Below are 44,141 nucleotides of genomic sequence, written 5' to 3' on the forward strand. Positions count from 1 at the left end.
GGCGATCGTGCCGGGGACTCTGAAGCAGACGCTGGTCGGTGGCGGCTGGGACGACCTGCACAAGTACGTCGAGCTCAGCCGGTCCAATGCCTACTCGTTAATCAACCAGTTCACCGACGGGCTGATCGCCCGGTGGACGGTGACCTCGAGCGGCTGGAAGTACTACACGACGTTCGGTGGCTTCAAGGCGGTCAAGACAATGACGCTGATCGGTCAGGGCAGCACCTACGACACCTTCCTGGCCACCACTTACGGCGGCGCGCTTTACACCGTCAAGGTGCCGACCGGCTCCGGCAAGCCCGTGGTCACGAAGGTGCGCACCTCGACGTGGCAGAGCTTCGAGACGCTGATCGCGGAGAAGTGCGGCAACTACGGCACCCTGCTGCTCGGCATCGACAAGGACACCGGCTCCGGCTACCTGTACGCCGTCGGCCACGCCAACGGCGCCGCGACCGTGATCAAGGGTCTCGGCAACGTCCCGACCACCTTCCCGGCCACCGACTCGTACTTCCGCTACTACACCGCCGGCGTCAATCTGACGGGCGCCTGACGGATGCAAACTGGTCTACCGGGTCGTCCGGCGAGCCCTAGCCTTTCGGCCATGACAAGACTTCGGATCGCGGCGGGGATGCTCGGCGCGACGATGGTGGCGGCTGCACTGGTGCCCGGGTCGGCTCAGGCCGCGAGTGCACAGGCAAGCGCGGCGTGCAGCCTCACCCTGGGCACGGTGACGGTGCAAGGCGATCACAAGTTCCAGACGATCACGGCGACGTCACCGGTGACCGCCGGTACACCTGTCGTCCGCCCGAAGGGGCTGTTCCCGGTGGACCAGGTGCGGCTCGCGTCGTCGCTCGGCTGGGAGCCGGATCCGCCGTCGGCCATGCTCAGCCGCGGCTACGTGACGATCGGGACCGACCTGTACCGGTTCAGCTACGCCATCGACAACAGCACCGGTCAGCTCGACCCCACGTCGTACGTGAAGTCGAAGGTGGGTGGCGGCTGGATCCACCAGACGTACCTGGACCAGTCGACGTTCTACGGAACCCGCACCCGCACGAACACCTATGCCCTGCAGGACGACGTGATCACGCGCTGGACCGTGGAGGGATCGGCCTGGCGCAACAAAGCGGCGTACAGCGGGTTCTCGGCGGTGAAGACGATGGCGCTGATCAGCCAGACCGCCACGTACGACTCCTTCCTGGCCAACACCAGGGGTGGGGCGCTCTACACGATCAGGATCCCGGTGAGCGGCGCTCCGGTGGTCAAGAAGGTGCGTACGTCGACCTGGCAGACCTTCGACACGCTGATCGCCGAGAGGTGTGGCAAGCAGAGCACTCTGCTGCTGGGCATCGACAAGGACACCCGCACCGGCTACTTGTACGCCGTCAGCCACGCCAACGGGGTCGCTACGGTCATCAAGGGTCTGGGCAAGGTGGGCAACCAGCTCGTCGGGCCCGAGGACAAGACGTACTTCCGATACTTCGCCGGCAGCTCTGAGGCCGACGACCTTCTCTACGGGGAGTGAGCAGGATGAAGAAACGTGCAGCTGGGCTGCTGGGGGTAGTGATGGCTGCCGGGGCGCTGGTCCAGGCCGCACCGGCGAGTGCTGGTACGACGGCGCCACCGCCGTTCTGCCAGTTGGCGCTGGGCTCGACGACGAGCGGTGGGGACCTCATCCTCCGGGTGCTGTCGGGGACCGTCCCGCCCAGCGCCGGCGCGAGCACCTGGGGCGGCAAGGACCTGATGCCGGACAACCAGATCAAGGTGGCCGGTGGGCTCGGTCTCCAGGTCAACGCCGACCAGTCCGGAGTCAGCCGGCGTCAGTACGTCGTACTGGGCTCCACACTCAACCTGCTCACGTACGACGTGAAGGGCTTCAGCGGCGAGGTCGATCCGGCGTCGGTGAAGCGGACGCCGGTGGGCGGCGGCTGGGGCGACGCGCGGTACATCGAGAACTCCCGCTACAACATCGGCAACAAACTGGCCCGCAACAGCGCGTACGCCGTCATCGGTGACAACATCCTGCGCTGGACCGTCGACGGCACGTCGTTCACCCGCAAGGCGACGTACGCCGGGTTCAGTGCGGTCAAGACGATGACGCTGATCAGCCAGACCGCCACGTACGACACGTTCCTCGCCAACACCCGCGCCGGTGCGCTCTACACGATCCGGATCCCGGTGACGGGCAAGCCGGTGGTGAAGGTCGTACGGCGGACCACCTGGCAGGGGTTCGAGGCGCTGGTCGCCTCCAAGTGCGGCACCGGGACGATGCTGCTGGGCGTCGACAAGGAGACCGGTGCGCCGTACCTCTACACGATCGGGCACGCCAACGGGACGGCGACCGTGATCAAGGGTCTGGGCAAGGTGCCGCGCACGTTCGGTGAGGTCGCCTACTCGCGGTACTACGACGACACCCAGGACTACGACCAGCTGTCCGGCGAGTGAGGCCGATTGTCTGGTGAGTTTCCGGTGCCACACTGGAACTCACCAGACTCAGCTGGGCGATCGAGGGGCAGACGTGGGCCGGACCCGAGTGGCAATTGCAGACGACGACGTGCTGCTGCGCGAAGGTCTGGCCAGTCTGCTCGAGCGGTCCGGCTTCGCCGTGCTCGGTACTGCGGGCAACGCCGAGGACCTGCTGGAGCTGGTACGACGTGAGGGGCCGGAGCTCGTCATCGTCGACATCCGGATGCCACCCGGTCTCTCGACGGAAGGGCTCGACGCGGCCGACGTCATCCGCCGGGAGCACCCGGAGACCGCCGTCCTGCTGCTGTCGGCGCATGTGGAGGTCGAGCACGCGCTCCAGCTGATGGCTGCCGGGCAGGGGGTCGGCTACCTGCTCAAGAGCCGGGTGACGGACGTCGACGAGTTCCTCGAGAGTCTGCGCCGGGTCGCGCGCGGCGGGTCGGTGGTCGATCCGGCGCTGGTAAGGGAGCTGGTCGACGCCCGGCGCCGGCATGACCCGCTGGCCGCTCTCAGCGAGCGCGAGCGGGAGGTCCTCTCGCTGGTCGCCGAGGGCCGCTCGAACGCCGGGGTCGCGCGGCGGCTGTGGGTTGCCGAGGGCACCGTCGAGAAGCACGTCCGCAGCATCCTGACCAAGCTCGACCTGCCCGAGACCGACGACGACCACCGCCGTGTGCTGGCCGTGCTCACCTACTTGGACGGCGTGCACCGCCCGGCGACATGAGGGCGACGTGATCGGCGGAGTCGCCCGGCGGGTGCTGGTCGCGAGCGGGCTGTTGATGGTGCTGGTCGGCTCCGGGTTCGTGGTGCTGCTCATCTCGGTGCAGGGACTGCGTACGTCGGAGCACCAGGCCCGGCACACCGCGGCTGTGCTCACCAGCGCACACCAGGTGGAGCGGCTGGTCAGTGACCTGGCAACCGGTCAGCGCGACTTCGTCATCACCGGTCAGGAGAAGTTCTTGCAGCCGTGGCAGTCGGCGCAGGCACAGCTGCCTGCGCAGACCGCGGCGTTGCAGCAGTTGGTTGCCGGCAGCCCGGATGAGCTCACGCGGGCGGAACAGGTGAGCCAGAGCGTCACGTCGTACCTGCATGACTACTCGATGCCGGAGATCGAAGCCGCGCGTCTCGACCCGGACGCTGCCCGGACCGAGGCTGCTACTGCCGAAGGCGCGCAGCGGGTGGCTCAGATCCGCTCGGTGCTCGACCAGCTGATCGGCTCCGAGCAGCAGTTGTCGGTGACCGAGCAGCAGCACTCCGACTCGGTAGCCAATCAGGCAGTTCTTGCCGCGGTCGTCGGGCTGGCCGGTTCCGTCGTACTCATCCTGGGCTTCACGATCTACCTGACCCGCGCGATCGTGCGGCCGGTGCGTGTGACGGCGGCGATGGCGAAGCAGCTTGCGGCGGGCGACCTCGGCGTACGCGTGCCGGAAACGGGCGTCGGTGAGATCCGCACGCTCGAGCGTACGTTCAACACGATGGCGACCTCGCTCGGTGCGGCGAGTGCCGACGTGGCCGCGTCGCGAGCGCGCATCGTGCGGTCGGCGGACGAGACGCGGCGCCGGATCGAACGCGATCTGCACGACGGGATCCAGCAACGGCTCGTCTCGCTGACCCTCGACGTACGGGCGATCCAGGCGGACACCCCGGTCGTGGAGCTGGACAAGGTGGCCGACGGATTGGCGTCGACCCTGGACGAATTGCGAGAGATTGCCCGAGGCATCCATCCCGCGATCCTGTCCGAGGGCGGCATCGGCCCAGCGCTGCGGATGCTCGCGCGCCGGTCGAAGGTCCCGGCGGAAGTCACGGTCGGCTTCACGACCCGCCTCCCGGCGCCGATCGAAGCAGCCACGTACTACGTCGTATCCGAAGCACTCACCAACGCGGCGAAGCATGCCGACGCGTCCGTCGTACTCATCGAAGCCGACGTTGCGGACGGCAAGCTGCTACTGCGAGTCCGCGATGACGGACGTGGCGGCGCGGACCCGACAAGGGGCTCCGGGCTGATCGGGCTCGACGACCGGGTGCAGGCTCTCGGCGGCACGTTGCTGGTCGACAGCCCAACAGGAGCAGGTACTACGCTCTCGGTCGCGCTGCCCGTCACCGTCTAGTACAGGCAGCAGGAATGCCACCGCGTTGTGTGCCTGCAATGCTTGGTCCATGCGGTGCCTGATCGTCGACGACAGCCGGCACTTCCTCGATGCGGCGCGCGGCCTGCTCGTGCGCGAAGGCGTCACAGTCGTCGGTACGGCGACGTCGGCCGCCGAGGCCGGTGAGCTGGTCGAGGACCTGCGGCCGGACGTCATACTCGTTGACATCGACCTCGGCGAAGAGAGCGGCTTCGACCTGATCGCACACCTGCGGTCGGCCGGCTCACCGCCGCCGATGATCCTGATCTCGACGCACGCCGAGCAGGACTACGCGGACTTGATTGCCGCGAGCCCTGCGATCGGCTTCGTGCCGAAGACGAACCTGTCCGCCGCCGCGATCCAGCGGCTGCTGGACCGGGTCTAGGTAGAGCGGCCGCGGCGTACCACGGCGTCGAATCCGGCAGCCAGCAAGAGGACTGCGCCCGTGACGACCCACTCGTAGCCCGACGAGTTCGAGCCCTGGATCAGGTCGCTCATGCCATTGATGATCACGGCAACCACCAGCCCGCCGAGTACGGCGTCGATCATTCGGCCGCGGCCGCCGAACAACGACGTACCGCCGATGACTGCGGCGCCGACCGCCAGCAGCAGGGTGTTCCCGGCGCCTGCGTTCGACTGCACCGACTGCAGGAGCGACGCCGCGACGATGCCCGAAACGGCCGCCATGCCGGAACAGATCACGAACACGGAGATCCGGATCCGCGACACCACGACGCCGGCGCGACGAGCAGCCTCCTCGTTGCCACCGACGGCGTACACGTGCCTGCCGTAGCGGGTGCGGCTGAGGGTGAAATGCCAGACCACGAACAGCAGAACTAGCAGTACGACGGCCCACGGCTCGCCCTGGGCCTTGTTGCTGAAGAACGCGTTGGTGATCAGATTGCGGTTGATCCCCATCTCGTACGTGAACGCGCTGCCGAGCAAGGCGACCGCAATCACCTTCGCCACGATCACGACGACCGGCGTCGCAGGCAGTCCACTCTCGCGCCGTCCGCGCGCATCGACCAGCTTGACCGCGGCGTACCCGAGAACGAAGATCCCGAGCAGCGTCCAGCCCAGCCAGATCGGTACGAAGCTGTTCTCCAACGAGATCAACGGTGAACCGGTCGGCAGGATCACCGAGCCCTGACCGCCGATCAGGATCAGCGTCAGGCCCTGGAAGGCCAGGAACGTCGCCAGCGTGATCACGAATGACGGAATGCCGGCCCGCGCCCGCAACCACCCCATTACGAACCCGATCACCAGCCCGGTCGCAAGACCCGCGAGTACGCCGATCCACCACGGCTGCCCGTGCCGCAACAACAGCACGGCCATGATCGCGGAGCACAGTCCACCGGTCGTGCCGGCGGACAGGTCGATCTCGCCGAGCAGCAGAACGAAGACCAGCCCCATCGCCATCACGATGATCGGGGCGGCCTGGATCACCAGCGCCTCGAGGTTGTACGCGCTCAGGAATCCTTGGTGCACGATGGCGAAGAAGGCGGTGATCACGACCAGTCCGACGATCGCCGGAGCCGATCCGAGCTCGCCGCCCCGCAACCTCGCCAGGTAGTCGCGGATATAGGTGCCGAGCGGACCCTGGACGGGCTTGCGGTGAGATGTCTCGTCGGCGACCGCCGGTCCGGCCTGGGCGTTCACTGGGTCGCTCCCCTCGACTCGGCCGGCAGTCCGAGTTCACCGGACCGGCCACTGGTGATCAGCTCGACGACCTGGGTCTGGGTCACGTCCTTGCGTCGTACCTGGGTGGCCATCCGGCCCAGGAACAGAACGGCGATCGAGTCGGCGACCTGCATGACGTCGTTCATGTTGTGCGAGACCAGTACGACGGCGACGCCGCGATCGGCCAACCGTCGTACCAGGTCCAGCACCTGCTCGGTCTGGGCGACGCCGAGGGCCGCGGTCGGCTCGTCGAGGATGACGATCTTCGAACTCCACAGCACCGACTTCGCGATCGCCACCGTCTGCCGCTGACCACCAGACAGGCTGGCGACCCGTTGCCGCACCGACCGAACCGTCCGGACCCCCAACGAGGCAAGGGTTTGCGAGGCGAGCTTCTCCATCGTGTTCTCGTCGAGCGTACGCAGCCGGCCGACGCGTTCGCGGCCGAGGAACATGTTGCCGACGACATCGAGATTGTCGGCCAGGGCCAGGTCCTGGTGGACGATCTCGATGCCGAGCCGCGCCGCGTCCCGCGGTTCGTGCAGCTGCTGCGGCTCACCGTCCACCAGGATCTCGCCGGCGTCGATGCGGTGGATACCGCCGATGCATTTGACCAGCGTCGACTTGCCCGCCCCGTTGTCGCCGACCAGGGCGGTCACGTCGCCGGCCTCGGCGCTGAAGTCGACTTCCGACAGCGCCACGACCGGACCGAACGACTTGCCGACGCCTCGCAGTTCGAGTGTTTTCACGGGGTGTGGATGCCGTTCTCGTTGCAGAGCTTCACGAGCGCGGGAGTCGGGCACACCGACGCCGCCGTCTCGTAGCCGTCCGTCACCGGCAGCGCGACGTTCTTCTTGGTGATGACCGTCGGATCGGCCAGGTACGACGGGACCTCGCGCCCGCTGGTCGGGTCCTTGATCGTGGCCGGGGCGGTCGGCTTCTGGCCGGACAGGATCTGGCCCGCGAGCTTGATCGCGACATCGGCCTCACCGGCGACCGGCTTGTAGATCGTGAAGCACTGGGTGCCGGCCATCACGTTGTCCAGACCGCCTGCAGTGGCGTCCTGTCCGGAGACCGCGACCTTGCCGGCCAGACCCTGCGACTTCAGCACGTTGATGACGGACTGCGCCATGGTGTCGTTGGCAACCATCACCGCGTTCAGGGTCGGGTTCTTGCCGAGCATCGTGGTGAACACGGTCTGCGCGGTCGCCGGGTCCCAGTTGCCGGTCTGCTCGCCGAGCTTCTTCCAGCCGGCCTGCTTCGACAGTACGGAGTTGTAGCCCTGGGCAAACAACGTCGCGTTGTTGTCGGTCGGCGCGCCGTCGATGTCGACGTACCCGACGGCAGTCTTACCCGCGACCTGCGGGCACGCGGTCAGCGCCGTACCTTGGTCCTCGCCGACCTTCACGTTGTCGTACGACACGTAGTACTCCGCCGTACCGCCCGTGGTCAGGCGGTCGTAATCGATCGCCACCACGTTGTGCTGCTTGGCCAGCGACTCGATCGCCTTGCCGGAGCCCGAATCGAGGTTCGTCACCAGCAGGACACCGACGCCTTGGTTGATCAGCGCCTGGGCCTGGGACTCCATCGTCGTCGCGCTGTTGTTCGCGTTGTCGATGTAGCAGGTGAGCTTGTTCGCCGTACATTGCTTGCGCAGCTCGTTCGGATCGGCCGAGACCCAGCGGGGCGAGGACGCCGTGTCGGGAAGCAGTACACCGACCTTCGTGTTCGGCGGCGGCGTGGTGCTGCTCCCGGACGAATTGTTGTTGTTGTTATTGCCACAGGCAACCAGACCCGCCATCAGTGTCAGGGTGAGTCCGGTCAGCGCGACAGCTCTTGGTGTTCGCATGGTGCGTCCTTCGTGATCGCCGCAGGGTTCTCTCCTGCCCAGCATGCGATCGGCGCCGCGTCCCGTCGTCGCAGCAGGCACCCAACTCCGTTGCCGGTCAGTGGGTAGCTGGGCTACCGGCTGGCAGGGGTCCGGGACGGCGGACAGCTTCACTGCACCACCGGACGGCGCGGGCCATGGTTCTGAGTATGGCCACATCTGCAGCAGTACCCTCCGCTCGGCAGAGCCGGCCGGGCCTGAAGCGGGACATCGGCTTCGTCGGTCTGATCTGGGCGTCCGAGGGATCGATCATCGGCTCCGGCTGGTTGTTCGGCGCGCAAGGCGCCCTGTCCACCGCCGGCCCCGCGGCGATCATCTCCTGGGTGATCGGCGGTACGGCGATCCTGATCCTGGCGCTCGTGCACGCGGAGCTCGGCGGCATGTACCCGGTCTCCGGCGGTACGGCGCGCTTCCCGCACTACGCGTTCGGCGGCGCGGCCGGTGCGTCGTTCGGCTGGTTCTCCTGGTTGCAGGCGGCAACCGTCGCGCCGATCGAGGTGCTGGCGATGATCACCTACGGCCAGCACTACTCATTCGCCAGCGGCTGGCTGAAGACCAAGAACGGCCAGCACATCCTGACCGCGTCCGGGATCGTGGTCGCGGTGTTGCTGATGGCCGCGGTCACCGCGATCAACTTCCTCAGCATCCGGCTGCTCGCGCGGACCAACAGCGTGGCGACCTGGTGGAAGGTCGGTATCCCGCTACTGACGATCTTCGCGCTGGCCGTGGTCCAGTTCCACGGCAGCAACTTCACCGCCGCGGACGGCTTCAACCCGTACGGTGCCAAGGGCATCCTGTCCGCGGTGTCGACCAGCGGCATCATCTTCGCGCTGCTCGGGTTCGAACAGGCCGACCAACTGGCCGGTGAGAGCAGCAATCCGCGGCGCGACATCCCGCGCGCGGTGATCGGGTCGATCGTGATCGGTGCGGTCATCTACATCCTGCTGCAGATCGTCTTCATCGCGGCACTGCCGAAGGACCAGATCCAGGGCACGTGGGCGCACGCGGCGTACACGACGATGACGGGGCCGTTCGCGCAGGTGGCGACGTTGCTGAGTATGGGGTGGTTGGCAACGATCCTGTACATCGACGCGGTGGTTTCGCCTGGTGGGACAGGGCTGATCTACATCACCGGGAGTTCGCGGGTGTCGTACGGGCTGAGCCGGAACGGGTACGTGCCGTCGGTGTTCGAGCGGACCAACAAGCGCGGCGTACCGTGGGTCGGGCTGATCACAGCGTTCATCATCGGGTGCATCTGCTTCCTCCCGTTCCCGAGCTGGCGTTCGCTGGTCGGGTTGATCACGAGCGCGAGCGTGCTGATGTACGCCGGTGCGCCGTTGTCGCTCGGGGTGTTCCGGCGCCGGCTGCCGACCGCACATCGCCCGTACCGGTTGCCTGGGGCAACGTGGTTGTCGCCGTTGGCGTTCGTGGTCGCGAACCTGTTGATCCTGTGGTCCGGGTGGATGACGGACTGGAAGCTCGGGGTGGCGATCCTGCTCGGGTACGTGATCCTGATCGCCAACCGGGTCTTCAAGCTGAACCCGATCATGCCGCAGCTCGATCTCCGGGCGGCGCAATGGTTGCCGGCGTACCTGGTCGGGATGGGGCTGATCGTGTATCTGAGCGACTTCGGCCCGTTGAAGCACCCGTGGTTCCCGCTGTGGTGGGACATGCTGGTGACGGCGGTCTTCAGTCTGGTGATCTACTTCTGGGCGCTCGCGGTGGCGTTGCCGGCCGAGCAGATCCAGCGCATGGTCGACCAGGTCGTGCTGCCCGAGGAAGCCAACCTGGGCTAGTGGGTCGCCGCCGGCTGGTCCGAGGGGTCGTGGCGTTCGCCGTCACGGGCGGTCCAGCCGGTGGTGTCGGACTCGGCGCCGACCTCGGAGACATGCCAGACGACGCTGCGGATGCCGGGCCGGTCGACTGCGCCCTGATCGAGCATCGCCTGGTGGTAGCTGCGCGCGCTAGCCTCGTCGTCGTACACCTGGATCATGTGGCCGTCCTGCGTCCAGGTGCCGTGGACGAAGCCGGGCAACGCGATCTTGCTCGCCGCCATCAACGGGACCTGGTCACGCAGCCCGTCGATCAGCTCCGGATCGATGTCCCACACCCCGATGACTGCCCACATGACGTCCTCCCCTGGTCGGGACCAGTCTGGGGCTAGAGGTCGACGAGGTCGAGAAGTTGGCCTAGTTCTTTCTGGTTGAGGTCGCGGAGCTCGCCGGTGTGGAGATTGCCGCGGCGTACCGGGCCGATCGCGGTGCGGGTGAGGCGCTTGACCGGGTGGCCGACAGCGTCGAACATGCGGCGGACGATGCGGTTGCGGCCCTCGTGCAGGCTCATCTCCACCAGCGTGCGGCCCGGGACGGTGGAGACGATCTTCACCGTGTCCGCGCGGGCCGGTCCGTCGTCGAGCTCGATGCCGTCGAGGAGGGTGCGCAGTACGCCGGGTTTGACGTTGCCGTCGACTTCGGCGACGTACGTCTTGGAGACTTCGTACGACGGGTGCGCGAGGCGGTGGGCGAACTCGCCGTGGTTCGTGAGGAGCAGGAGTCCTTCGGTGTCGGTGTCGAGCCGACCGATGTGGAAGAGGCGCTCGGGGCGGTCCTGCACGTAGTCGGTGATGCACGGACGACCTTGCGGGTCGGACATCGTGCTCACTACGCCACGCGGCTTGTTGAAGACGAGGTAGACATTCGCACTCACCGGCGGAATCCGCTCGCCGTCCACCCGGATGACCGCAGTCTCAGGATCCACCCGAACCCCGAACTCCGTCACCACCCTGCCGTCAACCTCAACCCGCCCCTCCTCGATCAGCAACTCCGCATTCCGCCGAGAAGCCACCCCCGCCCGAGCCAAAACCTTCTGCAACCGAACCCCGCCCTCATCCCCCATCCCGCACACCCTCACCCTGCTTCAAAACATCCAAGTCGGCTTCCACATCCACGTCGTACGCCGAGCCCTCCGCAGCCACAGCCGACTCGGCATCGCCGGCAAACTCCACGTCCGCCTCCTCGACACCCTCCGCCTCTGCGGTGTCCCCGGACTGCCCGGCGTACTCCACCTGCTCGGCGTAGTCCGCCTCCGCCGCGTGCTCCGCCGGGTCAACGTGCTCCGCCTGCTCGAACTCCGCACCAGCCGCCGGTGCATCACCCACCTCGAAGCCAGCCTCCTCCGCGTCGTCGTCGCTCGCGTCCTCCGCGCCGAGCGTCTCCCGCGCCGGCTCGGCGTACTCCGCCTCCACCGCGTGCTCCGTCGGGTCGACCTGCTCCACCTGCTCGAGCTCCGCGCCAGCCGTCGAGGCGTCCACCTCTTCTGAGCCTGCGCTGCCCACCTCCGCGGCGTCGGCCGCGTCGTGCCAGGCGTCATCAGCGTCGTACGCGTCGCGGGCGCTCGCGTCCTGTGCGTCGACCGTGCCCCGCGCCGGCTCGGCGTACCCCGCCTCCTCCGCGTGCCCCGTCGGGTCGACGTACTCCGCCTGCTCGAACTCCGCGCCAGCCGCCGGTGCGTCGTCCACCTCGGAGCCAACCTCTTCCGCGTCGTCGTCGCGCGCGTACTGCACATCGACCGTGTCCTGCGCCGGCTCGGGGTACTCGGCCGCGGCGGCCGCCACGTGCTGCGCCGGCTCGGCGTGCTCCGGCTCCGCCGCGTGGTCGGCGTACTCCGGCTCCGCCGCGTGCTCGGCGTACTCCGGCTCCGCGTCGGCCGCGTGCGGCGGCTCGGCGGGGTCGGTCTCCGTCTGCTTTGACTCGTCCGCGTGCTGGGTCGGGGCGGTGGGCTCCGACTCGTCCGACTCGGACGCTTCTGTGGAGTCGGCGTCCTGGGGAGGCTCTTCGGCTGTTGTGGAGGTGGATTCGTCTGGGGAGGGGGCGGGTGGGAGGGATTGGGCGGCTAGTTCGTCCTCTATGTCGTCCATGTCGGGGAGGTATGGGGCGAGTTCGGGGAGGTCGTCGAGGGACTGCATGCCCATGCGTTCCAGGAAGTACGTCGTGGTGCGGTACAGCGTGGCCTGGGACTCCGTGTCGGCGCCTGCCTCCTCGACCAGCCCGCGGGCGACCAGCGTGCGCATGACGCCGTCGACGTTCACCCCGCGGATGGCAGATACGCGGGCCCGGCTCACCGGCTGCTTGTATGCGACCACCGACAGCGTCTCCAGCGCCGCCTGCGTGAGCCTCGCCTGCTGGCCGTCGAGGACGAAGCGTTCGACGTACGGCGCTGCCTCGGCGCGGGTGTAATACCGCCAACCCCCGCCCACTTCACGCAGGTCGAACCCACGCCCCTGCTCGGTGTACTCCTCCGCCAGCGTCCCCAGCGCATTCGCAACATCCGTGGTGGGCCGCCCGACCGCACGCGCCAACGTGAGCACCGGCAACGGCTCGTCTGTCACCATCAGGATCGCCTCGATCGCCCGCCGCATGGTGTCGTCATCAACAACAACCTCATCCCCAACCGGCACCTCAGTCTGCCCCGGCGGCAAATGCTCCTCATCCACCAGCACGCCGCCGGCCGACCCCTCCGCGTCAGCCGCCTCCTCCGCGGAGCGCTCCGCGTCGGCCGCATGCTCCTCGGCACCGACCTGCTCGTCCTCGGCAGCCTGCTCGTCCGCCTGCGCGGAGCCTGCTGCCTCAGCCGCGTGCTCCGTCACGCCCTCGGCACCGACCTGCTCCTCCGCAGTTACCTGCTCGTCGGAGGCATCATCCGCGTCGACCTGCTCGCCCACCGAGCCGTCTGCGTCCGTCTGCACGTCTGCCGCCTTCTGCGCGGAAGCCTCAGCAGCAACTTGCCCGTCTGCAGCGCCGTCCCCGTCGAGGTGTTCACCTGCGGCATCCTCCGCGTCCACCTGCTCGTCCGCCTGCGCGGAGCCTGCCGCCTCGGCCGCGTGCTCCGTCACGTCCTCGGCACCGACCTGCTCTTCCGCGGCTACCGACTGCTCGTCGGCGGCATCCTCCGCGTCCACCTGCTCGCCGGCGGTGTCCAACTCGTCTGCGGAGTCGTGTACGACGGACGAGTGCTCCGGCGCGGTTTCTTCCTGTGCGTCGGGAGCAGCCGTCTCGGCTTCCTCGTCGGCGTGGATGTCGGACTCGGGGGTGTTGGTTTGGTCGGTCACTGGTTTGCCGTCTCGTCGGATGCGGGGGGCGGGGGGATGTCGGATTCGTCGGTCAGGCTCTCGCCGGGTTCGAGGAAGTCGGTGTCCTCGGCAACTACCGGGGCCTCACCGGATTCGTCGGCCGGTTTGGATTCCTCGTCGAACTCGTCGCTGACGTCGATCTCGCCCTCGTCCGTACCCGTCCACCGGATCGTGAGCTCCCCCAACGGCGTCACCTGGTCGAACGAAACCGCAGCTTCACGGAACAACTCCAACAACGCCAAGAACCGGCACACCGTCGTCACCGTGTCCGGCGAGTCCGACACCAGCGCCCGGAACGTCGTACTCCGTTGCCGCCGCAACCGATCCACGATCACAATCGCCTGCTCGCGCACCGTCACCGCCGGCGCATGCAGGTGCGCCAGCGAAACCCCTTCAGGTACGTCGTTCTTCGGCGCCATCGCCCGCGCCGCAAGCGCCGCCAACCCGGCCGGATCAAGCCCCAGCAACACCTCAGGCAGCAACTCCGCGAACCGCGGCTCCACCCCCACAGCCCGAGGGAACCGCCGCGACTCGGCCGCCATCCGCTCCTGCACCAGCGCCGCGATCTGCTTGAACGCCCGGTACTGCAGCAGCCGCGCGAACAACAGATCCCGCGCCTCGAGCAGCGCTAGGTCCTCGTCGTCCTCGACCTCGCCCTTCGGCAGCAACCGCGCGGCCTTCAGGTCGAGCAGCGTCGCCGCGATCAGCAGGAACTCCGACGTCTGGTCGAGATCCCACTCCGACCCCAGCGCCTTGATGTGCGCGATGAAGTCGTCCGTGATCACCGACAGCGCGATCTCGGTGATGTCGAGCTTGTGCTTCGAGATCAGCTGCAGGAGCAGGTCGAACGGGCCCTCGAAGTTCACCAGGTGAACACTGAACCCCTTGCCCTCGGCAACAGCCGACGTGTCGTCGGCGCCGAGGTCCAGTGGTAACGAGTCCGAGGACACCGTCACTCCGGGCCCTTGAGCTCCGCGGCCCGGTCCGCGGCGCGGTCTTCGGACGCGCGCAGCCGCCGGACCAGCACCGAGTCCGGCCCGTGGTCGACGAAGTCGGCCAGCAGGACGTCGATCGCCTCGCGGACGATCCGGCCGCGGTCGGCCGTCAGGCCGTGCTCCGCGCGCAGCGCAAGTCTGGTCTGTTCCAAGCCGAGTAGCTCCTCCTCCGTCACGTACACGGTGATCTTCGTGTCGTGTCGGATCCGACCACTCGACTTCCGGTCGTCGACGACCGTCGTACGGGACCGTACGGTGGACGGTCCGTCAGTGGTGGTGCGCTTCTCGGGTCTGGTCTGCTTCGGTGCCGCACCCCCGAAGAGTTCACTGGCACCTGGCAGGCTCACCCGGCGGGACAACGCGCCAGCACCTCCTTGGCAAGGTCGCGGTACTGCGTAGCCGCTTGGGACGAGGGGGCGTACGTCGTGATCGGTTCGCCGACGACCGTGGTCTCGGGGAACTTGACGGTACGCCGGATGACGGTGTGGAAGACGCGTTCGTCGAAGGCCTGGACCACCCGGTCGAGGACCTCCCGGGCGTGCGTCGTACGCCCGTCGAACATGGTGCCGAGGATCCCGACGATCTCGAGCTTCGGGTTCAGCCGGTCCTGCACCTTGGCGATCGTGTCGGTCAGCATGGCCAGGCCGCGGAGCGCGAAGAACTCACACTCCAGCGGTACGACGATGCCGTTCGACGCGGTCAGCGCGTTCACCGTGAGCAGACCGAGCGACGGGGCGCAGTCGATCAGGATCACGTCGTAGTTCGGGATGATCGGGTCCAGCACCCGCTGCAGCGTGTACTCGCGGGCGACCTCCTGGACCAGCTGCACCTCGGCCGCGGACAGGTCGATGTTGGCCGGCAGCAGGTCGAGGTTCTCCACCCGGGTCGGCTGGATCACCTCGTCCGGCGTGATGTCGCGCTGCATCAGCAGGTTGTAGACCGACAGCTCGAGGTCGTGCGGCTGTACGCCGAGGCCGATCGAGGCGGACCCCTGCGGGTCGAAGTCGATCAGCAGCACCTTCCGACCGGTCTCGGCGATCGCCGCGCCGAGGTTGATCGTGGTCGTCGTCTTACCGACGCCGCCCTTCTGGTTGCACATCGCGATCACCTGCGCCGGGCCGGTCTTGGCGGGTGGCTGCGGCACCGGCAGGTCCGGCAGCGGCCGGCCGGTCGGCCCGATCTTGTGACGCGGGCCGTTCGGGTCGTTCACGGGTGCAAGGTCCTCCGCGGTGAGCTTGGCCGTCGGCTTCGGCATCTCCGCATAGTTGTCGGGCAGCGCCCGGGGCGTCGTCACCGGGCGGGGTGGCGTGCTGAACGGCTGGGCCGGCTCCGGGGTCGGGTGGTGCCCCGGGATGCGGCCCGAAAGGTGGTCGGTCACGTGCTCGGTGCCCGGGAATGTCGACTCGTTCATGACTCGTCAAACCTTTCAACCGATACGGGCGATCCCAGCGACTGTAAGCGTGCATTCAAGCACTCTCAACCAGCCACTCCGCACCGGGGTGGGGCTGTTTGTCGACAAAGCTCCGAACCTGGCCGATCACCCACTCCGAGTCACCGGCCGTGACCAGATGATCGCACACCGTCCCGGAAACCCGAGCACCGGGGTCTACCCTTGCACGAGCCGGTTGTAGCTGTAGAACCACGTCGGTACGGCGGCCGCGACGACAGCCAGCGCGTACGCCGGCAGCGAGTGCCCCAGCGCGGCGACCAGGACCGACACGAGCAGACACGGGATCTGCCAGCCGAGGAACCAGCGCAGCCGCACTCTCCCGATGACACCGGCCACGCCGCTGATCACGAAGTACAGCGCGAGCCCTCCGAACAGGTACCAGCGCTCCTTCGTCTCCAGATGCTCCCCGGCCTCCGGGATCAGTCCGCCCAGTCCGGCCGCCATGGCGACGATTGCCCCGGTGACGACGAGGTGAGCGAGCAATGCGGCCCACGGCTCGAGCGGAGTGGTACTGCGGGGTGCCGGCGTGAACCCGTACAGCGTCGTGAGCTGCCACAGTTCGATCAGCAGCCAGAACGCCGCCAGCGAGGCCAGACCGACCCGCCAGTCCCAGTCGATCTCGGTGTTCGCGGCGACCACCTGCGCCAGCGCCTCCCCGAGCACGATGATGACGAACAGCCCGAGCCGCTCGTCCAGGTGCCCCCGCTCGACCTGCGCGGTCGTGATCAGCGGCGGTTTCGCCGGTGCCTCCTCGTGACGCCCGTGCCACAGGCGGCGCAACAACCGGTCCCGGAACTGCTCCTGTTCCTGCTGGCGGCGGATGCTGGTCGCCCGCTGCTCCATCGCCTTCGGGTTGCGAGCACCCATGACGGAGAACATCAGGTCGGCGGCGATCCCGCCGGCCCAGAGCCAGTACGCCGTCTCCGCCGGGACGAACAGTGCGACGACCCAGGGTGCAGCCATGACACCCTGCGTGGCCGGCCAGAAGCCGATCACCTTCCCGTCCCGGCTGGCCGAGCCCGCAGCGATACCCCGACAGACCAGGAACGCGACAGTGAACGCGATCGTCCGGCTGCCACCGTGTGGCTCGTCGCCGTGATCCGGCAGCAGTCCCGGCCACACGCCCGGTACGGAGGCTGCCATCACGCCGATCCCGAGCATCGTCCGCAGTACCGCTCGCCGCCTCGTGTGCTCCCCTGCGACGTTCGCGTACACGCTGGTCGCCGTCCAGACGCTCCAGATCGCGTAGAACATCGCCGCGCAGATGGCGACTTGCCCGATTGTCTCGGCACCGTGCAGCCGATGCGAGATCTGCGCGGCCGCGGCAACCACCGTCAGATCGAAGAACAACTCCAGCCAGCTCGCGTGCCGCTCTTCGGCCGCCGCCGTCTGTTCACTCACGCGGTGAACCTTAAGAGGACAGCGCTCTGGGGTGCGAGGTCGCGTAGACCTCACGGAGCTTGTCGACGGTCACCAGGGTGTACACCTGCGTCGTCGTGACGGACGCATGTCCAAGCAACTCCTGGACGACGCGTACGTCGGCCCCGCCGTCCAGTAGGTGGGTTGCGTACGAGTGACGCAGCGTGTGCGGCGAGATCTCCTTCGAGATCCCAGCCCGCTGCGCAGCGCGACGCAGTACCGTCCAAGCGCTCTGGCGGGACAGGCGGCCGCCGCGGGCGTTCAGGAACAGCGCGTGGGTACCACGACCGCGTGACACCAGGTCGGGGCGGCCACGGACCTGGTACGCCGAGAGCGCGTCGCGGGCGTACGAGCCGACGGGTACTACCCGCTCCTTGCTGCCCTTGCCTCGCAGCAGAACCGCACCGGCGTCCAGGTCGATGTCGTCGACGTCCAGTCCAACTGCCTCCGAGATGCGGGCTCCGGTCCCGTACAGGAACTCCAGGAGGGCAGCGTCCCGAGTGGCCAGAACAGCCGGCTCGGCCTCGGCGCCAGCGGCCGCTGTGAGGATCCGGGTCACCTCGTCGACAGACAGTGCCTTCGGCAGCCGCTGCGGCGGTACAGGTGGCTTCACGGCCGCCGCAGGGTCCACAGCGGCCAGCCCCTCGCGTACACAGAACTTGTGGAACCCGCGGACCGCTACAACGGTCCGCCCGGCGCTCGAAGCGGTCAGCGGCGGATGGTCCGCGTCGCCTTCGCGCAGACGCATCAGGAAATCGCTGACGACGGCCTCGGTGATCCGGCCGAGGTCGTCGATCCCGGCGGAGGCGAGGTAGCCGTCGTACCGGCGCAGGTCACGCCGGTACGACGCCAGGGTGTTGGCGGCCAGGCCGCGCTCCACCGTGAGGTGGTCCAGGTAGGTGCCAACTGCCCTGCTGATGCTCAGACCAGCACCTCGTCGAGCTTCAACTGGGACAGGTCATGGGCCTCGGCGACCGGGCCGTAGGTGACGTGACCGTCGAAGGTGTTCAGGCCGAGTGCCAGGCTGTGGTCCGACTTCAGCGCCTCCCGCCAGCCCAGGTTCGCCAGGTCGATCGCGTACGGCAGCGTCACGTTGGTGAGCGCGTACGTCGACGTGTTCGGCACCGCACCGGGCATGTTGGCGACGCAGTAGAACAGAGAGTTGTGGACCCGGTACACCGGGTCGGCGTGCGTGGTCGGACGCGAGTCCTCGAAGCAGCCGCCCTGGTCGATCGCGATGTCGACGAGCACACTGCCGGGCTTCATCCGGCTGACCATGTCGTTGGTGACCAGCTTCGGCGCCTTCGCACCGACCACCAGCACCGCGCCGATGACCAGGTCGGCCTCGAGTACGGCGCGCTCGATCTCGTACGCGTTCGAGGCGATCGTCAGCAGGTGGCCCTGGTAGATCTGGTCGGCCTGCCGCAGCCGGGCGATGTTGCGGTCGAACAGCTGCACCTGCGCCTGCATGCCGAGCGCGATCGCGGCCGCGTTCATCCCGGAGACACCCGCTCCGAGGACGACCACACGGGCCGGGTGTACGCCGGACACGCCGCCGAGCAGCACGCCGCGGCCGCCGCCCTGCGCCATCAGGTGGTACGCACCGGACTGCGGCGCGAGCCGGCCGGCGACCTCGCTCATCGGCGCCAGCAGCGGCAGGGTGCCGTCCGGAAGCTGCACGGTCTCGTAGGCGATGCCGGTGATGCCGGACTTGAGCAGCGCGTCGGTCGTCTCCTGGCTGGCAGCAAGGTGCAGGTACGTGAACAGCACCTGGTCCTTGCGCATCCGGTGGTACTCCTCCGCCACCGGCTCCTTCACCTTGAGCACCAGCTCCGCGTCGGCCCAGACGTCGTCGGCCGCCGGCACGATCCGCGCCCCGGCCGCGACGAACTCCTCGTCCGGGATCAGCGAACCGTTACCCGCCCCCTGCTCGATCAGCACCTCGTGCCCGCTGCGCACGAACTCGTGCACACCGGACGGGGTGATCGCCACCCGGTACTCGTGGTTCTTGACTTCCTTCGGTACTCCGACCTTCACAACTTGCCCTTCTTTCACGTTCCAGGTGTGCGGCTCACGTCGTTGTGTCCGCGGGCCCGGCGGTTGAGGGGTGTGCCGCTAGGTCGCTGCCGAGTGTAAGCCTCTCCGGTTCATACCACCCGACGGGATGGTCTGATCTTGACAGTACCTTTCCCAGAAGATGACCCCACGGAGAAGAAGTGATCCGGCTACGGTCGGTCACCGCTGATTCGGCAACGATCATTGACGGCCATTCGTTGGGGTCAGGGATGCTTGGAACGGAGCCCGTCCGCCCCGGGTTGTGCGCTGACGTTGGTCGACGAGAGGAGTACGGCGTGGCAGTCGAACTGGGACGGTACGGGGTCTGGCACGGGCCGCAGCACTTCGGCCCGGAACTGGCGGCGGGACTGGAGCAAGTGGGGTACGGCACGCTGTGGCTGGGCGCGTCGCCCGACACCGGCCTGCGCGACGCCGAGGTGTTGCTCGCCGCAACGACTTCGGTTGCTGTCGGCACCAGCATTGTGAACATGTGGAAGTCGCCGGCGGCCGACGTCGCCGCGTCGTACCACCGACTGGAGGACGAGCACCCGGGCCGGTTCCTGCTCGGCGTCGGGATCGGTCACCGCGAGCGGAACGACGACTACCGGTCGCCGTACGAGACGATCGTCAGCTACCTGGACGAGCTGGACGACGCGAAGGTGCCGGCCGACCGGCGGGCGCTGGCTGCGCTCGGGCCGAAGGTGCTGCAACTCGCCGGCGCCCGGACCGCCGGAGCACTGCCGTACCTGACGACCCCGGAGCACACCCGGGAGGCGCGCCGGATCCTCGGCGGCGGAGTCCTGCTCGCGCCGGAGCAGATGATCGTGCTCGAGACCGATCCGGAGGTCGCCCGGGCGACGGCGCGGGACCGGCTGGCGTCGTACCTGCAGCTGTCGAACTACACCTCGAACTTCAAGCGGTTCGGGTTCACCGACGACGACATCGCCGACGGCGGCAGCGACCGGCTCGTCGACGCGATGGTCCTGCACGGCTCCGCGGTCGAGGTCGCCGAAGGCCTGAAGGCGCATCTGGACGCAGGTGCCGACCACGTCGCGATCCAGCAACTGGGACGCGAGGGGATCGACCTGCTCCCCGGCTACGAGGCGCTGGCAACGGTCCTCGCGTAGATGGATGCCCCTGGCAACGGTTGCCAGGGGCACTCACTACTGCATCGTGAAGTCGGCGAAGTCGAAACCGGGTGACACGATGCACGACACCAGTACGGCCTCGTCACCCGCGGGCCGGGCCGCCTGCCATGCGCCGGGCGGGATCACCACCTGCGGCTGCTGCCCCGCCTGCACATCCGGTCCGAGTACGACGGACTCGTCGTCGTACTCCAACGTCAGCGGCCCGCCGGAGTGCCACAACCAGATCTCCGCCGACCGCACCCGATGCAGCCGCGACTCCTCTCCCGGCGCCAGTAGGAAGTAGATCGCGGTCGCACTCGCCCGCACCCCGTCGTACCCCTCCGGCTCGAACTCGACCCCCGACCGCCACGTCTCCCGATACCAGCCGCCCTCGGGATGCGCTTCGAGGTCCAGCAACGTCGCCAACTCCGGCTTCTCCATGAGCCGATTCTCCGGCAGAGTGCGGTGCATGCTGCCTTCCGAGTACCACCGCAGACTTCCGTACGGCGAGCGCATGTCGCCGGAGCCGTTGCTCGGTCACCCGTTCTTCCCGTTCGAGGGTGACGTGCAGGTAGTGCGACTCGCCGAGCCGGAGTTGCCGGAGCCGCCGCGGGGTGGGGAGGCCGGCGGGAAGCCGTGTGCGAAGTGTGCGGATCCGGACGGGTACGTGATCTGGCGGGACGAGCAGTGGTCGTTGAAGACGTTCGGGCCGACCGGGCTGCCGTTCGTGGCGCTGCTCGAGCCGCACGAGCATTACCGGCTCGACAACCTGCCACCCGACCTGACGGCGACGCTCGGGCCGGTGATCCAGCGGGTGGCGAAGGCGATCCAGGGGATCGACAGCGTCGCGCGGACGCATTTCAACCGGTGGGGTGACGGCAGCGAGCACTTCCACCTGTGGTTCATGGCGCGGCCGCTCGGCATGATGCAGCTCCGCGGCGCGATGATCGCGGCCTGGGACGACATGCTGCCGAAGATTCCCGAGGACGAGTTCGCGGCCAACTCGCGGCAGGTCGCCGCCGCCCTCGCGGAGGACGGCGGCGAGGCCGTTACGTCACCAGACGCCGAGTGACCGCGCGATGAGGATGTCGGTCTTGCGGACCGGCGCACCGTCGACCGGAGCCGGGGTCGTCGGCCGTCGGTACGACTCCGCCGGCGGCTACGCGGTCGAGCACGCTCAGCCCGACCCGGTCGACCGAGCCGAAGATCGTGTAGTCCGGCCGCAGCCGCGAGTCCCCGAACACCAGGAAGAACTGCGACCCGTTGGTGTTCGGTCCGGCGTTCGCCATCGCGAGCGTGCCCCGCGCGTACACCTTGCTGACACCCGTCGGATCGGTCGGCCAGTTCGGCAGACCGGTCGGCAACTCGTCCTTGTACGAGTAGCCCGGCCCGCCTTCGCCCGTACCGCTCGGGTCGCCGCACTGCAGCACCTTCAGCGTCGGGTAGAGCGTGAGCCGGTGGCAGGTGGTGAAGTCGTAGAACCGGCTCTTCGCCAGGTGCAGGAAGCTCTGGACCGTGCACGGCGCCTTGGCGCGGTCCAGCGACAGCAGCATCGGGCCCTGGTTGGTCGCGACGAGGACCTTGACGATCCCCTTGTCCGGCGTGTGCTTCGGGTCCGGCGGCAAGGACACCGGACGCGCCGGCGGATCGTCCGGGGTCGCCGTGTACCCGCACGGCCCCTTGGTGGTCACCGGCGCAACGGCCGCGTCGGCCGGTGCAGTGGCGACCAGCAGACCGGCCACCATCACCGCAGCGCCCGCAAGTGCACTTGTCAGTCTCATCAGCAGTCCCCTCCGATTCAGCCCGCTGCCACGGTGAAGAGCCGTAGGTCGCGGTTCTTGGGCAGCGTGATACTCACCGGGGCCTGGGTCAAGGTCACAGGCGCTGTGGCGAAGATGTGCGTCGTGACGTTGTCCTTCCCCCCGCCGGACTCGTTGCGGTACGGCGTGGTCGCGACGATGACATTGCCGTAGTGCAGGGTGTCGCCGCCACCGCCCAGCGTCCAGTCGCTGAACGACAGGTCGATCGGCGACGTACTGCCGTCGGCGTAGTTCAGCGTCGCCGTCGTCTGCTGGTTGCCGTTGACTGCGCTGCCGATGAACGACAGCTTCGTCGTACCGGCGGGCAGGTTCAGGTTGAGCAGCTGGCCGTCGGCGGGCACGTTGTCGGGGTCACCAGCCGGTACGTCGGGCCACGTGAACGTGAGGCCTTGCACAGTCCCGCTGCCCCCAGCAGTCAGCCCCGCCGCGGCCAGCGCCTGGCGGGAGTAGCTGACGCCACCACCGTCGTAGTCGGCCTCGGTGTGGTCGCCGTTGTCGTCGGAGATGCCGACGCCTTCCCGCAGTACGAAGAACGAGTTCGGCTGACCGACAACCACGGTGAAACCGACCTGTGGCAGGGCGGTGCCGTCAGCGGCCTTCATCGACACTGTGACCGGGTAGCGGCCGTCTGGCGTGCCGACTGCAGCGGTGATCGTCACCTGCGCACTGCCGACCTTGTCCACATGAAACGTGCCGGTAGTAGGTGTCGCGGTGAGACCAGCGGGCGCGTTGATCGTGTAGGTGACGTCCTGCGCGGTCCCACTCAACCGGTGGGCTTGCACAGCGATCGGTGCACTGGTGGTGCCCGGTGCGACGACGACGCGGCTGGTGTCGGTCGACGTCTGGAACGGGATCTCACCGGTCCGCCACGACGGCGGTGCGTCCTTGGCTGCAGACCCCCACGAGGTGTTGGCCGTAGTACCCAGCTTGAAGTCCAGCGTCCCGCCGTGCTGCACGAAGGACTCCGGCAGCCACGCCTTGGTCGACGACTTCCCGTTGACCTTCAACGACTGCACGTACTGCGCATCCGCACCCGGAGCGTTGATCCGGATCGTCCGGCTGCCCCGGTGGATCACTGCCTTCGAGAACAGCGGTGCGGCAACCTGCAGCTCTGACCGGCTCGGCACGTCCGGGTACAGCCCCAGCGCGGTCCATACGTACCAGGACGACATCGCACCGAGGTCGTCGTTCCCGGGGATCCCGCCGGTGCTGGTGTTCCACAGCTGGTTCATTGCCTGCCGCAACGTCTCCTGCGTCTGGTACGGCCGGCCGGTGTAGTTGTAGATCCACGGTGTGTTGATCGACGGCTCGTTGTCCATCTCGGCGTGCAGCTCGCCCGCACCGGTCAGCGCCCACGTCCCGTCCGGGTTCTTGAAGAACGCGTCCAGCCGCTGGTTCGTCGCGTCCACACCGCCGATCGCGTCGACCAGTCCGGCCCGGTTGTGCGGAACCATCCACGTGTACTGCGCACTGCTGCCCTCGGCGAACCCGTCGTACGTCGACGGCGTGAACGCGGGCCAGGCGCCGTTGTCGTCCCGGTTCTGCACGTAGCCGCCGTTGTCCGGGTTGAACACGTTCTGCCAGTACTGCGACCGCGTCAGGAACTTCTGGTACGTCGCCTTGTCGCCGGTCCGCTGCGCCAGCTGGGACAACGCGAAGTCGTCCGTCACGTCCTCGAGCGTCTCGACCGCACCGCCCCACGCGTTGGACTTGGTCGGGACGTAGTGCAGCGCCAGGTACTTGTCGAGGGAGGGCCGCTGTCCGATCGTCATGACCGGCTTACCGGCCGAGCTCAGGTCCTTCGCCGTCGGCACGGTCGCCGCCTTCACCAGCGAGCGCAGTGCTCCGCGGGCGTCGAAGTTCGTCCCACCGAACGCATAGATGCCGGCCACAGCAGGCGCCGACGGGTCGCCGGTCATCACCGAGGTACTGCCGGACGCGTGAGTCCATCGATCCCAGATGCCGTCGTTCTGCGTCGCCTGGTTGAGCAGCGACTGCGCGATGTCCCCAGCCCGATCCGGATCGAGCAATGTAACTAGTTGCAGCTGCGACCTGTAGACATCCCACCCAGAGAACGTCGCGTACTGCGCCACCTGTCCCCGCGACACGTAGTGCGGCTTCTGGTCGAAGCCCCAGTACTGGTGGTTGACGTCGCTGAACACGTTCGGGTGCAGCGACGCGTGGTACAGCGCGCTGTAGAAGGTCGTGCGCTGGTCCGTCGTACCGCCGGTGATCTCGATCCGGTCGAGCTGCTTTCGCCAGGCCTGCTTGGCTTTCGCGGCCGTCATCGCGACCGACGTACCGCGCGGGTTCTCGGCCCGCAGATTCGCCAGCGCGTTGGCGGCGCTCACGTAGGAGATGCCGATCCGCATCGTCACCGTGTCGCTCTCGAAGCCGACATACCCACCCGAACCCTTGTTCGCGGGCATCCATCCATCCGGACCGTACGACGTCCCACCCTGAGCCTGTGTGCTCCCGGGTGTGACAGTGGTGTCGGTCCAGGTGCCCTGGTTCTTGAACGGCTGGTCGAACTCCGCGACGAAGTGGAGTGTGTAGTAGCTGCGCTGCCCGACGCTCGCGAGGTACCCGCAGAAGTTGCCGCTCGTCACCGATCCGCTGACCGTGCGATGCGCCGCGTCGATGCTGATAGCAGCGTCACTCGATCCGACCTCGGAGTTCGAGGTACGGAACATCAGCGTCTTGGCCTTGTCGGCCGGGAACGTGAACGCCGCCGACCCGGTCCGCGTCGTCGCAGCCAGCTCAGCCGTCACACCGGAGTCGAGCCCGACCTTGTAGTACCCCGGCTTCGCGACCTCCTGCGCGTGGCTGAAGGTCGACGCGTAGACCTCGTCCTTCGCATCACTCTGCGGCGAGCTCGTCACCTCACCGGCCAGCGGGAAGATCGGGATGTCTCCCGAACCACCCGCACACCCGGTCCCGCTCATGTGCGTGAGGCTGAAGCCACGGATCTTGTTCGCGCCGTACAGATACCCCCCGGGCGCAGCGGTCCGATAAGCATTCCCCCGACTCGTCTCCGGACTGAACGAGAACATCCCGAACGGCAACACCGCTCCGGGAAACACGTTCCCGGCATTGGAAGTCCCGATCAACGGATCCACCTGCTCGGTCGGATCAACCGAACTCGTGGCGATCCGGCTGCTCCCGGCAGCCGCAGACGTACGAAGGCCGACAGCCAATGGATCCGGCGGCGTCGCAGTCGTCGGATGCCCACCTGAGGCAACCGGCGACGGTGAAGGGACGGCGTGAGCCGTAGGAGCAACGGCGACGATCAGGGCGCCGGCGAGCTCGCGCGCCGGGACAGCAGGGGACGACGGACAGGACGACGCATGGGCGGGACCAACCTTGGGGCGGAGTGAGGTGGCGTGTGACATCGTTGTCAGCAACAGATACCCTCACCCACCGCAGTGGGTCAAGACCTCCGCGTAGTTCCGGTACTTCAGCTGTCCTTCGCCGGCCAGGGTGAGTCGGCGGGGCGAAGGGTGTCGAAGCCGGGGCCGTTGAGGGCGGTCCAGGTGGCCAGCGAGCCCATGACGAGGATCGGGTTCTGGAGCTGGCCGGCCAGGACCGCACCGACCACGTCGATGAGCGGTGCCCAGACGGTCTCCATGTCGGCCTCTTCGTGGAGGCGTTCGAAGGACTCGTTGGCGGGCGACAGGTCGCGCGCCAGGAAGATCCGGACGGCCTCGTTGGTGAGGCCGGGCGAGGTGAACGCGTCGACCAGGATCCGCCAGTCGGCGGCCTTGGTCGCGGTCTCCTCCCACAGCTCGCGCTCGGCGCCCAGGCGGTACTGCTCCCCCTGGACGTCCAGCAGGCCGGCCGGCGGTTCGAGCAGCTTGTAGCCGACCGGGTGCCGGTACTGGCGCACCAGCAGCATCCGGTTGTTGTCGTCAAGCGCGACCACGCCGACGGCGCCGGGATGTACGACGACGTCGCGCACGAACGCCTCACCGACCGGCGGGGCGATGGTGTCCCGGCGTACCGAGATCACGCGGCCGGTCTCGTGCACGACCTCGGACGAGGAGACCGGCCAGTGCTCCGGCTGGTCGGCGAGCCCGGCGCCGAACCGCAGCTCGGGATGATCCGTCATCGGGTCTTGACCGGGGTCTTCTTGGCTGCGGCCGGCTTCGGCTCCTCGACCGGGAGCCGGGACTCGCGCTGCCGGTCCAGGGCAGCTGCGACCAGGCCGGAGAACAACGGGTGCGGCTTGGTCGGCCGCGACCGCAGCTCCGGGTGCGCTTGGGTGGCCACGAAGTACGGGTGCACGGACCGGTCCAGCTCGATGAACTCGACCAGCTCGTGGTCGGGCGACAGGCCGCTGAACACCAGGCCGGCCGTCTCCAGCTTGTCCCGGTAGGCGTTGTTCACCTCGTACCGGTGCCTGTGCCGCTCCTGGATCGACGGAGCGCCGTACAGACCGCGGACGATCGAACCGTCGGCCAGGTTCGCCGGGTACAGGCCGAGCCGCATCGTGCCGCCGAGGTCGCCGGAACCGGAGACGATGTGCTTCTGCTCCTCCATCGTCGCGATCACCGGCTGCTCGGCGTCCGGGTCGAACTCGCTGGAGTTCGCGTCGACCAGGCCGGCCAGGTCGCGGGCCACCTCGATCACCATGCACTGCAGGCCCAGGCACAGCCCGAGGATCGGGATGCCCTGCTCGCGGGCGAACCGGATCGCGCCGATCTTGCCCTCGATACCGCGCACCCCGAAACCGCCGGGGATGCAGATCGCGTCGACGTCACCGAGCAGCCGGGCCGCAACCTCGGGCGTGGCGCACTCGTCGGACGCGATCCAGCGCAGGTTCACCCGGGCGTCGTTGTCGAACCCGCCCGCGCGCAGCGCTTCCGCGACCGACAGGTACGCGTCGGGCAGGTCGATGTACTTGCCGACCAGCGCGACCGTGACCTCGTCCTTCGGATGGTGCACGACCCGGAGCAGCTCGTCCCAACGGGTCCAGTCGACGTCGCGGAACGGCAGGTTCAAGCGGCGTACGACGTACGCGTCGAGGCCCTCGGCGTGCAGCACCTTGGGGATGTCGTAGATCGACGGCGCGTCCGGCGCGGCGACCACGGCCTCCTGGTCGACGTCGCACATCAGCGAGATCTTCCGCTTCACGCTGTCCGGGATCGGCCGGTCGGCCCGGCAGACGACCGCGTCCGGCGCGATACCGATCGAGCGCAGCGCGGCGACCGAGTGCTGGGTCGGCTTGGTCTTCAGCTCACCGCTCGGCGCCATGTACGGGACCAGCGAGATGTGCAGGAAGAACACGTTGTCGCGGCCGACGTCGTGCCGGACCTGCCGCGCGGCCTCGAGGAACGGCAGTGACTCGATGTCACCGACGGTGCCGCCGATCTCGTGCAGTACGACGTCGACGTCGGCGCCCGCCATCGCGAGCATCCGTTCCTTGATCTCGTTGGTGATGTGCGGGATGACCTGCACGGTGTCACCGAGGTACTCGCCGCGGCGCTCCTTGGCGATGACGCTGGAGTAGACCTGTCCGGTGGTGACGTTGGCGACCTGGGAGAGGTCCCGGTCGAGGAAACGCTCGTAGTGCCCGATGTCCAGGTCGGTCTCGGCTCCGTCGTTGGTGACGAACACCTCGCCGTGCTGGAACGGGTTCATCGTGCCGGGATCCACGTTCAGATACGGATCCAGCTTCTGCATCGTGACGCGGATGCCCCGAGCCGTCAGCAGACTGCCGAGGCTGGACGCTGTCAGTCCCTTACCGAGACTGGATGCCACGCCACCGGTGACGAATACGTGCTTGGTCTGCTGGGAAGTCGAAGCCCTGTCCACGGGTCTCCAGCCTACCTCTTGTCAACCACCGGTCGCGACGAGACCCGCGTAGATGTCGAGCAGATTCTTTGCCACCGCGTCCTCGTCCATCCATCGAGCGGACAACTCCCGGCCGCGTGTCCGCATAGCGTTCGCCGTCTCCGGCTCGGCCAGAACCGCCCGGACACCGTCGGCCAGCCCGTCCGCGTCGCCCGGAAACGCCAGTACTGCGCTGTCCCCGACCAGCTCGGGTACGCCGCCGACCGCCGTCGCCACGACCGGTACGCCGACCTGCATGGCCTCCTGGATGACCAACGCGCGGGCCTCCCAGTGGGAGGTGAGCAAGAACACGTCGGCCGCACCGAGCAGGTCGGCCACGTCGTTGCGGTGTCCCAGCAACTGCACCGGCAGGTTCTCGGCGTCGATCCGGGCCTGCAGGTTGTCCCGTAACGGTCCGTCACCGACCACGACGAAGACCGCGTGCGGAGTGGACTCGTGGACCCGGGCAGCCACCGACAGCAGTGTCGGGTAGTCCTTCTGCGGCGCCAGCCGGCCGACCGTGAGCACCATGGGCCGGTTTCCGATACCAAGCGCGTGCCGGACGTCCGCGCGCGGCGTACGGACCCGAGGCATCGCCGGAGCGGCCACCGGAGCGAGCTGAGCGTTGCGAGCGCCCAGGCTCTTCGCCAGCTCCACCAGGTCGCTCGAGGCGCCAAGGGTCAGATCAGCGCCTCGGGCAACCAACCGCTGCCCCATCCGCATCATCAGGCCACGCGGCCCGGGTGCGATCACTGCGTTGTGCCAGGTGACGACCAGCGGACGCAGCCGCGACCTGTCCCGCAGGGCAGTCATACCCGCGCGGTAGCCGTGCGCATGGATCACGTCGCAGCCGCGCAGCCCGGCCGCCTGCGTGACAACCGTCGCCGGACCGAACTCGAAATGCTCGGCTGTGCCGGGCGGTGCACACACGACGACCTCGTGCCCGGCACTCACGAACCGCGGCACGAGCGAGGCAACGTGCTGCCCGATGCCGCCCCGCGACTCCGCGAGCAGCAGCCCGATCCTCATCGCTTCTCCCGTCGAACGAGTGCGCGAGCGTCCGCGCGATCCAAGACAAGCACGACACCGGCGTACACCAGGACGACAGCCAGGCCGGAGAGGATCGCGAACACGACCGCCTTCGCCGGTCCTGCGTCGCCGGCCGGTACCGAGACCAGCCAGCCCGCCGCTCCTGCCAGAGCGGCACCGACCAACGTTGCAAGGGTCGCACGCGCAAATCCGGTCAGCACAGTCGGGCCCGCCTCTCGTCGGAGCACTCCGAGCAGCACCACCGCGCCGATCACCATGCCGACCGACATCGCTGCCGCCAGTGCCGGCACCGCTGCCCATCGGGCAGTCAGCACCACACCGGCCAGCGCCACCAGTACCCAGGCCGCAGACGTCACAACAGCCACCTCACGACCGCAGTGCCGCGCGTACAGCACCCGGCCGACATGCATCAGTACCGCGAAGCCGATCGCCGCCGGGGCGAAGAACAGCAGCCCGTCGACGAGCGCGGTTGCCCTCGACTCGACGACGGCGCCGTCGTCGTACGCGAAGATCCTCGCGACCGGTACCGCGGTGCCGACCAGCAGCGCGGCCCCCGCGCCGCCCGCCAACATCACCGCGCGGGTGGAGGTCGCCGCGTAGTACTCGAACCGCTCCCCCGCGTCGAACGCGGCCGCCAGTCGCGGGAACACGGCCGTCGTGATCGGGACCGCCAGAACGGCGTACGGCAACAGGTAAACGGCGTTGGCCCACGCGTAGACCGCGATGCTGCCCGGCACCCCGCGATGGTTTGCCAAGTACGTCGTCACGACGAAAGTCAGCTGCTGCGCGATCAGTACGGCGAGACCCGCCAGCGCGAGCCTGCGCAGGACCGGGCCGACGCCGGGGTCGAGGCGCAGCGTCGGCCTGATCGGCAGGCGGAGGAAAAGCATCGGGATCAGCACCGTGAGGGCGAGCGCCGCGACGCCGGCCGTCGTACCCCAGGCGAGCAGGTCGGTCGCTCCGCGCGCGGCCGCATCGGCGTTTGGAGCAGCGGTTGCGAAGACGATGTACGTCGCCACGACCACCAGGCTCGAGATCAGCGGCGCCATGGCACCGGCCGCGAAACGCTTGTGGGACTGGAGAACCGCGGTCGCGATCACCGCCACGGCGTACCCGAAGACCTGCGGTACGAAGATCGCCAGCATCCGGGTCGCGGTCGCGGTCGTACTGCCGCAGTCGGCGCCGGGGTCGAGCATAGCGTCGGTGTACCGGCCCGCCAGAACCCAAGCCAGCAAGGCGACCGGCGTCAGCAGCACCAACGACCAGGACAGCAACGCCCCGATGATCCGCCCCTGCGCCGCCCGGTCCCCGCGCGCCACCGGTCCGGCGAGCACCGGGATGACGGCGCCCGCCAGCGCTCCGCCGGCGACGACCTCGAACAGGATGTTCGGCAGCTGATTCGCCGTCGTGTAGGCCTCGGCCAGACACCCGGCACCGACCGTCTTCGAGAAAACCAACCACCGGGCGAACCCGACCACCCGCGCCAGAACGGTGATCGCCGCGACAACCAGCGCGGCGCGGGCCAGCCGACTCACCTGGGTCGTCGGCCCCACTGGTCGATCTTGTCGAGGACAGGGGTGTCGGCGATGACCTTGGTGAAGCTGACCTTCTCGCTCGCCAGGTTCAGCCCGACGATCGCCGCCAGGACGAGGGTCTTCAACGGGCGCGGGAGCGACGCGGCCAGCGCCGTACCGGTGATCGCGCCGAGGCCGTTCGCGCCGCAGTCGCCGAGCATCGAGCGTTCGCCGAGGTCGGAGGGTGCGGAGGCAGCAGCAGCGCCGGCGACAGCACCGGCCGGACCGCTCACGACGGCGAGCGGAGCGTTGAGCGCCGTGACTGCCTTGAGCGCGCGGCCCGGGCGGAGGTCGAGGAGGTTGGTGAGGTTCGCCGTACCGGCGATCAAGGCGCCGTCGGCAACGACTCCGGCGAAGGCCTTGAAGCCACTGGACTTGCGCGGCAACAGGGCCGCGGCCGCGAGACCGGCGGCGCCGACGCCGAGGATCTTCACCGCGCCGCTCGTCACCTCGCCGCGCTTCAATGCGCTGAGGTGGCCGCGGAAACCTTTGGCCTGCGTCGTCCCGCGCAGATCGTCGTACGCACCGACCGCACCGGACACGGCGCCGGCGACCAGCGCGGCCGCCTTCACCTTGCCGCTGCCGCGGGACGCGGCGACGCCGGCGAGCGCGCCGAGCACCGCGACCGGACCCTCGAGCAGCGTGACCGACTCACCGCGATGGTTGGTGCGCTCGAACGGCTCCCGGTTCTCCTTCGGCAGCTTCTCCGCTGCGCGCTCGAGCCCGGCAGTAGCGGCCGCCGCAACGACAGCGCTCAGAATTCCCACGTCAATTGTCCTTTATCTGTACGGCCGACGGCGCGACGCCGTTCTTCGCGTTGATCGCGCCGTACTGCCCCGCCTTGCCGCCGGCCTGCTCGACCAGCGCGAAGACGATCGTCATCTGGCCGGCGGGGAGATCGGCCACGTCCACCGAGGAAACGATCTTGGTGGCCTCGGAGTCACTCCGCAAGGCCTTGAGCAGTCCGCCGTCGGCCGCAGTGGCCGGCGTACCCCCGACCACGACGCCGCCGCTGCCGATGTCCAGGCCCTTGATGAAGTCGACCGCGTCGTTGTACGTCGAGTTGTCCGGCGTCGGTGTCGGCGGCTTGGCCGCGATCACCACGATCAGGCTGGCCCGCTCCGTGATCTGCGACGGCTTCAGCGACAGCAGCTTCGCGCCGGTCAGCCCGCTGATCACCTTGGTCGAGTCCGCGTCGGCGGTCTTGCCCTCTTCCTTCGCCGCGACCCCGCGGGCCAGCAGCAGCCCGGCCCGCTGGTACGTCGTACTGTCCTTCGGGAAGTCCATGTCCGCGGTGACGAGCTGGTTGACCAGGGACTCGACGAGCTGGCGCTGACCGGGGTCGAACAGCTTGGCGTCCAGCGCGACCTTCGTGTTCACCACGCCGCCGGCCTTCTCCAGCTCGGCCTGGACGCCGTCGCTCAGGTCGCTGTCGGCGTTCGGCATCGTGACGATCGCGATCTTCTTGTTCGCCAGCTTGCCGTGGGTCAGCCCCGCGGTGACCTTGGCGACGTAGTCGTCGCGGTACTTGTCCAGGGCCTTCAGCTGGGTCAGCTCGTCCCGCGCGTCGGCGAGTTGCTGCCGGTCCTTGTCGGCCTGCGCCGCGACGACCTCGCTGGCGGTGCCCTTCAACGGTCCGGCGCCGAGCACCACACCGGCGCCCAGGGCGAAGAAGATCGCCACGATCGAGACGATGTGGTAGCGAAAGTCGATCACGTGAACAGCTCCCGGATCCAATAGACGAAGTCGCTCCAGCGCGCCCGCAGGATCGACCAGAGCACGTCGTCGGCGCCGATCGCGACCAGCGCCATGCCGAGTGCGAACAGGCCGGCCGCGGCGAGCGCGACCACCTGAAGAGTAGAGACCCGGCTTCGGTACAGCCGGCCGACGCCCTTGGCGTCCACCAACTTGGCACCGACCCGCAACCGGGTGATGAACGTGCTCGCCATCCCGGAGCGGCCCTTGTCCAGGAACTCCACCAGCGAGTTGTGGGTGCCGACCGCGACGATCAGCGAGGCGCCCTTGGAGTCGGCCAGCAGCATCGCGACGTCCTCGCTGGTGCCGGTGGCCGGGAACTCGATCGATTCGACGCCGAGGCGTTCCAGCCGTTCGGAGCCGGGCGCGCGACCGTCGCGGTACGCATGCACGACCACCTCGGCGCCGCTCTTCAGCGTCTCGTCCTTGACCGAGTCCATATCGCCGACGATCAGGTCCGGGACGTACCCGTTCTCGACCAGGGCGTCCGCGCCGCCGTCGACACCGATCAGGACCGGCCGGTACTCACGGATGTAGGACTTCAGCGCGACCAGATCCTCGCGGTAGTCGTACCCGCGGACCACGATCAGGACGTGCTTGCCCTCCATCGCCGTGTGGATATGCGGTACGCCGACGCCGTCGAGCAGCAGGTCCTTCTCGCGCCGCAGGTACTCCAGCGTGTTCGCGGTGAACGCCTCGAGCTGGGTCGACAACCCGGCGCGGGCGTCGTCCATCAACTCCGCGACCGACTTGCTGTCCTGGGACATGCCCTTCGCGACGGCTTCGGTCCCGCGGTACAGCGTGCCGTCGTCGAGCCGGACCTGCTCGCCCTCGTGCAGGATCGAGAACACCTCGCGGCCGACCCCGTCGACCAACGGGATACCGGCCTCGACCAGGATCTCCGGGCCCAGGTTCGGGTACCGGCCGCTGATCGAATCGGCGACGTTCACCACGGCGGCGATCTTGCAGTCGACCAGCGCCTCGGCGCTCACCCGGTCCAGATCGACATGGTCGATGACCGCGATATCGCCCGGTTTGAGTCGTTTGGTGAGATTCTTGGTACGTCGATCCAGCCGGACCACTCCGGTGACGCCGGGCAGTTCAGTGGGTCGTGCTCTCCGCAGGCTGGGCAGTTTCATCGCCCTCTCATCCTGCCATGTCAAGAGCCCCCTTCCGGTTCATTTACCCGGGCAGGCCCTCGTTAACGCTTTGAAATAACGATCACTGTGCGTCAAATCATCCTTTGGAACGACTTTTCTTCCTGGGTTTGTGCCGTTCGGCGGCGAGCGCGAGCAGTTCCTCGGCGTGCGCCTGGGCGGCATCGGAGTTCTCCAGGCCGGCCATCATCCGGGACAGTTCCTTCAACCGGGCGTCATCGTCCAGAGCCACCAGACCACTGGTGGTGACCGAGCCGTCGTCGCTCTTCAGCACCACAGCGTGACGGTCCGCGAACGCGGCGACCTGCGGCAGATGGGTGACCACGATCACCTGGGTCCGCTCGGCCAGCCTTGCCAGCCGCTTGCCGACCTCGACCGCGGCCCGGCCGCCGATGCCGGCGTCGATCTCGTCGAACACCAACGTCGGCACGGGATGCGTGTCGGACAGGATCACCTCGAGCGCGAGCATCACCCGCGACAACTCACCACCGGACGCGGCCTTCTGCAACGGGCGTGCCGGGCTGCCCGGGTTCGCCGCGAAGCAGAACTCGACCTCATCGATGCCGAACGGACCTGCCGCGGTCTCGTGCACCTCGACCGACAGCTTCGCGTGTGGCATCGCCAACCCGGTCAGCTCTTCGGACACTGCGACGCCGAGTCGTTGCGACGCTTCGATCCGCGCTTCCCGCATCTGCTTGCCGAGATCGGCAAGCTTCGCGTCCAGCTCAGCCAGCTCCGCGGTCAGTTGCTCGACCCGCTCGTCGCTGCCGTCAAGATCGGCGAGTCTGGCCGCGGACCGTTTCGTCCACTCCAGTACTTCGTCCACCGTGCCTTGCTCAGCGCCGTACTTGCGCACGAGTCCATGCAGCAAGGACCGTCGCTCGCTGACCACAGCCAGCCGCGCCGGGTCGGTGTCGACATCCGCGGCGTACGACGAAAGCTCCTGCGCGAGATCGGCCGCGAGATATCCGAGCTCGCCCGCGCGGTCGGCCAGCTCGGCCAGCTTCGCGTCGTGATCCCGCTCGCCGTCGAGTACCTGCTTCGCCAACGCAAGCAGGCCGAGTACGTCGTTCGGCCGGGTGGAATCCAGGTCCTCGGATGCCAGCGCATCGCCGGCGGAGGTCGCCGCAGTACGCAGACCGTCGGCGTACGCGAGGCGCTCTTCCTCGGCAGCAAGCTCAGTGTCCTCGCCGGACAACGGCTCGGCCTTGGCGATCTCGTCCAGACCGAAGCGCAGCAGGTCGGCCTCGGCGAGGCGATCGCGCTCGCGGGTGGTCAGTTCGGTCAGCTCGGCCTCGACCTCGCGGTGCCTCTTGTAGGCGCCGGAGTACTCCTGCAGCGGAACGAGAACCGCCTTACCTGCAAAGGTATCCAGCGTTTCGCGCTGCCGTGCCGGCTGCAGCAAGCGCCACTGATCAGCCTGTCCGTGGATCGCGACCAGGTCGCCGGACACCTCACCCAGCACGGACACCGGCACCGACGCGCCGCCGAGGAACGCCCGCGAGCGACCCTCGGCCGAGAGCTCACGCGCGATCAGCAACTCGTCGTCGTCCAGCTCGCCACCACGGTCCTCGGCCTGCTGCACGATCGACCGCGGTACGGCGCTGGCGCGGCCCTCGACCCGCGCCCGGCGGGTCCCGTGCCGCACCAGGCCACTGTCCGCGCGGCCGCCGAGCAGCATGTTCACGCCGGTCACAACCATCGTCTTACCGGCACCGGTCTCACCCGTGACGGCGGTGAATCCGGGGTCGAGGTCCAGCGTCGCGTCCTCGATCACGCCCAGCCCGGTGATGCGGATCTCTGACAGCATGGCTAGTTTCCGTTTCCGTTGCGTTTGCGCTCGGCGGCCCCACGCCAGCCGAGCACCGGGAGGTCGAACTTCGCCACCAGTCGGTCGGTGAACGGCGCCTCGTGCGCGCGCGCCAGCCGGACCGGTGTCGTGCCTCGCCGTACCGTGATCTCGGCGCCGGGTGGCACCTCGACCATCCGGCGGCCGTCGCACCACAGCACTCCGCGCCCGTTCCAGGACGGGACCAGCTCGATCGACAGCCGCGACGTCGGCGCCACCACGATCGGCCGCGAGAACAACGCGTGCGCGCTCAGCGGGACCATCAGGATCGCCTCGACCTCCGGCCAGACGATCGGACCGCCGGCGGAGAACGCGTACGCCGTACTGCCGGTCGGGGTCGCGACAACGACACCGTCGCAGCCCCAGCGGGACAGCGGGCGGTCGTCGACCTCGACCAGAACCTCGAGCATCTTCTCGCGAGCGGCCTTCTCGACGCTCGCCTCGTTCAGCGCCCAGGTCTCGAAGATCAGGTCGTCGTCATGCCGCACGTCGACGGCCAGCGTCATCCGCTCCTCGACCGTGTAGCTGCGGTCGACGACCACCTGGACGATCCGCTCCAGATCGTCGACCTCGGCCTCGGCCAGGAACCCGACGTGGCCCAGGTTCACCCCGAGCACCGGCGTACCGTGCGGGCGGGCCAGCTCGGCGCCACGCAGGATCGAGCCGTCGCCGCCGAGCACCATGATCAGCTCGACGTCGTTGGCCGCCTTCTCCGGGTCGTCGACGATCTCGACCGGGTCCAGCTTGAGCGCCTCGGCCTCGCCGCCGAGCAGCCGGACCAGCAGCCCGGCATCGGTCAGCAACCGATGCGCCTCGCGGGCGACCTCCACCGCCTGCTCCCGGCCGGTGTGCGTCACCAGCAGCACGCGCCGCGGCTCGTGCTCAGCCACCCTGCCTCCTTATTGCGGTCCGCGCTCGATAGCGGTCAGCAGCATCGTCTCATCGAGAACCGGCGCTTCCCGGCGTATCCACAGGAAGTATTCGACATTTCCTGACGGACCAGGCAGTGGGCTGGCCGCCACCCCTTCGATTCCCCACCCCAGGTCGTGAGCCTTCGCTGCCACCGAGCGTACGGCGTCCGCCCGCAACTCCGGGTCACGGACCACGCCGCCCTTGCCGAGCCGCTCCTTGCCGACCTCGAACTGCGGCTTCACCATCAGCACCAGCTCGCCGTCCGGCTTGACCACGCCGATCAGCGCGGGCAGCACGAGCGTGAGGCTGATGAAACTCAGATCGCTGACGACCAGATCAACCGGCTCACCACCGATGTCCTCCAGCGTCAACGTCCGGACATTGGTCCGGTCCATCACGGTGACCCGGTCGTCGGTCTGCAACGCCCACACCAACTGGCCGTATCCGACGTCGACAGCGATCACCTGCGCAGCCTCATTGCGCAGCAGTACGTCGGTGAAGCCGCCCGTCGACGCACCGGCATCGAGAGCACGACGGCCTTTGACCTGGACTGCCGGGAACGCCTCGAGCGCGCCGATCAGCTTGTGCGCGCCGCGGCTCGCATAGCCGGGGTCTTCGTGCTCAGAGGTGTCGACGACGATCGGTGCGTCCGAGCCGACCCCGGTCGCGGGCTTGCCGGCCACAGTGCCCGACACCTTCACCTTGCCGGCCGCGATCAGCTCGCTCGCATGCTCACGCGAGCGCGCCAGGCCACGTCGTACCAGCTCGGCGTCGAGTCGCGAACGCTTGGCTGCCTTGGCCACTCAGCTCCGGTCGCCCTGCTCGGCGTCCGCCTCCACCAAGGCACTCTGCAGTCGCTCGTGCAGATCGGCGTACACCTCGCCGTGGTCGCTCACCGGCCGGTCCCGCAGCTCGTCGAGCCGGGCCATGGTCTCCTCGACCAGCGGATGACCACCTTCGCTCGGATCCTCGGCCGACTCGGCTTCAAAGGAGTGCTCGTACTCTTCGCCCGGCGGACGGGCGAACTCCGGCCCGAACTCGACCGCGGCAGGATCGACGTGCTCGGCGGATTCCACGTGCTCGGCCGCGTCCTGGGCGCCGGGCTCGGTGTCGTAGTCCGGGTGGGCCGGGGTCTCTTCAGCCGGGTCGAAACCGGGCTCGACGTCGGGGTCGACGTCCGGCGGGAACTGCTCGCCAGGATGCTCGGTCACGTCAGGCCTTCTTCGCCGTCTTCTTGGCCGCCTTCTTCGCCGCGGCCTTCTTCGCGAGCGGCACGGCCTTCTTGGCCGGCACCTTCTTCGCGGCCTTCTTGGCGGCCGCCTTCTTGGTCAGCACCGGCGCGTCCCCGATCAGCGGGTCGGGAACCGGCCCGGCGGCATGTGCCTCGGCCAGCTCGGTCTCCAGCGCCTTCACCCGGCGGGTCAGCGCCGCGACCTCCTCTGAACGAACGAACCCGAGCCGCGCGACCGCGCCCTCGACCTCGTTCGCCACGATCGCCTGCAGCAGCTGACGATTGCTCTTGCTGGTGGCAACGATCTCGTCGGCCAGGTCGCTCACCTTGGTGGTCAGCGCGTCCGCCCCGGTCTGCTGCAGCAACGCTTTCGCAGCCGCCTGGGCCTTCTGTTTGGTGACCTCGGTCAACCCGCTCGCCAGCTGTACGTAGCCACGTACTGCGTCCATCACCATGACTGCCTCCTCGCATCGTTCCCAGCAACGGTATCGCCTCGGACCTGGGATACCAGCCAGCAGCACCTACTTGTCGAGGCCGACGCGGTGCAGCGCGGCGTCGATCGCGATCGAATCGGGCGTCGGAGCAGGCTTCGGGCGGGGACGACGCGTGCGGCCGGCGGCCTTCGCGGGCTTGGCCTGCTCGGTCGGCGCGTCGACGGCGGTCCAGACCGCGGAGAGGATCGCGCGCAGACCGTCGTACGGCTTGCCCTCGCCCTTGACCGCGACCGCATTGTTGACGATCTCGGCGGTCCAGCCTTCACACGAATGCTTGCCACCGTCGACAGTCACGCCCGGCTGCTTCTCGGCCAGCGCGCTGAGACCCGCGGCGACGTACGTCGGGCGCTGGTTCTTCGGCGCCCGCGCCAGGTCGTACGGGTCGTTGACGCCGGTCGCGACCCACAGACTCGCGATGCCTACCGCGTTCGCGCCCTGGATGTCGGAGTCCAACCGGTCCCCGATCATCAACGGCTGCTTGGCTTTGAGCCGTTCGATGCTCGTCTCCAGCAGCGGCGGCTCGGGCTTGCCGGCGACGACCGGATCGACGTCGACCGCGGCCCGGACCGCCTGCACGAGCGTCCCGTTACCGGGCGCCTTCCCGGCCGCTGTGGGGATCGTCAGGTCCAGGTTGGTCGCGAACCACTTCGCGCCCTCGTTGATCGCGTGCGCGCCGTCCGCGAGCATCACCCAGTTCACGTCCGGGTGGAAACCTTGTACGACGGCCACCGGGTTCGCGTCGCTGCTGCGGACCGGCGTCAGGCCGTACTCCTCGAGCGCGACGATCAGCCCCTCGCCGCCGACCACGAGGACCGGCGAGCCCTTGGGGTACTCGCTCGCGATCAGCTTCGCGGCCGCCTGCGCGGAGGTCACCACGTCGTCGGCGATCACATCCAGCCCGAACGATGCGAGGTGCTCGGCAACGACCCGGGCCGGCCGGCTCGCGTTGTTGGTGATGTACCCGATCCGCATGCCTTCCTTGGCAGCTTTCCGCAGGTTCTCCGGGGCGTCCGGGACCGGGTCGGGGCCGACGTACACGACGCCGTCGAGGTCGAGCAGCGCCACGTCGTACCGGCTCGCGAGCGGTACGTCACACGCCGACAGCGGAACAGGCGCTTCACGTTCCGTGTTCATGCTGGAAACCGTACGATGCCGCGCATGCCGGATTCGAGGAGGAGCGTGCTGAGACTCGATCCACTGCGTGCCTGGCGGTTCGTCGCCGGCAAGGTGAGCGCGCTCGGCGCGGTCACGTCACCGCCGTACGACGTGCTGGAACCCGCCATCGTCCGGCGGCTGACTGACTCTGATCTGCACAACATGGTGAGGCTCATCCTTCCACGCGATCCGGAGCTCGGCCCCGGCCGGTACGACGAACCCGCACAGCGGCTCGCGCGCTGGCAGCGGGACGGTGTGGTGATACAGGACGGGCGGCCCGCGCTGTACGTGTACGAACAGCGGCTGGGGAACGCCGTACTGTGCGGACTGGTCGGCTCGTTGCGGCTGGATCCGGCGCGGACGGTGGTGCTGCCGCACGAGGAAGTCATGCCGCACTGGGTCGACGACCGGCTCCGGTTGATGGAGGCTACGGACGCGGACCTGGAGCCGATCCTGCTCGCGTACGCCGGCGGCAGCGTGGCCAGCGATGCCGTGGACGCGGCGCGCTCCGGGGAGCCGTGGGTGGAGGCTGAGACGTACAACGGCGCCGAGCACCGCATCTGGCGGATCGACGATCCAGAGACCCTCGAGGCGATCGCTGCGGAGTTGGCCAAGCACGAGGCTGTCATCGCGGACGGGCACCACCGGTACGCGGCATACCTGGAGAGACAGCTGCGGGAGCCTTACCGGCCGGGCGCAGAGGTCGGTCTGGCGATGCTGGTCGACTACATCCGCCATCCGCTCACGCTGGACCCGATCCATCGCGTCGTACCTGGTCTGGATCTGGAGACTGTGCGGACACACACGCCGACCGGCTGGCAGATGCAGCCTGGTCGGGTGGAAGGCGATCCGGACCGCATCTCGATCACGGACGGCACCAGTTGGCTGACGCTCCACTCCGATGTGGATACGCCAACGGTCGCGCTGCTGCATGAGGTGCTGTTGCCAGCCTGGGGTGTCGTGGAGGAGGACATCAGCTTCCACCACACGCTCGCTGACGCACTGGCGTTGGCTGGGCCTCAGCAGGCGGCTGTAGAGCTCGCAGCACCCCGGATGGACCAGGTACTGCGTTCCGCGGCCCAGGGCGTCGTACTGCCGCAGAAGGCCACGTCGTTCGGGCCGAAGCCGCGGGTGGGGCTGCTGTTCCGGATGCTGTGAGGTTTCAGGGCCGGTGGTAGAGGCTGAGGAACTGCTCCCGGAGGGGCTTGCGGGCGGCGCGGTGGCGTTCGGTGAGCCGTCCGAGGGTGAAGGACAGCTCCGGGTCGTCCTGAGCCGCCGCGTCCGCAGCCATGCCGGTCAGCGCGTCCGCTGCGGCGCAGTGGTCCTGGTGCTGACCCAGTAGCTCCTGGTACGTCGCTGCTTGGGCGGCGGTGGCTTTTGCTTCCTCACCGAGTACGGCGGCGCTGGTGTCGGCGGCGTACCGCACGCGCTTCGCCAGCAGGCGGACCTCGTGCCAGTGGTCGTCGGCGCTCCAGGGCTTCAGCTTGTGGGCTTCCTGGGTGAACTTCGCGGTGGCCGACTCGAGGAGCTCGGGTAGGACCTCGCCACATGGCCTGCCTGCGTTGGGATTCAGATCCGGGCCTGCTGCGATCGACTCGATGGTGGTGAGCAGGTCCTTGGTGGTCTCGCCCAGCACTACCTCGGCGGAGCGCGCGGAGGCACGGTCGAGTCCGAGGGTGAGTGCGGTGAGGATCGTGTCGACGTGTTCTTCGTTGTCCTCGCTGGTGGTGTTCTCGCGGACGAGGGTGGCGATCACTTCCAGATCGCGCGCCTCACCACAGGCCTGGGCGAGCGCGGCCAGGTCGGCCCGGAGCTCGGGCGCCCAGTCGCCGGCCAGGAGTTTGCGGAACAGCTTGAGGTCACTGCGCAACCGCCGGCAGGAGACGCGCACCTGATGGATGGCGTCGTCCTCCCCCGCCGACACCATCCCGACCGACTTCTCGAGCCGGCGCGCTCCCTTCGCGAGAGCCACGCCGACAAGCACGCCGACCGGGCTCTCAGCCACTACCAAGTCCCGGTCAACCACGTCTCTACTCCTCAGCGCCCTTGGGCTCGCCGCCGGCCGAGTCCTTCACGTCCTCAGCCACGTCGTCGAACTCGTCGACCCCGTCCTCATCCAGCTCGTCGCTCGCTTCAGCGGCGGCATCCTCAGCCTCGTCAGCCGCATCCTCAGCTTCATCAGCCTCGTCCGCAACCTCATCGGCTTCGTCTTCGGACTCGTCGTCCGCGTCACCTTGTGCGGCGTCGTCAGCGTCGCCTTCTGCGGCGTCTTCAGGTTCGTCGAGGTCGGCTTCGTCCGCCAGGTCCTCGTCTTCCTCGACCTCGTCCTCTTCCTCGAAGTACTCGTCGTCGAGAACAGTGTCGTCTTCGTCGAGGTCGGTGAACTCGAGCCCTTCCAGCTCAGCAGCACGCTCGGCGGCGCCGGTCAGACCGTCACCGTCGACGCCGGCCGCGCGGTGGAACCACACGAGAGCCTCGTCCGTACGACCGGCCTCCGCCAGCGCATCGGCGTACGCGTACCGCAGTCGCGGCAGCCACTCGGCCCGCGTCCGCTTGGTCAGCTCCGGCACCTCGAGCGTCTGGATCGCCGCCGCGGTCTGTCCCATGTCACGCCGCGCACCGGCCGCCACGATCAGCAGCTCCATCTGCGTCGGCTCCGACAGGTCGTGAACGTGCTTGTCCTTGGTCAGCGCCAACGCCTTGTCCGGCCGACCGAGCGCCCGCTCACAGTCAGCCATCATCGCGATGACCTCGTGGTTACCCGTCATCCGCCGTACGGCCCGGAATTCGGTCAGCGCCTCGTCGTAGTGCTCAGCCAGGTACGCCGTGATCGCCACAGCCTCACGCACTCCACCAAGCCGCGACGCCAGCCGCCGCGCGACCCGCGCATGCTGGTACGCCAGCTCCGGGTCGTCGTCGAGGAACCGCCCCGACGCCACCAGGTGCTGCGCGACCAGATCCGCCAAGGTCCGCGGCAACGACCGCAGCTCAGCCTTCACACCACGATCAAGCTCGCCACCGGTGATCCCTTCCGGAATCTTCGGGTCGTCCCGCCGAGGACCGGCCTTCTCCTCACGATCCTCCCGCCGAGGCCCGCCCCGACGCTCATCGCGCCCCGCCGGCCCGCGCCGCTCGTCCCGACCACGCCCGCGAGAATCCCCGACAGGCCCACGCCCCCGCGAATCCCCACCACGCTCATCCCGCCGGAACCCACCACGCGAGTCGCCACCGCGGTCGTCGCGGTTGTACCCGCCACGCGAGTCACCAGCCCGCTCATCGCGGTTGTACCCACCACGCGAGTCACCGGCCCGCTCATCCCGCCGAGCCCCACCCGCTCGACCACGATCGCCGCCAGAGCGGTCATCCCGGTTGTAGCCGGAGCGTGCATCGCCCGCCCGCTCGTCCCGCCGGTACCCACCGCGCGAGTCACCACGGTTGTCGCCCGACCGCTCGTCCCGCCGGAAGCCACCACGCGAGTCCCCACCGCGGTCGTCGCGGTTATACCCACCACGCGAGTCGCCCCCGCGGTCGTCGCGGCTGTACCCACTGCGGTCGTCGCCGGAGCGCTCATCTCGCCGGGCACCGCCCGGGCGGTCGTCCCGCCGGAAGGCTCCACGCTCTCCGCGCGCCGGCCCGCCACCACGTGCCGCACCAGGACCCCGCCCACGCGAGTCCCCGCCACGCTCGTCACGCCGGAACCCACCACGCGAGTCACCAGCCTGCTCATCTCGCCGGTAGCCACCACGATCGCCACCCGACCGGTCATCACGGTTGTATCCACCGCGCTGATCACCCGACCGCGCATCCCCGCGATACCCACCGCGCTCACCACCGGCCCGCTCATCACGCCGGTATCCACCACGGTCATCGCCAGAACGCTCATCGCGCCGGTAGCCACCGCGGTCGCCGCCGGAGCGGTCGTCACGCCTGTATCCGCCGCCGGCTCCGCCACGGTCATCCCGCGAACCACCACGGCCACCGCGGTCGCCGCCGGAGCGGTCATCACGCCTGTATCCACCGCCGGCTCCGCCACGCTCATCCCGCGAACCACCACGGCCACCGCGGTCATCCCGCGAGTACGAGCTACGCCCGTCACCACCGCGATCATCCCGCCGCGGCCCGCCACGGTCATCACGCGCGTTTGCACCGCGGCCACCGGACCGGTCATCACGCCGATCGTCGCCACGGTCATCGCGCCGGAACCCACCAGGCCTGTCCCCACGCCCAGCCCCGCGACCACCCTCGCCGCTCAGCTGGCCACGGAACGGATCACGCTGGCCCTTGTCATCCCCACGCGATCCGACGTACCCACGCCTGTTCTCGGCAGAGCCCTCATCCCGATACGACGAGCTGCCACCCGAACGCGGCCCACCGGACCGTCCGCCCGAACCACCCGAACGCCCACCGGCAAAACCACCCGGACGACTAGGCGCCCCGCCAGAACGACCGCCGGCACCGCCGCGACCGCCTCCGGAACCCGCACGCCCGCCACCGCCACCCGAGCTCGCGCGACCCGCGCCAGAGCCCGTGCCGCCACCGCTGTAGCTGGAACGCCCGGCACCAGAGCCAGACCGACCACCGCCGGAACCCGACCGCCCAGCCCCAGAGCTCGAGCGACCGCCGGACTCAGGACGTCCACCTCCACTGCGGCCGGAACGGCCGGCGCCTCCGGAGGAACCGCGGCGGTCCCCTGAACCGGAGCGAGGATTGCGAGGTGGCGTAGCCACGGTGGACTCCTAACGAAGCTGAAGAGCAGTAATCGGACAAACGTTACCGCGTCCGCAGCGGGGGTGAGGCCCCGGCCGCCAGTCAGACACCCGACGGCAGCACAAGGCACGAGAACAACCAGGAAAACTGGTCATACATATGTTAAGGGCCACCCCTAGTGGGGTGGCCCTTAACAGTGTGAATGTCCGGCGGCGTCCTACTCTCCCACGACCTCCCGGTCGCAGTACCATCGGCGCTGGCGGGCTTAACTTCC

General features: G+C 68.5%; 41 protein-coding genes (1 of these 41 running past the window's edge). 10 read left to right on the plus strand and 31 right to left on the minus strand.

Features of this window, described 5'->3' with window-relative positions; all coding sequences use genetic code 11:
* The 6 genes from ACFWUU_RS36935 to ACFWUU_RS36960 form a co-directional block, all read left to right on the plus strand.
* Positions 1-550, plus strand: the 3' portion of a protein-coding gene (locus ACFWUU_RS36935) for a hypothetical protein (protein ID WP_380182829.1). The gene continues 350 nt to the left of window position 1, outside the view; the window shows 550 of its 900 coding nt (coding positions 351-900); its start codon lies off the left edge, out of view; its stop codon occupies positions 548-550.
* Between the two features lie 51 nt (positions 551-601).
* On the plus strand, positions 602-1,525 hold the full coding sequence (locus ACFWUU_RS36940) for a hypothetical protein (RefSeq protein WP_380182831.1): 924 nt from the start codon (positions 602-604) through the stop codon (positions 1,523-1,525).
* Between the two features lie 5 nt (positions 1,526-1,530).
* Positions 1,531-2,445, plus strand: a complete 915-nt coding sequence (locus ACFWUU_RS36945; RefSeq protein WP_380182833.1) for a hypothetical protein — start codon at positions 1,531-1,533, stop codon at positions 2,443-2,445.
* An 88-nt stretch (positions 2,446-2,533) separates the two neighbouring features.
* Positions 2,534-3,187 (plus strand): response regulator transcription factor, encoded by a 654-nt coding sequence (locus tag ACFWUU_RS36950; protein ID WP_233715223.1) that lies wholly within the window; start codon positions 2,534-2,536, stop codon positions 3,185-3,187.
* Positions 3,188-3,194: 7 nt separating this feature from the next.
* Positions 3,195-4,571 carry a CHASE3 domain-containing protein gene (locus ACFWUU_RS36955; protein WP_380182835.1) on the plus strand — a complete coding sequence of 459 codons (1,377 nt, stop codon included), beginning with the start codon at positions 3,195-3,197 and terminating at the stop codon, positions 4,569-4,571.
* A gap of 49 nt (positions 4,572-4,620) precedes the next feature.
* The gene (locus ACFWUU_RS36960) at positions 4,621-4,974 is read left to right on the plus strand and encodes a response regulator transcription factor (RefSeq protein WP_380182837.1); all 354 of its coding nucleotides are present in this window, start codon (positions 4,621-4,623) and stop codon (positions 4,972-4,974) included.
* On the opposite strand, the gene ACFWUU_RS36965 is transcribed toward ACFWUU_RS36960, so the two are convergent.
* From ACFWUU_RS36965 to ACFWUU_RS36975, 3 genes are read right to left on the minus strand one after another with little or no spacing between them, the layout of a single operon-like run.
* Positions 4,971-6,248 carry a sugar ABC transporter permease gene (locus tag ACFWUU_RS36965; protein ID WP_380182839.1) on the minus strand — a complete coding sequence of 426 codons (1,278 nt, stop codon included), beginning with the start codon at positions 6,246-6,248 and terminating at the stop codon, positions 4,971-4,973. The two genes, ACFWUU_RS36960 and ACFWUU_RS36965, sit on opposite strands and share 4 nt — an antisense overlap.
* On the minus strand, positions 6,245-7,018 hold the full coding sequence (locus ACFWUU_RS36970) for an ATP-binding cassette domain-containing protein (RefSeq protein ID WP_137259588.1): 774 nt from the start codon (positions 7,016-7,018) through the stop codon (positions 6,245-6,247). The genes ACFWUU_RS36965 and ACFWUU_RS36970 overlap by 4 nt, the downstream gene beginning before the upstream one ends.
* The gene (locus tag ACFWUU_RS36975) at positions 7,015-8,118 is read right to left on the minus strand and encodes a sugar ABC transporter substrate-binding protein (RefSeq protein ID WP_380182841.1); all 1,104 of its coding nucleotides are present in this window, start codon (positions 8,116-8,118) and stop codon (positions 7,015-7,017) included. The genes ACFWUU_RS36970 and ACFWUU_RS36975 overlap by 4 nt, the downstream gene beginning before the upstream one ends.
* A gap of 188 nt (positions 8,119-8,306) precedes the next feature.
* Between ACFWUU_RS36975 and ACFWUU_RS36980 the strand changes: the two genes are divergently transcribed.
* Entirely contained in the window at positions 8,307-9,953 is a 1,647-nt protein-coding gene (locus ACFWUU_RS36980; protein WP_380182843.1) for an APC family permease, read from the plus strand.
* Here ACFWUU_RS36980 and ACFWUU_RS36985 read toward each other — a convergent pair.
* The 9 genes from ACFWUU_RS36985 to ald form a co-directional block, all read right to left on the minus strand.
* The gene (locus tag ACFWUU_RS36985) at positions 9,950-10,285 is read right to left on the minus strand and encodes a hypothetical protein (protein ID WP_380182845.1); all 336 of its coding nucleotides are present in this window, start codon (positions 10,283-10,285) and stop codon (positions 9,950-9,952) included. The genes ACFWUU_RS36980 and ACFWUU_RS36985 overlap by 4 nt on opposite strands.
* 32 nt (positions 10,286-10,317) lie before the next feature.
* Positions 10,318-11,052 carry a pseudouridine synthase gene (locus tag ACFWUU_RS36990; protein WP_137259592.1) on the minus strand — a complete coding sequence of 245 codons (735 nt, stop codon included), beginning with the start codon at positions 11,050-11,052 and terminating at the stop codon, positions 10,318-10,320.
* Positions 11,042-13,264 carry an SMC-Scp complex subunit ScpB gene (gene scpB, locus ACFWUU_RS36995; protein WP_380182847.1) on the minus strand — a complete coding sequence of 741 codons (2,223 nt, stop codon included), beginning with the start codon at positions 13,262-13,264 and terminating at the stop codon, positions 11,042-11,044. Before scpB ends, ACFWUU_RS36990 begins: the two co-directional genes overlap by 11 nt.
* Positions 13,261-14,235: a segregation and condensation protein A gene (locus ACFWUU_RS37000; protein ID WP_380182908.1), complete on the minus strand. Its 975-nt coding sequence runs from the start codon at positions 14,233-14,235 to the stop codon at positions 13,261-13,263. Before ACFWUU_RS37000 ends, scpB begins: the two co-directional genes overlap by 4 nt.
* 2 nt (positions 14,236-14,237) lie before the next feature.
* Positions 14,238-14,639 (minus strand): hypothetical protein, encoded by a 402-nt coding sequence (locus ACFWUU_RS37005; RefSeq protein WP_137259594.1) that lies wholly within the window; start codon positions 14,637-14,639, stop codon positions 14,238-14,240.
* Entirely contained in the window at positions 14,624-15,634 is a 1,011-nt protein-coding gene (locus ACFWUU_RS37010) for an AAA family ATPase (RefSeq protein WP_380092103.1), read from the minus strand. The genes ACFWUU_RS37005 and ACFWUU_RS37010 overlap by 16 nt, the downstream gene beginning before the upstream one ends.
* 252 nt (positions 15,635-15,886) lie before the next feature.
* Positions 15,887-17,131 carry a low temperature requirement protein A gene (locus ACFWUU_RS37015; RefSeq protein ID WP_380182849.1) on the minus strand — a complete coding sequence of 415 codons (1,245 nt, stop codon included), beginning with the start codon at positions 17,129-17,131 and terminating at the stop codon, positions 15,887-15,889.
* Between the two features lie 10 nt (positions 17,132-17,141).
* Positions 17,142-18,074, minus strand: a complete 933-nt coding sequence (gene xerD, locus ACFWUU_RS37020) for a site-specific tyrosine recombinase XerD (RefSeq protein WP_380182910.1) — start codon at positions 18,072-18,074, stop codon at positions 17,142-17,144.
* Entirely contained in the window at positions 18,071-19,186 is a 1,116-nt protein-coding gene (gene ald, locus ACFWUU_RS37025; RefSeq protein WP_380182852.1) for an alanine dehydrogenase, read from the minus strand. Before ald ends, xerD begins: the two co-directional genes overlap by 4 nt.
* Before the next feature lie 314 nt (positions 19,187-19,500).
* Here ald and ACFWUU_RS37030 point away from each other — a divergent pair, with 314 nt between their 5' ends.
* Positions 19,501-20,331, plus strand: a complete 831-nt coding sequence (locus tag ACFWUU_RS37030; RefSeq protein WP_380182854.1) for an LLM class F420-dependent oxidoreductase — start codon at positions 19,501-19,503, stop codon at positions 20,329-20,331.
* Between the two features lie 36 nt (positions 20,332-20,367).
* Here ACFWUU_RS37030 and ACFWUU_RS37035 read toward each other — a convergent pair whose 3' ends face one another.
* Entirely contained in the window at positions 20,368-20,772 is a 405-nt protein-coding gene (locus ACFWUU_RS37035) for a cupin domain-containing protein (protein WP_170990048.1), read from the minus strand.
* A gap of 28 nt (positions 20,773-20,800) precedes the next feature.
* Between ACFWUU_RS37035 and ACFWUU_RS37040 the strand changes: the two genes are divergently transcribed.
* Positions 20,801-21,403 (plus strand): hypothetical protein, encoded by a 603-nt coding sequence (locus ACFWUU_RS37040; protein ID WP_380182856.1) that lies wholly within the window; start codon positions 20,801-20,803, stop codon positions 21,401-21,403.
* On the opposite strand, the gene ACFWUU_RS37045 is transcribed toward ACFWUU_RS37040, so the two are convergent.
* From ACFWUU_RS37045 to ACFWUU_RS37115, 15 genes are all read right to left on the minus strand, one after another.
* Entirely contained in the window at positions 21,381-22,112 is a 732-nt protein-coding gene (locus tag ACFWUU_RS37045; protein WP_380182858.1) for a peptidylprolyl isomerase, read from the minus strand. The genes ACFWUU_RS37040 and ACFWUU_RS37045 overlap by 23 nt on opposite strands.
* Positions 22,113-22,129: 17 nt before the next feature.
* On the minus strand, positions 22,130-25,543 hold the full coding sequence (locus ACFWUU_RS37050) for a GH92 family glycosyl hydrolase (RefSeq protein WP_380182860.1): 3,414 nt from the start codon (positions 25,541-25,543) through the stop codon (positions 22,130-22,132).
* A 65-nt stretch (positions 25,544-25,608) separates the two neighbouring features.
* The gene (locus tag ACFWUU_RS37055; protein WP_380182862.1) at positions 25,609-26,259 is read right to left on the minus strand and encodes an NUDIX domain-containing protein; all 651 of its coding nucleotides are present in this window, start codon (positions 26,257-26,259) and stop codon (positions 25,609-25,611) included.
* The gene (locus ACFWUU_RS37060) at positions 26,256-27,965 is read right to left on the minus strand and encodes a CTP synthase (RefSeq protein WP_137259603.1); all 1,710 of its coding nucleotides are present in this window, start codon (positions 27,963-27,965) and stop codon (positions 26,256-26,258) included. The genes ACFWUU_RS37055 and ACFWUU_RS37060 overlap by 4 nt, the downstream gene beginning before the upstream one ends.
* A 21-nt stretch (positions 27,966-27,986) precedes the next feature.
* On the minus strand, positions 27,987-29,012 hold the full coding sequence (locus ACFWUU_RS37065; RefSeq protein WP_380182864.1) for a glycosyltransferase family 4 protein: 1,026 nt from the start codon (positions 29,010-29,012) through the stop codon (positions 27,987-27,989).
* The gene (gene murJ, locus ACFWUU_RS37070) at positions 29,009-30,586 is read right to left on the minus strand and encodes a murein biosynthesis integral membrane protein MurJ (protein ID WP_380182866.1); all 1,578 of its coding nucleotides are present in this window, start codon (positions 30,584-30,586) and stop codon (positions 29,009-29,011) included. The genes ACFWUU_RS37065 and murJ overlap by 4 nt, the downstream gene beginning before the upstream one ends.
* Complete coding sequence (locus ACFWUU_RS37075) at positions 30,565-31,374, minus strand: hypothetical protein (RefSeq protein ID WP_380182868.1); 810 nt, start codon at positions 31,372-31,374, stop codon at positions 30,565-30,567. The genes murJ and ACFWUU_RS37075 overlap by 22 nt, the downstream gene beginning before the upstream one ends.
* Position 31,375: 1 nt before the next feature.
* Complete coding sequence (locus tag ACFWUU_RS37080; RefSeq protein WP_137259606.1) at positions 31,376-32,323, minus strand: copper transporter; 948 nt, start codon at positions 32,321-32,323, stop codon at positions 31,376-31,378.
* Positions 32,320-33,501, minus strand: a complete 1,182-nt coding sequence (steA, locus tag ACFWUU_RS37085) for a putative cytokinetic ring protein SteA (protein WP_137259607.1) — start codon at positions 33,499-33,501, stop codon at positions 32,320-32,322. Before steA ends, ACFWUU_RS37080 begins: the two co-directional genes overlap by 4 nt.
* Before the next feature lie 97 nt (positions 33,502-33,598).
* The gene (recN, locus tag ACFWUU_RS37090; protein ID WP_380182870.1) at positions 33,599-35,329 is read right to left on the minus strand and encodes a DNA repair protein RecN; all 1,731 of its coding nucleotides are present in this window, start codon (positions 35,327-35,329) and stop codon (positions 33,599-33,601) included.
* Between the two features lie 2 nt (positions 35,330-35,331).
* Complete coding sequence (locus ACFWUU_RS37095; RefSeq protein ID WP_137259609.1) at positions 35,332-36,258, minus strand: NAD kinase; 927 nt, start codon at positions 36,256-36,258, stop codon at positions 35,332-35,334.
* A 9-nt stretch (positions 36,259-36,267) separates the two neighbouring features.
* The gene (locus ACFWUU_RS37100) at positions 36,268-37,083 is read right to left on the minus strand and encodes a TlyA family RNA methyltransferase (protein ID WP_380182872.1); all 816 of its coding nucleotides are present in this window, start codon (positions 37,081-37,083) and stop codon (positions 36,268-36,270) included.
* Positions 37,084-37,491, minus strand: coding sequence for a hypothetical protein (locus ACFWUU_RS37105; protein ID WP_380182874.1), 408 nt, complete (start codon positions 37,489-37,491; stop codon positions 37,084-37,086). It lies immediately after the preceding gene.
* A 1-nt stretch (position 37,492) separates the two neighbouring features.
* A complete protein-coding gene (locus tag ACFWUU_RS37110; protein ID WP_137259612.1) occupies positions 37,493-37,966 on the minus strand; it encodes a phasin family protein in 474 nt (157 codons plus the stop codon).
* Between the two features lie 66 nt (positions 37,967-38,032).
* Complete coding sequence (locus ACFWUU_RS37115; protein ID WP_380182876.1) at positions 38,033-39,139, minus strand: HAD-IIA family hydrolase; 1,107 nt, start codon at positions 39,137-39,139, stop codon at positions 38,033-38,035.
* Positions 39,140-39,184: 45 nt separating this feature from the next.
* Between ACFWUU_RS37115 and ACFWUU_RS37120 the strand changes: the two genes are divergently transcribed.
* Positions 39,185-40,318, plus strand: coding sequence for a DUF1015 family protein (locus ACFWUU_RS37120; protein ID WP_380182878.1), 1,134 nt, complete (start codon positions 39,185-39,187; stop codon positions 40,316-40,318).
* 4 nt (positions 40,319-40,322) lie between these two features.
* Here the strand turns inward: ACFWUU_RS37120 and ACFWUU_RS37125 are convergent, their stop codons facing one another.
* From ACFWUU_RS37125 to ACFWUU_RS37135, 3 genes are read right to left on the minus strand one after another with little or no spacing between them, the layout of a single operon-like run.
* Positions 40,323-41,186 carry a CHAD domain-containing protein gene (locus tag ACFWUU_RS37125; RefSeq protein WP_380182880.1) on the minus strand — a complete coding sequence of 288 codons (864 nt, stop codon included), beginning with the start codon at positions 41,184-41,186 and terminating at the stop codon, positions 40,323-40,325.
* A 4-nt stretch (positions 41,187-41,190) separates the two neighbouring features.
* On the minus strand, positions 41,191-42,159 hold the full coding sequence (locus ACFWUU_RS37130; RefSeq protein WP_380182882.1) for a hypothetical protein: 969 nt from the start codon (positions 42,157-42,159) through the stop codon (positions 41,191-41,193).
* The gene (locus ACFWUU_RS37135) at positions 42,156-43,382 is read right to left on the minus strand and encodes a hypothetical protein (RefSeq protein WP_380182884.1); all 1,227 of its coding nucleotides are present in this window, start codon (positions 43,380-43,382) and stop codon (positions 42,156-42,158) included. The genes ACFWUU_RS37130 and ACFWUU_RS37135 overlap by 4 nt, the downstream gene beginning before the upstream one ends.
* Between the last annotated feature and the right edge of the window lie 759 nt (positions 43,383-44,141).

The sequence above is a fragment of the Kribbella sp. NPDC058693 genome, assembly GCF_042715335.1.
GTDB classification, from domain to species: Bacteria; Actinomycetota; Actinomycetes; order Propionibacteriales; family Kribbellaceae; genus Kribbella; species Kribbella jiaozuonensis.

Coding starts and splice junctions, on each gene's coding strand:
- ACFWUU_RS36940 (WP_380182831.1), top strand. CDS start 602: ATGACAAGACTTCGGATCGCGGCGGGGATGCTCGGCGCGACGATGGTG.
- ACFWUU_RS36945 (WP_380182833.1), top strand. CDS start 1,531: ATGAAGAAACGTGCAGCTGGGCTGCTGGGGGTAGTGATGGCTGCCGGG.
- ACFWUU_RS36960 (WP_380182837.1), top strand. CDS start 4,621: ATGCGGTGCCTGATCGTCGACGACAGCCGGCACTTCCTCGATGCGGCG.
- ACFWUU_RS36975 (WP_380182841.1), bottom strand. CDS start 8,118: ATGCGAACACCAAGAGCTGTCGCGCTGACCGGACTCACCCTGACACTG.
- ACFWUU_RS36980 (WP_380182843.1), top strand. CDS start 8,307: ATGGCCACATCTGCAGCAGTACCCTCCGCTCGGCAGAGCCGGCCGGGC.
- ACFWUU_RS36985 (WP_380182845.1), bottom strand. CDS start 10,285: ATGTGGGCAGTCATCGGGGTGTGGGACATCGATCCGGAGCTGATCGAC.
- ACFWUU_RS36990 (WP_137259592.1), bottom strand. CDS start 11,052: ATGGGGGATGAGGGCGGGGTTCGGTTGCAGAAGGTTTTGGCTCGGGCG.
- ACFWUU_RS37035 (WP_170990048.1), bottom strand. CDS start 20,772: ATGGAGAAGCCGGAGTTGGCGACGTTGCTGGACCTCGAAGCGCATCCC.
- ACFWUU_RS37040 (WP_380182856.1), top strand. CDS start 20,801: ATGCTGCCTTCCGAGTACCACCGCAGACTTCCGTACGGCGAGCGCATG.
- ACFWUU_RS37045 (WP_380182858.1), bottom strand. CDS start 22,112: ATGAGACTGACAAGTGCACTTGCGGGCGCTGCGGTGATGGTGGCCGGT.
- ACFWUU_RS37050 (WP_380182860.1), bottom strand. CDS start 25,543: ATGTCACACGCCACCTCACTCCGCCCCAAGGTTGGTCCCGCCCATGCG.
- ACFWUU_RS37055 (WP_380182862.1), bottom strand. CDS start 26,259: ATGACGGATCATCCCGAGCTGCGGTTCGGCGCCGGGCTCGCCGACCAG.
- ACFWUU_RS37065 (WP_380182864.1), bottom strand. CDS start 29,012: ATGAGGATCGGGCTGCTGCTCGCGGAGTCGCGGGGCGGCATCGGGCAG.
- steA (WP_137259607.1), bottom strand. CDS start 33,501: ATGAAACTGCCCAGCCTGCGGAGAGCACGACCCACTGAACTGCCCGGC.
- recN (WP_380182870.1), bottom strand. CDS start 35,329: ATGCTGTCAGAGATCCGCATCACCGGGCTGGGCGTGATCGAGGACGCG.
- ACFWUU_RS37110 (WP_137259612.1), bottom strand. CDS start 37,966: ATGGTGATGGACGCAGTACGTGGCTACGTACAGCTGGCGAGCGGGTTG.
- ACFWUU_RS37115 (WP_380182876.1), bottom strand. CDS start 39,139: ATGAACACGGAACGTGAAGCGCCTGTTCCGCTGTCGGCGTGTGACGTA.